The 57,671-nt window shown below is 49.1% G+C and carries 45 protein-coding genes (2 of these 45 running past the window's edge); 37 read left to right on the forward strand and 8 right to left on the reverse strand.

Going from position 1 to position 57,671, the window contains the following annotated elements; translation table 11 throughout:
- Window positions 1-951, reverse strand: the 5' portion of a protein-coding gene (locus tag EXU85_RS24575) for an SDR family oxidoreductase (protein ID WP_142774624.1). 60 nt of this gene lie to the left of the window's left edge; 951 of the gene's 1,011 nt are visible here — the first part of the coding sequence; its start codon is at window positions 949-951; its stop codon lies off the left edge, out of view.
- Between the two features lie 283 nt (window positions 952-1,234).
- On the opposite strand from EXU85_RS24575, the gene EXU85_RS24580 reads away from it, so the two are divergent.
- Together EXU85_RS24580 and EXU85_RS24585 are read left to right on the forward strand one after the other, a co-directional pair.
- Window positions 1,235-1,819: a hypothetical protein gene (locus tag EXU85_RS24580; RefSeq protein WP_246859230.1), complete on the forward strand. Its 585-nt coding sequence runs from the start codon at window positions 1,235-1,237 to the stop codon at window positions 1,817-1,819.
- Between the two features lies 1 nt (window position 1,820).
- Window positions 1,821-2,756, forward strand: a complete 936-nt coding sequence (locus tag EXU85_RS24585; protein WP_142774625.1) for a carboxylesterase — start codon at window positions 1,821-1,823, stop codon at window positions 2,754-2,756.
- A 66-nt stretch (window positions 2,757-2,822) separates the two neighbouring features.
- Here EXU85_RS24585 and EXU85_RS24590 read toward each other — a convergent pair whose 3' ends face one another.
- On the reverse strand, window positions 2,823-4,484 hold the full coding sequence (locus EXU85_RS24590; protein ID WP_142774626.1) for a 7TM diverse intracellular signaling domain-containing protein: 1,662 nt from the start codon (window positions 4,482-4,484) through the stop codon (window positions 2,823-2,825).
- A gap of 409 nt (window positions 4,485-4,893) precedes the next feature.
- Here EXU85_RS24590 and EXU85_RS24595 point away from each other — a divergent pair, with 409 nt between their 5' ends.
- Both EXU85_RS24595 and EXU85_RS24600 read left to right on the forward strand, forming a co-directional pair.
- Complete coding sequence (locus EXU85_RS24595) at window positions 4,894-5,430, forward strand: hypothetical protein (protein WP_142774627.1); 537 nt, start codon at window positions 4,894-4,896, stop codon at window positions 5,428-5,430.
- A 47-nt stretch (window positions 5,431-5,477) separates the two neighbouring features.
- Window positions 5,478-7,940 carry a TonB-dependent receptor gene (locus EXU85_RS24600; protein WP_142774628.1) on the forward strand — a complete coding sequence of 821 codons (2,463 nt, stop codon included), beginning with the start codon at window positions 5,478-5,480 and terminating at the stop codon, window positions 7,938-7,940.
- A gap of 166 nt (window positions 7,941-8,106) precedes the next feature.
- Here EXU85_RS24600 and EXU85_RS24605 read toward each other — a convergent pair whose 3' ends face one another.
- Entirely contained in the window at window positions 8,107-8,484 is a 378-nt protein-coding gene (locus tag EXU85_RS24605) for a hypothetical protein (RefSeq protein WP_142774629.1), read from the reverse strand.
- Between the two features lie 901 nt (window positions 8,485-9,385).
- On the opposite strand from EXU85_RS24605, the gene EXU85_RS24610 reads away from it, so the two are divergent.
- From EXU85_RS24610 to EXU85_RS35495, 4 genes are all read left to right on the forward strand, one after another.
- Entirely contained in the window at window positions 9,386-9,805 is a 420-nt protein-coding gene (locus EXU85_RS24610) for a two-component system response regulator (protein ID WP_142774630.1), read from the forward strand.
- 222 nt (window positions 9,806-10,027) lie between these two features.
- Entirely contained in the window at window positions 10,028-10,285 is a 258-nt protein-coding gene (locus tag EXU85_RS24615; RefSeq protein ID WP_142774631.1) for a hypothetical protein, read from the forward strand.
- A 44-nt stretch (window positions 10,286-10,329) separates the two neighbouring features.
- On the forward strand, window positions 10,330-10,698 hold the full coding sequence (locus EXU85_RS24620; protein ID WP_142774632.1) for a hypothetical protein: 369 nt from the start codon (window positions 10,330-10,332) through the stop codon (window positions 10,696-10,698).
- Window positions 10,699-11,012: 314 nt separating this feature from the next.
- The gene (locus EXU85_RS35495) at window positions 11,013-11,384 is read left to right on the forward strand and encodes a hypothetical protein (protein WP_168207866.1); all 372 of its coding nucleotides are present in this window, start codon (window positions 11,013-11,015) and stop codon (window positions 11,382-11,384) included.
- A 77-nt stretch (window positions 11,385-11,461) separates the two neighbouring features.
- On the opposite strand, the gene EXU85_RS24625 is transcribed toward EXU85_RS35495, so the two are convergent.
- Complete coding sequence (locus tag EXU85_RS24625) at window positions 11,462-12,799, reverse strand: hypothetical protein (protein ID WP_142774633.1); 1,338 nt, start codon at window positions 12,797-12,799, stop codon at window positions 11,462-11,464.
- A 173-nt stretch (window positions 12,800-12,972) separates the two neighbouring features.
- Here EXU85_RS24625 and EXU85_RS24630 point away from each other — a divergent pair, with 173 nt between their 5' ends.
- The 26 genes from EXU85_RS24630 (at window position 12,973) to EXU85_RS24755 (ending at window position 51,865) form a co-directional block, all read left to right on the forward strand.
- Window positions 12,973-16,035, forward strand: coding sequence for a TonB-dependent receptor (locus EXU85_RS24630; RefSeq protein WP_142774634.1), 3,063 nt, complete (start codon window positions 12,973-12,975; stop codon window positions 16,033-16,035).
- A gap of 136 nt (window positions 16,036-16,171) precedes the next feature.
- Window positions 16,172-17,656 (forward strand): RagB/SusD family nutrient uptake outer membrane protein, encoded by a 1,485-nt coding sequence (locus EXU85_RS24635; protein WP_142774635.1) that lies wholly within the window; start codon window positions 16,172-16,174, stop codon window positions 17,654-17,656.
- A 122-nt stretch (window positions 17,657-17,778) separates the two neighbouring features.
- Window positions 17,779-20,259 carry a hypothetical protein gene (locus EXU85_RS24640; protein WP_210422404.1) on the forward strand — a complete coding sequence of 827 codons (2,481 nt, stop codon included), beginning with the start codon at window positions 17,779-17,781 and terminating at the stop codon, window positions 20,257-20,259.
- A gap of 604 nt (window positions 20,260-20,863) precedes the next feature.
- Window positions 20,864-21,502 (forward strand): GntR family transcriptional regulator, encoded by a 639-nt coding sequence (locus EXU85_RS24645; RefSeq protein WP_142774636.1) that lies wholly within the window; start codon window positions 20,864-20,866, stop codon window positions 21,500-21,502.
- Window positions 21,503-22,175: 673 nt separating this feature from the next.
- The gene (locus EXU85_RS24650) at window positions 22,176-25,337 is read left to right on the forward strand and encodes a TonB-dependent receptor (RefSeq protein WP_246859232.1); all 3,162 of its coding nucleotides are present in this window, start codon (window positions 22,176-22,178) and stop codon (window positions 25,335-25,337) included.
- 23 nt (window positions 25,338-25,360) lie between these two features.
- A complete protein-coding gene (locus EXU85_RS24655; RefSeq protein ID WP_142774637.1) occupies window positions 25,361-27,151 on the forward strand; it encodes a RagB/SusD family nutrient uptake outer membrane protein in 1,791 nt (596 codons plus the stop codon).
- Between the two features lie 257 nt (window positions 27,152-27,408).
- Window positions 27,409-28,206, forward strand: coding sequence for a creatininase family protein (locus EXU85_RS24660; protein WP_142774638.1), 798 nt, complete (start codon window positions 27,409-27,411; stop codon window positions 28,204-28,206).
- Window positions 28,203-28,595, forward strand: a complete 393-nt coding sequence (locus EXU85_RS24665) for a RidA family protein (RefSeq protein ID WP_142774639.1) — start codon at window positions 28,203-28,205, stop codon at window positions 28,593-28,595. Before EXU85_RS24660 ends, EXU85_RS24665 begins: the two co-directional genes overlap by 4 nt.
- 11 nt (window positions 28,596-28,606) lie before the next feature.
- Window positions 28,607-29,569 carry a 3-hydroxyacyl-CoA dehydrogenase family protein gene (locus EXU85_RS24670; RefSeq protein WP_142774640.1) on the forward strand — a complete coding sequence of 321 codons (963 nt, stop codon included), beginning with the start codon at window positions 28,607-28,609 and terminating at the stop codon, window positions 29,567-29,569.
- Window positions 29,566-30,699: a mandelate racemase/muconate lactonizing enzyme family protein gene (locus EXU85_RS24675; protein WP_142774641.1), complete on the forward strand. Its 1,134-nt coding sequence runs from the start codon at window positions 29,566-29,568 to the stop codon at window positions 30,697-30,699. Before EXU85_RS24670 ends, EXU85_RS24675 begins: the two co-directional genes overlap by 4 nt.
- Window positions 30,696-31,637 carry a DMT family transporter gene (locus tag EXU85_RS24680; RefSeq protein ID WP_142774642.1) on the forward strand — a complete coding sequence of 314 codons (942 nt, stop codon included), beginning with the start codon at window positions 30,696-30,698 and terminating at the stop codon, window positions 31,635-31,637. Before EXU85_RS24675 ends, EXU85_RS24680 begins: the two co-directional genes overlap by 4 nt.
- Window positions 31,634-32,587 (forward strand): dihydrodipicolinate synthase family protein, encoded by a 954-nt coding sequence (locus EXU85_RS24685; protein ID WP_142774643.1) that lies wholly within the window; start codon window positions 31,634-31,636, stop codon window positions 32,585-32,587. Before EXU85_RS24680 ends, EXU85_RS24685 begins: the two co-directional genes overlap by 4 nt.
- 39 nt (window positions 32,588-32,626) lie before the next feature.
- Entirely contained in the window at window positions 32,627-33,370 is a 744-nt protein-coding gene (locus EXU85_RS24690) for an SDR family NAD(P)-dependent oxidoreductase (RefSeq protein ID WP_142774644.1), read from the forward strand.
- Between the two features lie 182 nt (window positions 33,371-33,552).
- The gene (locus tag EXU85_RS24695) at window positions 33,553-35,619 is read left to right on the forward strand and encodes a beta-N-acetylhexosaminidase (protein WP_142774645.1); all 2,067 of its coding nucleotides are present in this window, start codon (window positions 33,553-33,555) and stop codon (window positions 35,617-35,619) included.
- Window positions 35,620-35,792: 173 nt separating this feature from the next.
- On the forward strand, window positions 35,793-36,869 hold the full coding sequence (locus EXU85_RS24700; RefSeq protein WP_142774646.1) for a hypothetical protein: 1,077 nt from the start codon (window positions 35,793-35,795) through the stop codon (window positions 36,867-36,869).
- Between the two features lie 83 nt (window positions 36,870-36,952).
- A complete protein-coding gene (locus EXU85_RS24705; protein WP_142774647.1) occupies window positions 36,953-38,374 on the forward strand; it encodes a Gfo/Idh/MocA family protein in 1,422 nt (473 codons plus the stop codon).
- A 178-nt stretch (window positions 38,375-38,552) separates the two neighbouring features.
- The gene (locus tag EXU85_RS24710; RefSeq protein WP_142774648.1) at window positions 38,553-39,554 is read left to right on the forward strand and encodes a Gfo/Idh/MocA family protein; all 1,002 of its coding nucleotides are present in this window, start codon (window positions 38,553-38,555) and stop codon (window positions 39,552-39,554) included.
- Window positions 39,555-39,572: 18 nt separating this feature from the next.
- Window positions 39,573-40,988, forward strand: coding sequence for a DegT/DnrJ/EryC1/StrS aminotransferase family protein (locus tag EXU85_RS24715; RefSeq protein ID WP_142774649.1), 1,416 nt, complete (start codon window positions 39,573-39,575; stop codon window positions 40,986-40,988).
- The gene (locus EXU85_RS24720) at window positions 40,985-42,346 is read left to right on the forward strand and encodes a neutral/alkaline non-lysosomal ceramidase N-terminal domain-containing protein (RefSeq protein WP_142774650.1); all 1,362 of its coding nucleotides are present in this window, start codon (window positions 40,985-40,987) and stop codon (window positions 42,344-42,346) included. The genes EXU85_RS24715 and EXU85_RS24720 overlap by 4 nt, the downstream gene beginning before the upstream one ends.
- A 323-nt stretch (window positions 42,347-42,669) precedes the next feature.
- A complete protein-coding gene (locus EXU85_RS24725) occupies window positions 42,670-43,974 on the forward strand; it encodes a hypothetical protein (protein WP_142774651.1) in 1,305 nt (434 codons plus the stop codon).
- Window positions 43,975-44,145: 171 nt separating this feature from the next.
- Window positions 44,146-46,212 carry a PVC-type heme-binding CxxCH protein gene (locus EXU85_RS24730; RefSeq protein ID WP_142774652.1) on the forward strand — a complete coding sequence of 689 codons (2,067 nt, stop codon included), beginning with the start codon at window positions 44,146-44,148 and terminating at the stop codon, window positions 46,210-46,212.
- A 207-nt stretch (window positions 46,213-46,419) separates the two neighbouring features.
- On the forward strand, window positions 46,420-46,791 hold the full coding sequence (locus EXU85_RS24735) for a high-potential iron-sulfur protein (RefSeq protein WP_142774653.1): 372 nt from the start codon (window positions 46,420-46,422) through the stop codon (window positions 46,789-46,791).
- Between the two features lie 127 nt (window positions 46,792-46,918).
- Entirely contained in the window at window positions 46,919-48,283 is a 1,365-nt protein-coding gene (locus tag EXU85_RS24740) for a Gfo/Idh/MocA family protein (RefSeq protein WP_142774654.1), read from the forward strand.
- 174 nt (window positions 48,284-48,457) lie between these two features.
- Window positions 48,458-49,780 (forward strand): sugar MFS transporter, encoded by a 1,323-nt coding sequence (locus EXU85_RS24745; protein ID WP_142774655.1) that lies wholly within the window; start codon window positions 48,458-48,460, stop codon window positions 49,778-49,780.
- A 2-nt stretch (window positions 49,781-49,782) separates the two neighbouring features.
- Window positions 49,783-50,970 (forward strand): N-acetylglucosamine-6-phosphate deacetylase, encoded by a 1,188-nt coding sequence (gene nagA / locus EXU85_RS24750; protein WP_142776823.1) that lies wholly within the window; start codon window positions 49,783-49,785, stop codon window positions 50,968-50,970.
- Between the two features lie 106 nt (window positions 50,971-51,076).
- A complete protein-coding gene (locus EXU85_RS24755) occupies window positions 51,077-51,865 on the forward strand; it encodes a glucosamine-6-phosphate deaminase (protein WP_142774656.1) in 789 nt (262 codons plus the stop codon).
- 134 nt (window positions 51,866-51,999) lie between these two features.
- Here the strand turns inward: EXU85_RS24755 and EXU85_RS24760 are convergent, their stop codons facing one another.
- Together EXU85_RS24760 and EXU85_RS24765 are read right to left on the reverse strand one after the other, a co-directional pair.
- The gene (locus tag EXU85_RS24760; RefSeq protein ID WP_142774657.1) at window positions 52,000-52,359 is read right to left on the reverse strand and encodes a hypothetical protein; all 360 of its coding nucleotides are present in this window, start codon (window positions 52,357-52,359) and stop codon (window positions 52,000-52,002) included.
- Between the two features lie 534 nt (window positions 52,360-52,893).
- Complete coding sequence (locus EXU85_RS24765; RefSeq protein ID WP_142774658.1) at window positions 52,894-53,442, reverse strand: RNA polymerase sigma factor; 549 nt, start codon at window positions 53,440-53,442, stop codon at window positions 52,894-52,896.
- Window positions 53,443-53,710: 268 nt separating this feature from the next.
- Here EXU85_RS24765 and EXU85_RS24770 point away from each other — a divergent pair, with 268 nt between their 5' ends.
- Both EXU85_RS24770 and EXU85_RS24775 read left to right on the forward strand, forming a co-directional pair.
- Entirely contained in the window at window positions 53,711-53,944 is a 234-nt protein-coding gene (locus EXU85_RS24770) for a hypothetical protein (protein ID WP_142774659.1), read from the forward strand.
- 107 nt (window positions 53,945-54,051) lie between these two features.
- A complete protein-coding gene (locus tag EXU85_RS24775) occupies window positions 54,052-54,984 on the forward strand; it encodes a YihY/virulence factor BrkB family protein (RefSeq protein WP_246859233.1) in 933 nt (310 codons plus the stop codon).
- A 656-nt stretch (window positions 54,985-55,640) separates the two neighbouring features.
- On the opposite strand, the gene EXU85_RS24780 is transcribed toward EXU85_RS24775, so the two are convergent.
- Both EXU85_RS24780 and EXU85_RS24785 read right to left on the reverse strand, forming a co-directional pair.
- On the reverse strand, window positions 55,641-55,916 hold the full coding sequence (locus EXU85_RS24780; protein WP_142774660.1) for a hypothetical protein: 276 nt from the start codon (window positions 55,914-55,916) through the stop codon (window positions 55,641-55,643).
- A gap of 541 nt (window positions 55,917-56,457) precedes the next feature.
- Window positions 56,458-56,757 carry a hypothetical protein gene (locus EXU85_RS24785; protein ID WP_142774661.1) on the reverse strand — a complete coding sequence of 100 codons (300 nt, stop codon included), beginning with the start codon at window positions 56,755-56,757 and terminating at the stop codon, window positions 56,458-56,460.
- A 780-nt stretch (window positions 56,758-57,537) separates the two neighbouring features.
- Here EXU85_RS24785 and EXU85_RS24795 point away from each other — a divergent pair.
- Window positions 57,538-57,671 carry the beginning of a response regulator gene (locus tag EXU85_RS24795; protein ID WP_142774663.1) on the forward strand. 352 nt of this gene lie beyond the right edge of the window, so 134 of the gene's 486 nt are visible here — the first part of the coding sequence; its start codon is at window positions 57,538-57,540; its stop codon lies beyond the right edge, outside the window.

Below are 57,671 nucleotides of genomic sequence, written 5' to 3' on the forward strand. Positions count from 1 at the left end.
ATTAGCCGCCAGTTGAACGTAAATAGATGCCAGCTCGGCGGGTTGGCCAGGGCGGCCCAGCGGGGTATTTCCGCCGAAGGTTTTTAGCTTTTCCTGCGTGGCCCCACCGCTGGGTTGTAATGGTGTCCATATAGGGCCCGGCGCTACACCATTTACCCGAATACCCTTGGGGCCAAGCTGTTTAGCCAGCGACTTGACAAAATTCATCGTAGCCGCTTTGGTCTGCGCATAGTCGTATAAATTGGGCGAAGGGTCATAAGCCTGCTCGGATGTTGTTCCGATAATGGACGATCCGGGCGGCATGTGCGGTAAAGCGGCTTTAATAATCCAGAAGGGTGCATAAATGTTGGTTTTCATCGTCGCGTCAAAATCTTCCGAAGAGACATCCAGTATAGACTCCCGACTTTGCTGCCGGGCCGCATTACTCACCAGAATATCTAATCCACCCAATCCTTTTACGGCTTCCTCCACCAGTTGCTTACAGAACGCTTCGGTGCGGATATCGCCAGGAATAGCAATCGCTTTCCGGCCTTCTTTCTTGATTAAATCCACTACCTCCCTGGCGTCGGATTCCTCGGCCGGCAGATAGTTAATGGCCACATCGGCTCCTTCGCGGGCATAGGCAATTGCAGCGGCTCGACCCATGCCTGAATCTCCTCCGGTAATCAACGCTTTTCGGCCAAGTAAGCGCCCAGATCCTTTATAACTGGTCTCGCCATGGTCGGGACGCGGGTCCATTTTGCTGGCTAACCCTGGCCAGGGCTGCGGCTGGGGCTTAAATGGAGGTTTGGGATATTTCGTGGTCGGATCGACAAGCGGTGCCGGAGCCAATGACCCTACTACCTGAGACTCCGAATTGGCCAACACTGCCGGTGCCAGTACGGTAGCCGCCAGACCACTGCCAATGCCACCAATGAGCTGGCGTCGGCTGAGTTGATTTTCATTGATCATGGTTGTTTTCGTAAGTTGAGTAAGTGATTACTACTTGATATTATAGTTAGCCCGTAGGTTATATGCCTCAACGAGTCGTAGTAGCGTAAGGTTAGATTTTTCTTGCTATTTAATGAGGTAGGGCTTTTTGAAAGCACCGGCAGTAAACTCAAGTGCCCCGGCAGGCAACTGTTACTACGCTTCTCTACTAATTCATGCCATCTTTAAACGTCTATTCGATTGCAGTGTTGCCCTCACCCGTATTCAAACTGAATCAGTATACCACCAATCACCCACCCTCTTTATGAAACCAGGTTACCTGTTGATTCCTATGCTTTTCGGAATCGCTCTTTCGCCCACATTTGGACAGGAGCACTCGACTCAATACACCCAGGCGCGGCCTGGCAGAGCTGTGCTGGACATCGGAATCCGACTTCAGAAATCAATTAATCTGTATGCCGAAAATGGCCTTACGGTGCAGTATACTCACCCCAAACTGGCGTCCAGCCGATTGTATATCGGGCTCAGCTACGTTAGTTCGCGACTGGGAACAGCCTTTCACTCGAATGCCATTAAGCAGGACAACTACCTGGTCTCGGCTTCCTATTATTTCAGGCCTACATGGTTGATTCAACCCGTTGTCAAGGCGAATGTGGGCTACTTTGCCGCCCATTATGGAAGCCCCCTATTCGACGAATTAGCCAGAACCTCGCTGCTGGCGTCTCCTGAAGTTGGCCTGTGTTACTGCCCCAACTTTCCACTCAAAATCAACGCGTCTGTCGGCTATAACCTGCTTACCGGCAACGGTCTTTCAGGGCCAGGTACGTTGTATCCTGTTTTTGTCCAGACCAGTATCAGCTGGAACATTCTTAAAACGCCCAAAAACTAATATGAAAACAATCCTTAGTCTCTTGGTCCTACTTGTGATTACCCTGGCCTGTTCACCCGAACCCACCATCACAAAAGACATGCTGGATGGGGGAACCTTGTTCGATCCATCGCTCTACAAGCCAGCGAACTACCTGGTATCGAAAGCAATGCCAAACCCGACGCCTGAGCAGGCCAGGAAACCCGTTATTATTGCCTGTCATGGCTATTCGGCCACTACATTTGAGTGGGATGAATTTCGAAGCTGGTCCAGTGGCCGGACTGATTTTTACCTGTCGCAGGTGCTGCTGGGCGGACATGGGCGAAGTTACGACGACTTCAAAACGTCAACCTGGCACGACTGGCAGGCGGCCATTATGGATGAATATAGTCAGTTGGAAAAGGCTGGCTATCAAAATATCAACTTACTCACCTCCTCTACGAGTGGCGCTTTACTACTGGAATTGGTTGCTTCTGGCTACTTTGCCAACCACATTAAACCCCAGAATCTGCTGCTGGTTGATCCCATCGTAATTCCCTCCGACAAATCCTTATCGCTAATTGGGGCGCTTGGGCCTATGCTGGGTTATATTGAAACGAAACAGTCGGCTGATGAGGATAAAGTCTATTACCACTTTCGGCCCCAGGAAACCCTGCAACAACTCCAAAGTCTGCTGACCGTGGTTCGTCAGGATTTAGAGAAAGGAATAACGTTGCCTTCGGGCTGCAGTCTGAAGGTCTACAAGTCGAAAAAAGACCCATCAGCCGATCCGGTCAGCGCAGTACTGATCTATCAGGGCAGCCAAACCGCCGACGGAAAGCCGATAACCGTTGAGTTGATCGACTCTGAACTACATGTATACACACGCCTGAAACTTCGGGATTCGGTTACGGCCAAAGACCAGCAAAACCAGACGGCTACCTTTACAGACATTAGCAATCTGGTTATTGGTCGTTAGGTATTGGTTATTAGCTATCGACTATTATCTGACTATCAAACAAATAGCCAATAACAAATAAAATATTCAGTTATCCAGCCCCATCTTTTTTAGAAACTCGGGCTTTACCCGTCGGGCTACATCCACCTCGCTCCCATCTGTCATCATTAGGGTGCCTCCATCGCCCCGTCGATACTTAGTGATGTAGTTCAGGTTAACCAAGTGGGATTTATGCACCTTAAAGAAATGGTCATGGTCAATCAGCACCTGCTCAAATTCGGCCATTGAGCGCGAAGCCACCAACTCCTTTCGGTTAATAAAGTGAACCGTCGTGTAGCTGCCCATGGCCTCAATTCTGATGATGTCGTCGGAAGTAAACAGCAGAACACTTTCCAGGGTTGGAATAGGTATTTTCCTGACCCGCTCGCGCTCTTCCCGGATCATTTTGAGCACTTGCTGAAGTTCGTCGCTGGCGGTGGGTTGTGTCTGCTGCAATTGATTTTCCAGTACCAGATTATGTCGTTCAACCAACTGCTGGTTTTCGTCAAGTCGTTTAAGTGCCAGTTCCTGCGCCTGGCTGATACTGTTACGCAGTAAGTTGATTCGGTCAATCAACGCAAACGTAAGCAGAGTCACCTGGCAAACGGCCCCAATCTGATACCCATAGTAGGTTACTGTGTGATCGAAGGAGATAATATTGAATAGGGTAAGCACCAATAATAAAACTTCAACGATATAAATACCCCACCCCAGCAGGTAGAACCGGGCAGGCCGAAAGCCCCGGCGATACAGCCAAAATCCCGTGGCCAGAAACGACAGGAAGGTAACCAGAACAATTACGTTGAAGGCCATCTCGGCCGACTGAATACCCATTATTTTAGCCAAAACGACCCCAATGGCCAGGATACTAACCCCCTGATAAGCTCGATTAATATGGGGGTGAACGGCGCTGATGTTCAGGAAAGAAACCGAGAACGCAATACTGGTTAGCAACGTAAAGAGCCGAATGAGACTGGAGTTGATCCCATTGTTCATGTAGGGCATATCCCGCCAGAGAAGATCGAACAGGTACCCCTCAAATGTCAACAGTGTGAGTGCTGAGAAGATCACATGCAGGGTATACAGGAGGTAGGTTCGGTCATGCAGTGACACAAACATGAAAAAGCTAAACAGGGCAATCAACGCCATGACACCCACCACGAAGGCGTTGATCATTGTTTCGCGGTATACTTTTTGAACCACCGGCCGAATAGTACCCAGTTTAATGGGTAACACCAGCCCGTTCATATCCTTGAGCGCGATATACAACTGCCTGGGGTGCCGACCCAGATAAAGTGTGATACTATTAATGCCAAAATACCGGTTTGAAAATGGACGCAAGACCCCCGTCTCCAAAAAGTAAGTGGTATCCTCGCTGACAACGTAGGCATCGACAAAGTCAACATCCTGAGCTTCCAGGATGGCATAGACGGGTTCGTTGGTTTGATTGCCAATATCCCACTTAAGCCAGATTCGGGAGGAAGTAAATCCCAGGTTGATGACCTTATCCAGGCTGTTGGTAAACTGGGCATCCGGCATCTTACTAATCTGAACGTGGGAGAGTTGATTCGTTGTATCCTCAAAATAGCGAGCAAAAGAGCCCATCTCAAGCAACTCAGTGGCGCGGTCGTAACGGATAATTTGTTGAGCCTGTAAACAGACTGAGGTAAGCAGGTAAACGCAAAACAGGGCAAGTATACGGTTCTGCATTATTTTGGACAAAATAGCACCTTAAATATATTCAGTTTCTTTATTTGGGTAATATAAGTCTAAATTTCAGGAATCGGGTGCCTTTCGCCGATTTCGCCACTCGATTCCCAGTTTTTTCCGGATAATCCTCTATTAGCTACGCTTCCGGCCAGGCAGAATCATAAACTTGATGTCAAGCTGTTTTTAGACAGGCTTGGTTTGTAAGGACTTCCGGCGTGGATGTAGCCTGGTGCACCTCAGGTTATTTTTCTAAAGAAAATGGCCCAGAGTCCTAAAAATGCCATTCGTAGTTTCCCGCCGAAGATAAACTCAGACCTGCCGAAGGTAAACCGGCAACTTGATAGCCCGCTAGTATACGCTACGTTTGACCTGTTCCTTCCTGAAATAAGTCAATTTTTTTCAAGTTACTATGGCACGCCCAGTTATCCTCTCCCTTACTTTCCTGGTCAGTTTAATATGTATACCAGCCTGCCAGCGGCAACAAGCGTTGGTTCCACGCTCAAAGCCATACGACTATGCATCTGCTACTGAAGTTCAGGCTGAGATAAAAAACGCATCTCTATATACGTTAGCTATAATTTCGAAAATTGGCGAACAGCCCTACGACTCAGTTGCCACCAACAGTAGCCTGCAGGTGCAGCCTCAACCATCCACTAAGCCCGATGTTCAACTACGAAAGGGATTCCGGCAAGATACGCTTATTGCTCCAGCACACCAGCTAGCCCCTATTGAAACGGATCTGGATACGAAGGTTGCCCAAAAGCCGATGTACAATTCAACAAAACAGCAGGGCATTTCTACGCTGTTAGCTGTCGGACTAGCAGTGGTTGCCGTTACGAGTGGAACCTTTAAAATACCTAACCTACAGGATCACATTATACCTGGTCTGCTGTCTCTTATTGCTGGAACAATCGTATTCTTTATTCGTAAAGCGTCGGGTAAGTAGCTTTTTCCCCTTTGACTATATTTCACACTTTTGATCTCCACATTCACATGAAAACCCGCTACCTGGCAAAATTTACTTTCCGCTTCCTCATCCCATTTAGTAGTTGTTTTTCGGCCAATGCTCAACTAACCCAGACGTTACGGGGGCATGTTGTCGATAAGGAGTCCAAATTTCCATTGGCTGGTGCTACGGTTCAGATAATAGCTACTGGAAAGGGCATTTTGAGCGATACAACAGGGACATTTCGCCTGACAGGCGTGCCCCTGGGACGCCATACGGTGAAGGTTTCCCTGCTTGGCTACAAGGATATGTTGCTGAATGATATCCTCATTGATGCTGGACGGGAGAAGATCCTGGATATTGAGCTGGACGAGGACATCCGACAGTTAGCTACTGTTACCGTAGCCGCCCAACGGACTGGCGAAGCCCGTAATGAAATGGCCGTTGTATCGGCCCGTCAGTTTTCGGTGGATGAAACAAACCGCTATGCCGGTAGCCGGGGTGAACCCGCTCGTATGGCGTCCAACTTTGCCGGGGTTCAGGGCGCTGATGACGCTCGGAACGACATTGTAATCCGGGGGAATTCGCCACAGGGCGTACTTTGGCGCGTTGACGGTATCAACATCCCCAACCCAAACCACTTTGCCATTGCCGGTACATCGGGCGGGCCCGTCAGTATTATCAACAATCGGTATCTGGCTAATTCCGACTTTTTTACGGGTGCGTTTCCCGCTGAATTTGGGAATACAGTAGCAGGCGTGTTTGACCTGAAACTACGAAACGGCAACAACGAGCGACACGAAAAAATGATTCAGTTTGGCTTTCTGGGTACTGAAGCCATGGCGGAAGGCCCCCTATCAAAAAAATCGAAGTCGTCTTATCTGGCAACCTATCGGTATGCCAATCTGTGGTTATTTAATAAACTGGGTATCGACATTGGCACGCAGGCTGTACCGGCCTATCAGGATGGCTTTTTTCGAGTTAACTTTCCGCAGAAAGATGGCGGAAACCTGTCACTTTGGGCATTGGGTGGAACCAGCACGGTCAATATCCTCATTAGTCAGCAGGAAGTAAACGATCGTAATATCTTCGGCAATAACGACCGCGATCAGTATTATACCTCACGGATGGGCGTGGCCGGGCTAACCTATACGAAGCCACTCAATCGAAACACGTTCTGGAAAGCTACGCTGGCCGTATCCGGCAACGCCCAGATTGCTAACCATAACTATTTGTTTCTGGAAAAAGATAAGCGTGGCAATCCACTCGTTCAGAATAGCCGGTATGTAATCGACTCACTCAGACCCATTCTGGATTACCGATTCTCGGAAGTCAAGTATTCGTTATCGACTTTCCTAACGCATAAACTCAGTAACCGGTCGACGGTTAAAGCGGGGATGAACACCGATTTGTACCACTTTCGGGCCTTCGACAGTGTACGAACGTTTACGGATATCAACGCCACTACGTTCGGTCCCTGGCGCACGCGCTGGAATACGAATACTGGCTTCGCGCTTGTGCAACCCTACGTCAGTTATCGCAACCAGCTGACAGAGAATCTATCGCTGACAGTTGGCCTGAATGCACTCTGGTTCACCCTTAATCGCTACAGTTTATCGCCCGTTGAACCGCGCATTGGCGTAAGCTGGGCGTTGCCCAATCGTCAGAAACTGAGTCTGGCCGCTGGGTTGCACAGTCAGATTCAGCCTGTTTATTCCTATTTCTATGGCGCAGATCTCAATAGTCAATCGGCATCCGGGCAATTGGCTAATCGGACTATGGGCCTGACCAAAAGCTGGCATTATGTGGCCAGTTATCAGCGGCTTATAGGTCGTAACATTCGGTTACTGATTGAGGGATATTTCCAGCGACTGTTTGCCATCCCGGTTGAGCAGGGGCGGTCATCGTTTTCAATGGTAAATACCGGAGCGGCCTTCTCCCGAATCTTGCCTGGCCCCCTCGTCAACACGGGTACAGGTCGAAATTACGGCGTTGAGCTAACGGTGGAGAGGTTTTTTAGTAACCACTATTACTTTCTGCTGACGGGTTCACTTTTCGATGCCCAATACAAAGGTTCAGACGGGATATTGCGAAATACCGACTTTAATGGCCGTTACGCATTCAATGCGCTAGTTGCCCGAGAAATTACTTTTCGTCGGTCATCGCTTACCCTTGGGTTTAAGTTTACAACCACCGGAGGGCGCTGGTATGGCCCCGTTGATGAGCAGGCATCCCGGCTAAATCAGGAGATTGTTTACCAGAGTGAAGGCCGGAATACGGCTCAGTTCGCACCGTACCGGCGTTTTGATCTCAAAGTCGATTATAAATTAAATCGAAAAACACAGAACAACAAGGGGCTGACGCACACGATTTCGGTAGATTTCGTCAATGTGCTGGGGGTTCAAAATATTCTATCGCTGAGCTATGCGCCACAACCCGATGGAACAGTTGTCAAGAAAGAATACCAGTTGGGCTTCCTGCCTGTTTTTCTATATCGAATTGACTTTTAGAATAATAGAAGAATCCAGGTATACCTACTCAGTCGGGAAGACCAATGCAACGTTGGCGAATGGGCTAAATTTAGGAGCTCCATATTGATTCAGAATCGTTCACGAAACACGGTACCTATATAAAGGCAACACGAATAAGCATATGCTGAAATGATCACAATCGAATTCAGGGGTTTCTATGCGTCCGCATGTACTCATTTCTTTCCTTCATAATGAATAGGTAGTTGGTCCCCAAATTGGGATAGAATCCTAAAATGGCTACCACTTCATGCCAATAGTCGTAGAGAAACCAGTGTAAATCCAGCGCTTTCGCTTCTTGGATTTGCTCGAAGGCTGCAATCATGGCCTTATCCTGAAGTGGATGAGCCTTTCGAATGACAAACTTTAATCCAGCATACATCGCATTCAGTTCAGAAGGACTAAACGCTACGCCCCACTGTCGGGGCAGAACCCCTGGAAAGACTACCTCCGTTGCAATGAACGTCTTGATATATTCTTTCAATAAATGTATGTTTTTAGGGGAGGATATAGTGAATGTTTTCATACATGAAACAGTGCTAAAACCTTGCCAACGTACATTTTTTTAGCATGAACAAGCGAATTATTATTATATTTTTTTTGTGCACTAAAAAACTATAAATCTGTTATTTACTCCTCTTAATCAATAATAAACTATTATTAACCTTTTAAACATTATCAACTACATTTAACTCCTCACTAATATGACACATATCTGTATACTTACTCCTATTATTAAACAACAAAAAGTTATCCATTTAAGGCAACATCTGATCAAAACCACTTAAAGCCGAAGGCATTAGCTAAGCAGTTGTATAATCAGTGTAACACAATCTCTGCCCTAAAAACACAGTAATCACAATTCGCTGCCCTAGATTTGCTGCAAATTGACTAGATGATTTAGTCTGGCGATTCATAAAGACACAGTGCCGCCCAATAAATAAGTTACCATATATTAATTTATACCTCCATATTGTTATCATATTCGTGATAAGTTATGGGTTTAGGTTAAAGTAATTACGTACTGAAATACTGACTTTTTTTAAGTCAGTATTTTTTTTAACAAAAAAGCCCCGCCAATTATGACGGGGCTAATAACGTTAAAGTTGAGCTACACCTATGGGTTAGATTGATAGTTCTTCCCTTAAGACGTAAAAAATTCAATTGGGACACAAAAACGTTGATACTATTTGTGCCAACGTTCCATCTAGCCCATAAGAGCTCGCAAAGTGCCAGATCGGCAAATCACAAGTAGTCCTACCTTAATGGCAAAGTCAGAGATATATAGTCTATTGATAATCTCTACAAATCTGGTGATCTGCCCCATACTATCATCATTTCGTACCACTTAATAGATACAGCCAACAATTTGGTTAAACAGTAAAAGCAAGCGAGTTATACCGAATCAACGTTATGCAACTTGTTTAATGGAAACGTCTCGACTTATCTTCATTGTTGATGATGAAACTGATTATCTGTTCTTACTCCAAGCGCTGTTTGCCCGATTTTACCCAACCTATACGGTTCGCTTCTTTACTAGTGGCAAGGCTTTATTAAACGAGCTTCATCGTTTGTCCGAGCAGCCAGACTTAATTCTATTGGATCGGCATATGCCTGAACCAGATGGCCACCAGACCTTACTTGCCTTAAAACAACATCCAGCCTTCCAACTAATTCCAGTAGTGATGATGAGCGCCCAGGCTACAACCGAAGAGATTAATGGTTGTTACCAGGCAGGGGTTAATTCGTTTCTACTGAAAAGTCTGGATATACACTCACTCAAACAAAACCTAACCGTACTATGCCAGTATTGGCTGGAACTCAATCTGGTAGCCAGGTATATGTAAGTCTCTAACCACCTGCTTCAGCTCGTCAATCTCAGCTTGCTGTTTCTGCTGTACCCAACAACCGTTTTTCCTGCTGAAGAGCATCCCGACTGAGATCAGAACAACAGATTACCAAGACAAGAAAGTCTACAATAAGTCACTAAAACACTAAATCAATCCCTCATTCTAACCTAATTGCCCTTTTGTGGTTAATAAGCTAGAGAAACATAACTCGCTACGGCAATGGCAAAACGTAAAATGATACTTCCGCCGACCCGAAATGAGCTAGCCGCTCAGGAGATTCAGTCCAATCAGGTATTTGCGCTTGATAACGTTACCCAGTTACGACAGGCCGTCGATCAGGCCGTCTATGGCGAACTTCAGGCGAACATGCCCACTGATACAGAGCGAGCCCAAACCGTTGAAGGGTTAACAACGCTTGGTCAAATGGGGCTTTTGACCGAAACGGATCTAGATGAAGCCAGAAAAGGTTATTTATAAATCAGCTTACCTGATTACTATTCAGATTGTTCGCTTAATATTCCATGGAAACTATCTACGACTGGCTCCTCCACAATATAGGCAATGAGGGCAATTACCTAACCATTCTGAATGTTCAGCGCCAATTAGCGAATAACGAACTGGACGGACTCGATGTAATGGCTCGTACCAAAGACTTCAAGGTGATTAACCTGTTTATTCAACCCACAATAAAGCAGGATTCAGTATCGGATGAGGGGAAGGGAAGAACACCGAAAGAAGATTATTTCTTTGGAGAGCCAGGCCAGGTAATTACCTATTTATCAGAAGGTAAAACTATCGACTTAACAGCTGATTCAGCGTCAGCGCACATTCACATTGGTATTCTGGAACCGGTTGGCAATGCGGGTTCCGTTAGTTTTCCTCCCAGGTAATTTACGGTTGATTTGCTATTGGGCTACAAACGGTAGCCCACAGGTTAAGCGCCTTATGGCCCGTCTAAGCCTACACAACAGAATCAACTGAATGGGCTAACCCTACTATAGCGTAAATTATCTAAACACCATAGCTACTAAAGCGCTTACTTCATCAGAGTAAGCGCTTTTTTATTTATACCTACTTGAGCCTAAACGCAACCTTACTCAGTATCTCTCCGTATTAGCAATATCATTGGCGGATGCTTTTCATCGCGAAAATGCAGAACCCGTAGTTACCTTTTCAGGTTCGACCGCTTACTGGCTATTCACATATGGATACTTACACCTTAATGAACAATCGCTCCTACTCCAATCAATGGGAATGTACCAATGTGGTAACTGAATGGTGCAAATCGATGGCGACTTTTCATGACTGTTATTACAAAGTAGTAGCTCATCTTAACGAAAATAAACATAGGCATGTAAGCCTGCCTTCTGGCCTATGCACCCAGGAACCGCTACGAGTACTTTTGATGACAATGCAGGTGGAACTGGAAACACTCGTTCAACATGCGGATCGCCTTGATGCCTGCACACCTACGGCTCGGAAACAATTCACGAAAGAGCTGTCTATTCACACAAAGCACCTGAACCAGTTAAACCAGCGAGCGGTCTTACTGCTTGTTAGCCAACTGGCTAACTAAGTTTATAACCGTATTTTCGGCTCTCCCCGTAGCTGAAAAATCAAAGAAGTCAATTGGATCAAGACACCTGCCACCCTTTAGAAACTACCATCGAATACCTTATTCGTTTTCAGGTCCTTCAATAAAAATGAGTTGACCGTACCGATGCCTGAAAAGCGAATCCTGACGCCGTACACGCGCTGAAGTGGCGTTGTGTAGTGCGTTTCGTAAACCATCCGCTTGTTAATAAAAATTCGAACCCGCTTATTCACGACTTCCAGTTTTAGCGCCCCACCCGAACGAAGATCGGCCCCCAGGAAACTCAGATCGTCACGCTGGCCATTTTTTAACAGATCAGACGTCTGTAAATTGGTCCAGTGAACACAGCCGGGCTTTATGATATCGAATAAATGCTGCGACGACTCGCCCCACACCGTAAGCCCCACCTGCGAACAGCGAACGCCCGCCCGGTCAGGGGATGTTTGTACCTGGGTTATCAGTTCAAAATTATCTCCGTCGATGGCAGACGGATGGCTATTGATAAACTCCATAAAAAAGGTCCGGTTGGTATCAATACCGGCATGCGCTGCCTCCCGGGCGCTAACACTCCGCTGCCCATTGCCAAACAGATGTCGAACCTCAATGGGATATACCCGCGTGGTATCATGCATCATATTGGCGGTCACTGTCCACCCTTTTGTCTGTAGGTAAATCATAGCGGTATCCATGTTCTTGCCATTTCGTTGCAGGACAGCGAAATAGCGACCCGGCCGCTCATAGTAATGGGTATACAGGCTATCCGACGAGTTTATACGTTCTTTTTTACCATCCCCGTATTGAATCATATAGGTATCTGACTCATCCGTACCGGGAGTCGGTCGTCGAACGGCAAACACGGCCGAATGGGGATTTTCGCCAAATGGATTCCGACAAATGAAGTGCACAGGTTCGCTGGCTTTCGTAGCTCGGTTCAGAAAAAACAAAAGCCCTACGGCCAGCGCAGCAACGCTAATCAATGTGGGCAACAACCACGTTCGTTTACCAGTCGATTCTGGGATTGGACTATCCAGAACAAGGGCAACTGGCTTCTCGATCGGTGGTTCGATTTTGCTAACCGCAGTTCGCTCGATCAATTCCTGTAGTTGAACGAACGACTCCCAATCCGTATACCCTATGTAAATCGCCAGCGCATCCCGGGTCGCTTTTTGCGGATAGTAGCGGGAGTCCGTTTTGATCTTGCCAAAAATTCGCTTCAGCGTATTCGGACTAATGCGTACACGGGTTTTCCTGAAAAGGATCTGGCTTAAACTAACGTAGTCGCTGTTTATCCACTTTTCCCAGTCAGGCTTTCCGTACGTTTCGCTGACACGCTGACAACAAACGTCTACATGATAGAGAAGTTCAGCCTTGCCATGTTGTCCATTTTCCGTGATCATACACCGTAAAACACTGCCTATTAGACCGTTAGCTTGTCCATAATTTCGGATAACAAAATGGCTAAGGCCATCCCACCATCTCCCTATAGTCCAAAACTACCTTTGTATTCTCGCATTTACCTAAATCCAGTCGCGGGAACAATTGGTATAAAAACTATAAATATCTGAATATTATGCGACAAAAACTTTTACTGGGTTTCGTTGTTTTTTTGGGGTGGTTATCTCCCCTGTTGGCGCAGGCGGGGCCACTGAACGACAGGATCGACGATCGGGTTATTACGGGTACCATCACCGACGAAAAAGGGACTACGTTACCAGGCGTCAGCATCCTGCTGAAAGGCACCGGCCCAACGGGTCGGCAACGTGGAACCGTTACGGATGGGAAGGGACAATTTAGTCTGTCTGTCCCTGATAAAGGGGCTGTCGTCGTGATTAGTTTCGTCGGGTATCTCAGTCAGGAAGTAGCCGTTGGCAATCGGACGAGTATCGACATTCAGCTTTCTCCCGACTTAAAAGCCCTGGAAGAGGTCATTGTTGTGGGCTATGGTACGCAACGAAAAATTGAAACCACCGGTGCCATTGCCTCCGTAAAAGCGGCCGACCTTCTGCAAACCCCCGTAGCGAACGTAGCGCAAGGGTTACAGGCGCGGGTGGCGGGTGTACAAATCACGCAAAACTCCGGTGCGCCTGGTGGTAACGTCAGCGTCCGAATCCGGGGAACGAACTCCATTAACGGCAGCTCAGAACCGCTCTATGTAATCGACGGCATTCAGATTTCCAACAGTGGTGGCATCAACGACGTGAGTCCACTTTCGCAAATTAACCCCAATGATATCGAGTCGATCGAAGTCCTGAAAGATGCTTCATCCACCGCCATTTATGGAGCGCGGGCTGCCAATGGGGTTGTACTCATCACCACAAAACGCGGCAAAGATGGGAACACGCGGGTTAGTTACGATGGCTACGGCGGAGTGCAGCAGGTGAATAAAACGCTGGATGTGCTGAATGCCTCGCAATTTGCGCAACTCGAAAATGAGGTCTACAAACGGGCAATTTACGCTGACCCAACCACCCTGGGCCAGGGCACGAACTGGCAGAATCTGATTTTCCGAAAAGTCCCCATTCAAAGCCACCAGCTTTCCGTCTCGGGCGGAAACCAGAAAACCCAACTGGCGCTCTCACTGAACTATTTCAATCAGGACGGCATCATTAAAAACTCCAACTTTACCCGCTACTCCTTCCGCTCCAACATCGACCATCGCCTTACTGACAAAGTTCGAATTGGGACTAGCTTATATTATGGCTATTCGGTGAATAACGGTGTAAGTGCCGGTGGTACCGGATCGGACGTGACCAGCAGCCGGGGTGGTGTTTTAGGTGCCACTGTGGCTGCTCCGCCAACGCTGGTCCCTTACCGGGCAGATGGCAGCGTGTTTCCGTTTCAGGACCAGATGAACGGTCAGTACCAGGAAGTATCCAATCCACTGAATTTTATCACGCCCATCAACCGGCAGACAACCCAGCGGATTCTGGCCAACGTATACGTTGAGTTTGCGCTGTTCAAAGGCTTTACCTACCGTCCTAGTTTCAACGCCGATCTGGGTACTACACTGAATGAGTACTATTCACCTTTGTCCTTGTTGAGTGTATCTCAATTAGCCTCGGGCGGGGGTAACGCCACCAATACCAGTTCCTACGGCCGGACGTTGCTACACGAAAGCATATTCACCTACCGAACCCGACTTGCTACCAACCATACCCTTACGGCAACGGCAGTACTAGCCACGCAAGCCAATGTTAATCAGGGCTATACGCAAACGGCTTCTAATTTCCCGAACGATGTAACCGAGAACAATTCCGTTGGATTAGCCGTGAACCAGCGCATCAGCAGTGATAAAAGTAAATCCCGACTGGACTCGTACCTGGGCAGGATTAACTATGGGTACAAGGACAAGTATTTCCTGGATTTAACAGCTCGTGCCGATGGCTCCAGTAAGTTTGGAGAGAACAATAAATACGGATTTTTTCCAGCCGTAGCGGGTGCCTGGCGAATTGTGGAGGAATCGTTTATGAAGTCGGTGCCGGTTATTTCTGATTTAAAACTGCGCGGAAGCTGGGGTATCACCGGGAACGCCGGAGCCATTGATCCCTATCAATCGCTGGCCACGGTGAGTGCTTCGGGCCTGAATTACAATTACAACCATAACCCCGTAACGGGCATCAATCCCGCTGCGATTCCAAACCCGGATTTGAAATGGGAACGATCAACACAGGTAGATATTGGTCTGGATGTGAGTCTGTTCAACAGCCGCCTGTCATTGGTAGCTGATTACTATAACAAACGGACGGATAATCTCCTGTTTCAGAAAGTGTTACCGATGTCGTCGGGCTATACAGCGCTGACCGGCAATTTCGGTTCGATCCAGAATCGAGGGCTTGAACTAGCGCTAAATGGGCGGATTATACCGGGTGGTGGCCGGTCTCTTCAGTGGGATGCCTCGGCCAATATCACCTTCAATCAGAACAAGGTACTGGCCCTCGATGGCATTCTGGATGAACTCCCCCGCTCGGCGTATGCCTTGCTTAAAGTCGGCTACCCGATGGGCCTGTATCGAACCTACGTCTTTGACGGCATCAGCCAGACGGGCGAGACTATTCTATCCGGCTATGACGGACGACTGGGTGGCCAGAAAGTAAAGGATATAAACGGCGATGGGACTATTACAGCCGCCGATCAGGTGTTAGCAGGTAACGCACAACCCAATTTTATCTTCGGTTTTTCAACCTCCCTCCGCTACCGGGGTTTCGATCTGAGTCTGTTTGTTCAGGGTGTACAGGGCAATAAACTCATGAACCTGTTCCGCTATACGTTCGAAACGGCGCTGGGGCAGCAGAATGTACTGGCCACGCTGGCCAATCGCTGGTCGCCTACGAATCCGAGTAACGAGTATGCCAGCGGATTTCAGGGCGGTCGGTTACCGCTTTCGGATCGGTACATTGAGGATGCTTCGTTTATTCGTTTGAAGAACATTTCGCTGGGCTACACCCTGCCTAAAATCAAAGGAATTAGCCAGATTCGTCTGTATGTCAGCGCCAACAATGCCCTCACGCTCACGAAGTATTCCGGCTTCGATCCAGAAGTGAACAACTTCGGCAATGCAACCACGCAGTTCATTGATAACGGTACGTATCCCATTGCCCGCTCGTATTTAGGTGGTCTACAGGTAACATTCTAAACCGGGATTTATATGATTTAACTGACCGACTATGATTTTAGCAATCTGATATTGCTTTCAAAGAAAGCTAGTTTATGAAATCATAGTCAGTCAGCTAAATCATATAAATCCTGGTTCAGACAATCTCTCTAAACTCATGAAAAAACAACTTCTGCTGCTACTGGCTTTGTCGGGCCTCACGTGTTCGTGCAGCAAACTGGGCGAATCGGTATATTCCTCCATTTTTACGACTAACTTTTACAAAACCGCTTCCGATGCCGAAGCGGGAATTACCGCATCGGCCGGTTCACTCATCAATGTCTACGGATTTCCGCTAGTGGCCGCTTCCGATTTCGCTGCCGATCAGGCCTATCCTCGTGCCGTAGTGGGTCGGAATACCCTGACGCTATTTACCTACGACCCTTACTTCACGGCTCAGCGTAACTCAGGACGTCATGAAACCGAAGGGCCACAGGGCGTCTGGCGATTTAGCTACAAGGGTATTGAAAACGCGAACTGGGTGATCGAGAAAGTCCCTACGATTCAGATGGACGCCCAGCGCCGGACCGAGATTGTGGCCGAAGCCTATGCACTCCGGGGCTTATACCACTGGCTTCTCACCAAAACGTTCAACGAGATTCCGGTGAAAACGAAAGCCAGCACCAGCGAAACCGAAGCGCTCATTCCCAAAAGTTCGCGTGCCGACATTTACAAACAGATTTACAGCGATTTAGATCAGGCCATTACTGGGTTGCCGTCCTATTCTGGCAGTCTGGTCAAAGGACGCCCCTCAAAAGAAGCCATCCAGGGCCTCTATGCCAAAGTCGCCTTGTATAATGAGGACTGGGCCAAATCGTTGCAGTTGGCGCAGGCCGTTATCAGTTCGGGCAAATACTCGCTGATGCCGAATGTACTGGACGTATTTGATGTCGATAAGGAAGATGCGGCTCGGGTCGAAAATATGTGGGCGGTTGAAGCCGATCGGGTTACGCCCAGCCGCTGGTTGACGGTTATGGGCATTGCAGGGCCCAAAAACAGTAGCGGACCCGATTACGCCAAAGTATCGTTCGGGTCGTGGTTTGCCTATCAGGCTTTCTTTGATTCGTTCGATCCAAAAGACAAGCGACGCCAGTTACTGGACACGACCTATCGCGATGTGTCGGGGAAGATCGTTCTCCAGAAAGACGTCACACCCGTAACACCGAAAGGGGTACTCATTCGCAAATACCGCGACCCCAATTCCATCGGCGAAGCCAACAACTGCAATTTCCCAATCATCCGGTTGGCTGATGTTTACCTGGTTGCGGCCGAAGCCGAAGCGCGTCAGAATGGCGTTACCGCTTTAGCCTATGGCTACATCAACACCATTCGCAAGCGGGCGGGTCTGAGCGATCTGACGCCAGGCCTGAGCAAAGACGCCTTTATTGCGGCCGTTCTGCAGGAACGCTCCTGGGAACTGTTTGCCGAAGCCGATCGCTGGTTCGATCTTACCCGAACCAATACGTTCATGACCGTTATTTCCAAAGCCGTCAACGATGTATATCCCGTTCGAACACCACAGGCCAAGCATCGCTATTATCCAATCCCACTGGAAGAACTACAGGCTAACCCTAAATTAACACCCAGCCCAGGTTGGGAGTAAATAAAATAGAACACAGATTATTATGATCTATATGGTTAATTATGATCAATCATATAGATCATAATAATCTGCGTTCTATCTCATTTTTTCCAGCATAGATTTATCATATTATCCGTCAATCAATGAAAAAATTTATTCTTTTGGCCGCTGGTTTAGGGTGGCTCATAGGGCTCAGTCAGTTGTCAATTGCCCAGTCTACATCGTTCCCCTCCTACAGTGGCATTTACCCGCATCTGGCCATGTATAACAATGAAGGTGAATGCGGTACCGGCGCGGTTGTTCCCTGGGCCAACAAGCTGTGGGTGGTTACTTATGGCCCGCATTTACCCCTGGGCTCGTCGGACAAGCTGTACGAAATAAGCCCGGATCTGAAGCAGATCGTACGGACGGAAAGCATTGGGGGAACACCCGCCAACCGGATGATTCACCCGGAAAGTAATCAACTGTTTATTGGGCCGTATGCCATTGATAACAAGGCTAATGTCCGCGTGATACCTTACACAATCATGCCGGGACGCCACACCGGAAACGCCCGCCATCTGACCGACCCCAAAAACAAGATTTATTACGGAACGATGGAAGAAGGCTTTTACGAAGTGGATGTAAACACCCTGACGCCCACCATGCTCTACGAGGATGGTAACGTACACCATCAGAAAGTGGCCGATGAATCCAATAACCTGCAAAATACGCTACTGCCGGGTGCGCACGGCAAAGGCGTGTATTCGGGTCAGGGGGTTATGGCGTATTCCAACAATGGCGAGCCCGGCCCCAAAGCACTTGCTCAGTTCGATATTCCAGCGGGTTCCTTATCGGAGTGGAATGGTAAAAACTGGACGGTTGTGCGTCGGAATCAATTCGTTGAGGTAACCGGGCCAGGTGGCATTTACGGCAACAAAAATCCAGATACCGATCCAATCTGGGCGACGGGCTGGGATCATAAATCTGTGCTGCTGGGTGTTCGGAATAAGGAAACAGGCTGGCGTTTCTTCCGGCTGCCCAAAGCCAGTCATACCTACGATGGTGCCCACGGCTGGAATACCGAATGGCCGCGCATCCGGGATGTAGGAACAACTCAAAAAGCCGATTACCTCATGACGATGCACGGATTATTCTGGCGATTCCCCGAAACGTTCACCGCAGCCAACACCGCAGGCATCCGCCCCCGAACCGCGTATCTGAAAGTAATTGGCGACTACACGCGCTGGAATGACCAATTGGTATTTGGTTGCGATGATTCGGCACAAAAGGAGTTTCTGAATAAACGAAAAGCCAAAGGCAACCTCGAAGGGCCGGGGCAATCCAACTCAAACCTGTGGTTTACTTCGCTAAACACACCCGATCAACTTGGTCCAAACACAGCCGAAGGGGCCGTCTGGCAGAATGAAGCCGTGAAAGCCAATGAAGCCTCGGAGCCTTTTTTATTCGCGGGCTGGTCGAACCGCTCGTCCTGGGTACAGAACACCGGTGATGCCGATGTTGTGCTTACGTTTGAAGTGGATAAAACCGGAACTGGAAGTTGGACTACTTTGCAAACGACTACCGTTGGTGCCCACAATGCCGCTCATGTAGCCTTTTCAGCAGACACGCCCGGCGAATGGATTCGGGTAAAATCGAGCAAAGCGGCTACTATATCGGCACACTTCTTTTATAGTGCAACGGATGCCCGCACTACCAAAGCCAATCCGCTATTTACGGGGTTGAGTACCGTAGCAGCGGCCAATACGACTGGCGGTCTGATTTATGGATTAGGCAAAAATCGGCGGGCGCTGGCCATGGCTGCACAGACGTATTCAGGTAAGCAGGTATCCGATGTAGGCTACTATGAACTCAATGGCAGCATGCAGTTGGTTCGAAAAAACGATGCCGGAACCGAGTCGTTCATTAAAGACAAATTCGCCATTCCGCAAAAAGCCGTAACGATTGAGGAATCGAGCGTTTTAGTGGTCGATGACAAAGGTCGGCGGTGGCGGTTACCGCTGGGGAACGCGGCCTATACCGACCTCACCAATCAGGCCGCGTTGCGCATCTGCCGGGAAGTGGCCACGGAACGGGACCTGTTCAATTGCCACGGTACCTTTTACGAACTACCCGCCGAAAATGCCGACGGGTACGCTAAAATCAGACCGATTGCCTCCCACAATCTTCGTATCAACGATTATGGCTCCTATCGCGGTTTGCTGATCATGACAGGCATCGACCTGCCATCCGCGTCTAAAAATGAGCACATTATCGTATCGGATGATAAAAAAGCAGCCGTTTGGGCAGGAGCCATTGATGATCTCTGGAAACTGGGCAAGCCAATCGGGCACGGCGGACCCTGGAAAAACACAACCGTCAACGCAAATGAAGCCTCTGATCCCTACCTGATCGGGTTTTACGACCGTCGGAGCTTGCAGCTCTCCCACAAAGCCAGCTCGCCCGTAACATTTACCATCGAGGCCGATCCCGTAGGTAATGGAAGCTGGATGGTTTACAAGACTGTTACGGTGGCAGCGGGGCAATCCCTCAACTATGAGTTCCCGAAGGATTTCCAGGCGCGCTGGGTTCGCTTTAAAACGGATAAAGCTTGCGAAGCCTCAACCCTGCTTCAGTATAATTAAGCGTTCGTTAGAGTTATACAAAAATAGGTCTACTGTCTTGCGAGTAGACCTATTTTTGTATAACTGTTTTTGTGTAGCGTCCTTTCTCTGCGCTTCGCAAAAAGCATTTTCCTGTACTTCTAACGCCATACAAACAGGGCTTGTCCCATCAAATCGATTCGTATCGAGTGCTACTTGTGATAATTATGGAATAAATCCGGCGGTATGACGTAATCGACCGATCAGTCTACTTTCATCTTCCTGCCCGAAGGCGTGTTGAATTACCTGACAGGTTTACACTTGATCGGCTTTCAGCTCAGGGCATACCGTAATTTTCATGCTTGATTCTATAAAAAGCGCTATATCTTCACATTAATCATTAATGCCTTTAGTCTTTACGTCTTATTCATATAGCGCTACTTTGGCTTGTAGTCTGATGCACGAGTATACGGTCCAATTTTTCCAAACCAATAAAATTGCTCTATTTTCAGGCACCGGAAGCCAAAGGTGATGGACGATTCGTCGACGCCCTAGCAGAAGCTTCCTGTTTACAGATAATCTACTTCATTGATTACAAAAAAACTTATATTTGTTTCCTTAATAGCTCTATTTTTGTTTACAAAATATGAAAGTCGATTCGCTTGCCAACAAAGCCTATATCGAAATCAGGCGAAAAATATTATCCAACCAGTTAGTGGCGGGCACGCGCTTAAAAGAAGATCTCTGGGCTAAAAAGATGGACGTGAATCGGATGGCGGTTCGCGAAGCACTTACCCGGTTGCAGGGTGAGCAATTAATTGTCTTTGGCGAAAAAGGGGGCTATTTCGTGAAATCCATGACCGCCAGCGACATCCGGGAAATCCGCGAAATCCGTGAACTACTGGAATTAGGGGCGCTCCGATTAGCGATCCAAAAAATTGATGATCAGCAGATTGCTAAGCTGGAAGAAATCTGCAACGACTTTTCATCCATGGTGGAGCGCGGTTATCTGAGCGGTGCCCTGGAAGCCGATGTTAAATTCCACGAAACCTTAATCGACTGTGCGGGTAATTCCAAGCTGATGGATATCTACCAGATCAGCAATATTCCCCTGTTTCACCAAAAAATCGGGAAGACGCAGATCCACATGGACGACTATGAACTTACCGACCAGGAGCACCGCCAGATCCTAAAAGGACTGAAAGAGAAAGACTTACCACTCGCACAAGAAGCCCTCACCAAGCACTTACTCCGGGGCGAAACCGCTTCTTTAGAGATCGAATAGGAGCCATTTCCCGTTTGTCTTTGCCTCTCAGTAAGCTCTAATCAGCCCATTTCCTGCCTTTCAGTGCGGCCAGTGATGTCAGGTTCAGAACCTGACAGGGGAGGTTTCTCAAAACCTCGTTAAGTAGACAGCCTATCCAGTAGGTTTCAAGTAACCTATAGTGTCAGCTTTAAGAACCGCGCGGGCGGCCCCGCTAACATCACGACAACAGCCAGGCCTCACCTTAACCTGACGGTTATTCGCCAGTTCCGGCCTGAAACGATCATTTCTACACTAATTAGCCTCATCTACCCTATTTCCTGACTGGCCATCGTCAGTTGACTTAAAAATTATTCTGAATTTTTTTTGTTTACAAAATTGTGCTTTATTTGTAATCAAATACAGAGAGTAGTTCTGTAGCACACCCCACGCAATAGAATACGTAACTACAGCCGCGCCCTGATCAGGCCGACTGGACATTTTGTATTATCTAAACAGGCAGGGCCCTACCAGTTTAGATAGATGAAGGTTCGTTAATGGTGTTTGTACAACACACCATTTTATAAAATTTTACTGGAATTGATTCGCTCGACGTAACTGATAAACGGCTCTTTTCGAAGGGATCGTACGTGACTACGATGGAGTACCCAATGGAAACACTCTTCAAACGCGTAACTCATTTTTTAAACAGATTATGAACGACTCACTACGTCTTAGAAAAGAAACGGTGTGCATGCTGCTCTTCTGCATGCTGGCAACGGTTTGGGCAAATGCGCAAACACTGATTTCAGGGAAAGTCACCAGTGCTGAGGATCAGCAACCCATTGCGGGCGCCAATGTATTAGTAAAAGGCTCAACAACCAGTGGTACATTTACGGGTGCCGATGGGGGCTTTACCCTCTCCGTCCCAACCAACACCAGCCTGATTATTTCCTACATTGGCTATCAGGCGCAGGAAGTTGCGGTTGGTTCACAGACCAATTTTTCTGTTGTATTAATCCCCTCCATTACCTCACTCAGCGAAGTGGTGGTGACGGGTTACTCATCCGAAAAGAAAAAAGACATAACCGGTTCCGTGTCTATTGTCGACGTAAAAGCCTTAAAGTCAATTCCTTCAGGATCGGCCGTACAGGCACTTCAGGGCCAGGTGCCGGGGGTAACCATTCTAAACTCAGGGGCTCCGGGAAGTCCGAGCAATATCTTTATTCGGGGGATCAGCTCTTTTGGTAATACCCAGCCGCTGGTCCTGATCGATGGTATTCAGGCGGAGCTGAATGATGTAAGCGCCACGGATATTGAGTCGGTTCAGGTGCTGAAAGATGCGGGCGCTGCTGCCATTTATGGGGTTCGGGGCTCGAATGGGGTCATCATCGTGACCACAAAAAAAGGCCGATCAGGGCAGCCAACCATCGCGTATGATGCCTATTATGGCTCTCAACGACCGTTGCAGGGTAATGTGTTCAACTTAATGAACTCGTCGGATTTTGCCCGCCTGACCAAAGTGGCCTACCCCACTACGGGCCTGTTTCAGAATGGTTTACCCGATTATACCTTCCGGGGACCGGGCGCAACGGGCATTGGCAATACAGGTGATGCCGCTGTTGATCCCGCGAAATACAACTTCGACGCCACCAATCCGGCCCGGAATTACCTGATTCAGGCGGTCAACAAAACCGGTACCGACTGGTTTCACGAACTGTTTAAAAACGCGCCGATGACCAGCCACAACCTGACGGCCAGTGGGGGCACCGATAAGTCGAACTACATGGTTTCGCTCAATTATTTCAATCAACAGGGCACCATGCTGAAGACCTACCTCAAGCGGTATTCGGGGCGCGTAAACACGCAGTTTAAAGTCAAAAACAACATCCGCATTGGCGAGAATGCGTATTTCTTCTACAAGCAAAACCCTGGTTTCGATAACCTGAGCAGCGGTAATCCTATTGCCTGGACCTACCGGGCCATGCCGATCATTCCGGTCTACGATATCAAAGGCAACTACGGTGGAACCTTTGCCGGACCCGAATTAGGTAGCTCCTCGAACCCGGTGGCTGTTCAGATGAACACGTCCAATAACAAGACCAATGCCTGGGATGTGGTTGGTAACGTATTTGCCGAAGTCGACTTCCTGAAGCACTTTACGGCCCGCACCAGTTTCGGCGGAAGTATTGATAACCAGTACGCTACGAACTTTACGTTTACACCGTACAACAATTCGGAAGGAAATACGAACCCCAATTCGTTTGCTGAGGTGGCCTTGTACAACACGAATACCATGTGGACGAACACCCTGACGTATGCCAATGCGTTCGGGAAGCATAACGTGAAAGTGATTGCCGGTTCGGAAGCCATTCGGAATTATGGTCGGGCGGTAACGGCCTCCAGCAGTGGGTTCTTTTCCACCAACTACGATTACCTGACACTCAATAACGGTACCTCGAACGTAACCAATATCAGCAGCGCCTACGAAAACACCTTGTTCTCGCTCTTTGGCCGACTGGATTACTCGTTCAATGAAAAATACCTGTTAGGCGTAACAGTTCGGCGCGATGGTTCGTCGCGGTTTGGGTCCGAGCGTCGGTACGGTACCTTCCCATCGGTATCGGCGGGTTGGCGCGTAACGGGCGAGGAATTCATGAAAAACGTGACCTGGCTCAATGACCTGAAACTGCGTGGCAGCTATGGCGTTCTGGGTTCTCAGAACAACGTTAGTCCCCAAAATGCCTTCACCCTATTTGGTGGCTCGTTCTACGATGCGTATTACGACATTAGCGGTAGTGGTAAACTGGCCCAGGGTTTCGCGCAGACGAACATCGGCAACCCAAACACCGGCTGGGAACAAAACGTAGTCACTAACGTGGGTCTCGACGCTACGGTGTTCAACAAGCTGGACCTGTCGGTTGAGTATTACAAGAAGTCGATCAATGGGCTACTGTTTGCCCAGACCCTGCCCGCAACGGCTGGTGGTGCCACCGCACCTACCGTGAACGTTGGCGATATTCAGAATAAGGGGGTTGACATTGGACTAACGTATAGAGGAACCGTTAGTAACGATCTTCAATTCAGCGTCGGTGCCAACATTACCACCTACAACAACAAGGTGATCAATATCCCCTCGCCCACCTATTTCGAAACCGCCAATACCCAGAATCTGGGCAATGTAGTCCGAAACCAGGTTGGCCAGGCAGTGAGTTCGTTCTTTGGGTATAATGTGATTGGCCTGTTCAAAAGTGATGCTGAGGTAAGCGCGTCGCCTACGCAAAGCGGTGCCGCTCCGGGTCGCTTTAAATACCAGGATGTGAACGGCGACGGCAAAATTGACGCCAGCGACCGTACGTTCCTGGGCAGCCCCAACCCCGACTTTACCTATGGTCTGAATCTGGGCCTGACCTACAAGCGCTTCGATTTTTCGACAACGCTCTATGGCTCGCAGGGGAACGAGATTTTCAATACGGTGAAATCGTTCACCCACTTCTTCAGTACGTACGTGGGTGCCAAAAGCAACGATCTGTTAAACGCCTGGACACCTGAAAATCCGAATTCGAACATCCCAAAGATCGAATCAACCGGGTCGTTCAGTTCATCGGGCGTACCTAACTCGTTCTACGTTGAGAACGGCTCGTTCCTGAAAATGCGCTCGCTGGTGATTGGCTACACGGTAAGCCCACTGCTGTTACGGAAGTACGGCCTGAATAAATTACGGGTTTATGCCCAGGGTGCCAACCTCTTCACGATAACGAAATACAGCGGCCTTGACCCTGAAGTAAGCGGGCTTAGCTCGTCGTTTGGTGTCGATTACGGCAACTACCCCAGCAATCAGAAAAATTTCATCTTCGGCCTTAACGTCTCTTTCTAAAATACCATAAACCGTTATCAATCATGAACTATACCAAGTTTGTTGTCGGCTTATCGTGTTGCCTGGTATTTTTAACCGCAACCAATTCCTGCACCAAAGAATACCTGGAAGTTGGGGCCATCGGTGCCACCAGCGAAACAACTTTAGCCAACAAAGCCGGTGTAAATGGCTTGCTGGTGGGCGCGTACTCCCTGCTCGACGGCTGGGGTGTACCCAACACGACCTACTACTTCATTGGGGTCAGCAACTGGATTTACGGGGGCGTAACCTCCGATGATGCCCATACCGGTACGCAGGCATCCGCGCTGCCGCCGATGGAATCGGTCGAGAGTTATAAATACGATGCGACGATGGCTCCGTTCAACAACAAGTGGATTGTGTTGTATGCTGGTGTGCAACGGGCAAATGATGTACTCCGGTTATTGGCGAAAGTAACCGACAATTCGATGACGGCGGAGGAAATCAAGCAGGTGAAGGCCGAAGCCACGTTTTTACGGGCGGTCTATCATTTCGAAGCCGCTAAACTGTGGGAGAACGTACCGTATCTGGACGAAACAGTGAGCTATGCCAACGGCAATTACAACGTAGCCAACACAGCTTCGATCTGGTCGAAACTGGAAGCCGATTTCAAATTTGCGGCCGATAACCTAAGCGCCACCAAACCCGATCCAGGCCGGGCTAATAGCTGGGCAGCGAAAGCGTTTCTGGCCAAGGTATACATGTTCCAGGATAAATACACCGAAGCAAAGCCCGTTCTGGCCGATGTGATTGCGAATGGCGTAACGGCCTCAGGCTTGAAATATGCGCTGGTCAATTTCTCCGACAATTTTAACCCATCGAAAAAGAACAGTGCGGAGTCGGTCTTTGCCGTGCAGATGTCCATCGACCAAACCTACCAGAACGGCAACTATGGCGATGCGCTGAACTTCCCGATGGGTGGCCCGGCTACCTGCTGTGGGGCCTATCAGCCCTCGTTTAGCCTGGTCAATTCGTACAAAACCGACCCCAACACCGGCCTGCCGTTGCTGACAACCTTCAATGACTCCGACATAACTAATGATCAGGGTATCGAAAGCAGCGCGCCCTTTACGCCCTATACCGGAACGCTCGATGCGCGTCTGGATTACACGGTTGGTCGCCGGGGCATTCCGTATCTGGACTGGGGAGTTCACCCAGGTAAAGCCTGGATTCGGGTGCAGTCCGTAGCGGGTCCCTACAGCCCGATCAAGACGATTTATTATCAGGCAGCTCAGGCCACAACGTCCTTATTTTCGCGCTGGACATCCAACAATTACACCATGATTCGCTTTGCCGATGTGCTGCTGTGGGCGGCTGAGGTCGAAGTTGAAATTGGCTCACTGGCCCAGGCGCAGACGTATGTCAATATGGTTCGGGCACGGGCTGCTAATCCAAACGGCTGGGTGAAGAAGTACGTCGACAACAGCGCTCCGTTGAAAGGCTTTACCAATGAACCCGCGGCCAACTACAAAGTGGGTTTATATACGACTGAATTCACGGCCAATGGGAAGGATTTTGCCCGTGAAGCGGTCCGGTTCGAGCGAAAGCTGGAGTTTGCCATGGAAGGCCACCGGTTCTTCGATCTGCGTCGCTGGGATAACGGAACGGGCTATATGGCCACAACCCTGAACAACTATGTCCAGCACGAAACGTCGATTCCGGGCTACGACTTTACCTATATGAAAGGGGCAACGTTCACAAAAGGCAAGAACGAACTCTACCCAATTCCGCAGGCCCAGATCGATTTAAGCGTAACGAGTGGGGCACCGGTATTGAAACAAAATCCTGGATATTAAGGCAGATAAGGTTAGATTCTATTGATCTTGAATCTATTCATTAAACTATTCCATCTGTAGAAGAAGCCAGCCTTTCTGTCATTCCGACGTCAGGAGGAATCTCAAACTCCCATATCAGTCAAGCTTGAGATTCCTCCTGACGTCGGAATGACAGAAAAAAAAAACGATTACGACTTTAGTTGAGAAAGCTCAAAAAAAAACCTACTTAACTTATTGGCTTTCAAAATAATATAATCTAAATCGTCCAACTTCTGACTATGCTGTTTTACGCATCGACTTATAGCGACATCAAGCAGGCAGGCAAAGACCAGGTTATCCTGCTACCACTGGGTGCCATTGAACAACACGGCCCGCACCTGTCGGTCTCGACGGATACGGATATTGTTACCCAGCTGGCGCTACAGGCCGAAAAAGCGCTACCCGACACAGTGCTGCTCTGCCCGACCTTGCCCTATGGCTCCAGTCACCATCACCTGGCATTTGGCGGTACTATGAGTCTGGCCCCGGAATTATACACGCAGGTGATTATCGATCTGGTGCAGTCGCTGGTGCTCAGTGGGCACCAGCGGATCGTGCTGCTCAACGGGCATGGCGGCAACATTACCCCGGTTAAACAGGCGCTGGCCGTGTTGAGTAAACGCTTCGATGCGAGTCATCAGCCCACTATTGCCCTGGCCACTTATTGGGAATTAGCCGGTGGCGTGTTTGGCGGAGAGGCACCTATGGAAAGCCCGGCGCTGAGTCATGCCTGCGAATATGAAACGAGTCTGATGCTCCATCTTTTTCCCGAAAAAGTCTGGATGGATCGCGTAGAACGGGCGCAACGACCCGAACGAAATGGGTATATCGGCTGGGAAGACGACGAGCCGTATCGGGGCGTAACCGTATTCAAGCAAACCGAATTTATTTCAAGCAACGGCAGCAGCGGTGAACCTCAACTGGGCACTGCCCAAAAGGGAAAGCATTTGTTCAAGCATGCGCTACAGGCGCTGGTTATCTTTCTGGAGTCATTCAAGAGCTGGCCGTTATCCGAAAATCTAACAACAAAACCATGAGTAAACTGGAAATCAAACACCCCGACAAAGCCGTCAACACAGGAGCCTATTCATCGGGCATACTAGCGGGCGATTTGTTGTTCGTGAGCGGACAGGGGCCATTGGATTTAGTAACGGGAGAGGTGCAGCATGGGACGATTGAAGAAGAAACCCTGCTGACGCTGTCGCACATTCAAAAGATTGTGGAAGCCGCGGGTGGCACCATCGACGACATTGTGAAGTGTACCGTCCATCTGGAAGATATTCGCGAATTCGACCGTTACGATGCCGCCTATGGCTCATTCTTCACCGGCATACGCCCAGCCCGAACCACCGTTCAATCGGTATTGTCGGATGGGATCAAGATCGAAATTGACGCCATTGCCCGAATTACGCCCAAACAAGCCTAACCCAGTACGTTATGACATCGAAAATACGCATCGGCACCGTAGGACTCGGCTTAATGGGTAGCAGTATCGCTACCTGTATTCTGGCGGCTGGTCACGCGGTTACATCGCTGATTAAAGAGATCGAGACCGCCGATGAAGCGCGGGTTCGTATCCTGGGTTATCTGCGCCAACTGGAACAGGAAGGGTTGCTAATCGACACACCCGAAACGATTATTGAGCGCCTGACCATCACCGACGATGTCTCGTTGTTAAGCAACCATACCGTTGTGATTGAGTCGATTACCGAAAACATCGATGAGAAGAAAAGCCTGTATCAGCGCCTGGAAACCGTCCTCTCGCCTACCGCTATCATCGGTAGTAACACATCGGCCATTCCGGTATCGGTGTTACAAAGCGGACTCAAACATCCCGAGCGGCTGTTGGGCATCCACTGGGCAGAACCGGCGCACATTACGCGATTCATGGAGGTCATCTGCGGAAAAGATTCCGATCTAACCTATGCCTACGAGATCGTTGCGCTGGCCGAAAGCTGGGGCAAGGAACCCTCGTTGCTGAAGAAAGATATACGGGGATTTATTACCAACCGGATTATGTACGCCATGCTCCGGGAGTCCTTCAATCTGGTCGAGAATGGTTACGCCACTATTGAGGATGTGGACCGCTCGCTTCGGAACGACCTGGGTTACTGGATCACCTTCGCCGGGCCGTTTCGGTTCATGGATCTCACCGGCATTCCGGCTTACCTGACCGTCATGAAAGACCTCTTTCCCGAACTCAGCAACAGCACCGAAACGCCGAAACTGATGGAAGACCTGGTGGCGTCGGGGGCGAAAGGTGTACAGAATGCACAAGGGTTTTACCCTTATACACCCGAGTCAGCCAAAGATTGGGAAGAGAAATTCATTGATTTCAGCTACGACATCCGGAAACTCGCCCAAAAACATACACCCACTTCCTCCGAGGACGCCCAATGACACGCATTCAATCCATAAAGGCCACCGAAGTGATTGTACCGGCCAAACCGGGCAGCCTGAACTCCGATGAGGTGGTCGACAAAGATTCGGCCTTTGCCAAAAAATTCCTGACGGGTGAGCGGTGGACCGAGTTCGCCAATCAACCCAAATGGATCATTGAACTCACACTCGCCAATGGCCTGATTGGTATTGGCGAGACTTACCGCAGTGCCTCAGGCGCAATACTCCACCGGGCCATGCAGGAATTGGTCGGACAGGATGTACTGAAACTGAACTGGCGCCGACTGCCCGTTACCGACCAGCGGATTTATGAAGCCTTCGAGTCGGCGGTGCTGGACGTAGTGGGCAAGTTGTTGAACGTACCCGTGTCCCAACTCCTCGGCGGGGCATACCGCAACCGGATCGACTGCTTCGGCTGGACCGGGCGACGCACCCCCGAAGATGCCGCCCAGAAAGCCTATGATGCCATGCAAAAGGGCCATAAGGCGTTCAAATTCAAGTGTTCCGACGAAGATCCCGTTCGGCTTTGGACGGAAGCCATTCGGGACAAATGCGGGGACGGTATCAAAATCCTGCTCGACCCAAACCAGCGCTGGACCGATGTCGAGACAACCCTCCGGTTAATGGAGGGCGTCGACAAAACCGTCATGCTGGGACTGGAAGATCCCATTTTGCACGCCGATGTAGCCGGGTTCAAGTACCTGCGCGAGACGCTCGGCATGCCCATGTATCGGCATATTTCACTGCCCTACACGCAGGACATCCGCGACATGATCGCCTTTGTCCGGGCCGATGCGGTCGATGGATACAACTTTAATGGATCGGCTTACAACTCGGTGCTACTGGCCGAAATCGCCCATCTGGAGGGCAAAGCCTGCTGGCGGGGTTCGGAAGTGGATTTAGGGATTTCAGAAACGATGGGCCTGCACATTGCCGCAGCCAGCATCAACTGCACAATCCCTTCTGATTTGTTCGGCGAACTGGTCCGCACCGACGACCTGATTACGGAACCTATCCGATTCGAGAATGGCGCAGCTTTGGTTCCAACCGGCGCGGGACTGGGTATCGAACTGGATTACACCGCCCTGGATACCTACAAAACGAATCAATTTTTACTCAGCAGCTTATGAATAAGTCGATTCAGTCGTGGGCCATCCTGTTTTTCTGCAACCTGATCTGGGCCTTTCATTTCACCAGTATCAAGCTGACCCAGGATCAGGTTGGCCCGTATTTTACCGTCTGGGCACCCATGCTGCTAGCCACGATTTTCCTGGCTCCGTTCGTGATCCGGGATTTCCGAAAGGGCGGCAAGAAGCTGAAGGATATCCTGATTTTCGTGCAGTTGGCAGCTCTGGGCGCGTTCCCGTCGCAGGTACTGATGACCTGGGGAACACAGTATTCACTGGCCAGCAACGCAGCTATTCTGGTCATGACCCTGCCCGTCATTACGGCCGTTTTCGCCTTCCTGATTCTGAAAGAGAAGATGAACACTGCCCGCTGGATCAGCTTCGCCATTGCGATTATTGGGGTGGCCCTCTGCTCAACCGACGACATTAAACGGGTAGACTTAAGCTCGCGCTATGCCCTGGGCAATGGGCTCATTTTCCTGGCCATTCTGGGCAATGCGTACTACAACGTGGGATGTAAAAAAGTATCGAGCCAGTACACCGAAATGGAGATGGTTTTTTACACCTATCTGGTCATGTCCATCCTGCTGACGCCACTTGTGCTGTATTACGAGCCCGAGATGTTTTCTAAAATCCCCGCCTTTACCACCAACACCTGGATCGGGATGATCTCGCTCACACTCTTTCATAATTTTCTGTCGATGCTCCTGTTTTTTAAGGCGTTGAAGAATCTGGATGCCACGCAGGTTGCTTTATCCAACTACCTCATTACGTTCATGGGCTTACCCATTGCCGCCATCTGGCTCGGCGAAACCCTGAACCAACAGGCCATCATTGGCGGTGTGCTTGTGCTCGTCTCAACCCTTATTTTATCGATCGTCGATAGTAAAGTACAACAAAAAAAAGTAGCTAATATCAATCAAGAACCGGCAAAGTTATGACTAACACAGACAACGAACTGTTTGGCGTAGTACCCATCATTCCAACACCATTCACCGAAAATGAGGAGATCGACGAAGACGCGCTCCGTAGTTTAATTGACTTTGCCATCGACGGTGGTATCAAGGCCGTTTGCCTGCCCGCCTACGCCAGCGAATTTTACAAACTCACCGACGACGAAAAATTACAGGTTGTTCGGGTGGCGGTAGAACGGGCTGCGGGTCGGTTGAAAATCGTCGCTCAGTCGAACCACCCCTCGCTGAAAGTTGCCATCAAACTGGCGCAGGCTAACGTGCAGGCCGGTGCCGACGTTATTTCGCTGGCGGTTCCCCGAATTTTCAGCTTACCCGAAAACTCCCTGAAAGCCTATCTGTCGGAGTTTTTACAGTCGATTCCGAACACGCCCGTTCTGATTCAGGACTTCAACCCCGGCGGTTCGTCGATCAGCGTAGGGTTCATCAAAGAGCTGATGGACGAGAATCCGAACTTCAAATACCTGAAGCTGGAAGAACCCCTGTGTGCGCCCAAGTTCGAGCAGATCATTCAGGCCACGAACGACAAAATCGGCCTGTTCGAAGGCTGGGGCGGCTTGTACATGCTCGAACTGGTGCCCATTGGTATCCGCGGAGTTATGCCGGGACTGGCCGTCGCCGATATTCTGCAAAAGATTTTCAGCCTGCGTTCCAGCGGAGAAGATACCAAAGCGTTCGAACTGTTTGAGCGGGTGATGCCGCAGATATTCTTCTCGTTGCAAAACATGGAATTGTTCCATTATGCCGAAAAAGAACTGTTGGTTGCCCGTGGCGTTTTGAGCAACAGTATCGCCCGAAAAGCTGCCTATATTCCCGATCCGTCATCGATCAGCTACATCAAGGAGCTAAACCAGCGCATCCTCGACATCGTCAACGACGAAAAGTACGCCATCCGGCCGGTAGAGAACAGCCTTTATTAAGCTTATCCCCATCGATTTAGACAAAAACGAAAACGTATCATGGGAGAATTTAGTGGACAGGTTGTACTAATTACCGGAGCCGCATCCGGCATTGGGTTGTCCATCGCACACAAACTACTGACCGAAGGGGCACAGGTTGGCCTGCTCGATTTTAACGAAACAGCTTTACAGCAGGCGTTTGAAAAATATGGCCCGGATGCCTTGCTCATCGGCATCGACATTACCGATGAAGCTCGGGTAGCACAGGCGGTTTCGCAGGTGCAGGAACAGTTTGGCAAGATTGACGCCCTCATCAATTGCGTCGGCATTACGGGCGTCACAAACGTACAAAGCCATGAGGTGAGCAGCGAAAACCTGCACAAGGTGTTTGAAGTCAACTTCATGAGCAGTTTCTACACCTCCAAAGCGGTATTGCCGTTCATGCTGGCCCGCAGTTACGGGCGCATCCTGCACATTGCCTCTATTGCGGGCAAAGAAGGGAACGCCGGTATGCTGGCCTATTCAGCCTCGAAAGCCGCCGTGATCTGCATGGCGAAGGTGCAGGGGAAAGAGTACGCCGAGAAAGGCATCACGGTCAACGCGCTGGCCCCGGCGGTGATTCAAACGCCCCTGGTCGATGCCATGCCCGAGGTACAGGTTAAGTACATGACCGATAAAATTCCAATGAAACGTTGTGGTACACTCGATGAAGCCGCTAACCTGGCCGCTTACATCGTATCGCCCAAGAACAGTTTCACTACCGGTTTCACCTTCGATTTATCGGGGGGACGGGCCACATATTAGGTTGGTTCAATATGGCACGGGCAATTGCTCGTGCCCATATTATCCTGGCCTGGCGCGAGCATTGGCTCGTGTCCACAATTTCGTCAGTATTTACTGACGCCTTGACAATTCTATACATGCGTCAGTAAATACTGACGAAATTATGGACACGAGCCAATGCTCGCGCCAGCTAACCAGACATCATGAAAAACTTCTGGATCAGTTGTATTATCGTTTTTTCCTGGCTAGGCGCAGTTTCGGCGCAGCAACGTCCTGTATTGCTGCCAGCACCGCAGTCCATTTACTACGGGCAGGGGGAATTGCCTGTCCAGAACCTGACGGTGTACGTACCGTCCAACGCAACAGCCGATGTCGTCTTTGCGCTGAGTCAGCTTAGGAAATTACTTGCTGAACGCAGTGGAAAACCCGTACTGGTGAGCCCATCGGCAACGGCATCAACTATTCGGTATTCGGTTAAATCAGCCGGTCAGGAATTACCGGGCACCAACGAGGCTACCAACGGAAATACCCGCGAGCACTACACGCTGACCATCACCCAAAAAGGCATCGACATTACCGCCCAAACCTCAACGGGACTGTACTACGCCGTACAAACGATTCGGCAATTGATTCAGGGCGAGGGTACGAAGGCCTCGCTTCCTCTCGTCACGATCAGCGACCAGCCCAAACTGGCTTACCGGGGCGTAATGATGGATTTTGCGCATGGCGGATTGCTGACGGTCGATGAAATCAAAAAGCAGATCGACTTTTTGGCCCGCTGGAAAACCAACCAATATTACTTCTACAACGAGGTTAGCATTCAACTGGACGGCTATTCGACGCTGAATTACAAGGCGAATTATTCGCAGGCGCAAATCAAAACGATCATTGCCTACGCCCGCGAGCGGCACATGGATGTGATTCCGTTCGTCAATTTCTACGGACACCTGCATGAGCTGATTCGCAACGAGAAATACGCGTCGCTGGCCATCGGTCACTACGGCCATGAAATGGACCCACGTAATCCGGCCGTGCAAACCCTGCTGAAAAACTGGATCAAGCAATACACAACGTTGTTCCAGAGTCCGTTCATTCATGTCGGCTTCGACGAAACCTGGGAAACCAAGCGGCTGGCCGGTTCGTCTCCCACAAAACTGGACCCCGAATCCCTGTATATCCAGCAGCTCAGTTTCGTGAGCAACGAGTTCAAACAGTACGGTAAAACGCTGTTGGCCTGGACGGATATGAACGCGTTTTACCCGAATATTCTAGCCAAATTTCCCAAAGATGTCATCCCGGTTATCTGGGAATATTCGCCCGATACAACCGCTATCAACAACTACTTAAATCCAGTTCTGAAGGAAAAGAAACCGTTTTTTATTCAACCCGCCGTTTCGGGCTGGGGGCATATTTACCCCTCTGCCAACTATACCTACGAAAACATAAACCTCTGCCTGAAAGCGGGCCTTCAGCACAACACGCTCGGCTTTATCACTTCCGTCTGGACCGATTCTGTCGAACCCTTTGTTCGGGCTTCCTGGCTGTTTATGGCCTATGGCTGCATTGCGGCCTGGCAGGGCACTGTGCCCGATAAGACCACCTTTGCCGGACACTATAGCGCGGTCGTTTACCCGGCCCTAGCGCAGGATATGCAGGCCGCTTTCGACCATATCGCAACGGCCGGTCAGTACCTCGAAAAGTGCCTGGGCAAGAACACCCAAAGCCTACCTCGGGGCACCCTCGTGGAAAGCTGGTCGAATCCATTTTCGGCCTATTATCTGGCCAACACCAACGAACACAAGGCCGATTTTGAGCAGGTTCGTACGCACACGGAGGAAGCACAGGCACGGCTTATCAGTGCGCTTCAGGCGGCAAGTCCAGCCGACACCAGTTTCATTCAGTCGATGCTGGTATCGGCCCGGCTGATCAACTATTCGGCCAGTCGGTTTTTGTGGGCCAAAGCCATTACAGATCGCTGGAACGATGGAATGATGGCCCAAAAGAAGGATGATTACGTATTCTATGATCTGACGTATCCCTGCCACAGCCTGCTGGTCGATGCCATGGACGAAACGGGTGAACTCAAGCAAGCCTATGCACAGGCCTGGCTCTCGGAGAATATGCCGTACCGACTAAATACCATGCTGGGACGCTTCGATGTCGATTTTGGGCTCTGGCGAAAGCTGCATCTGAAACTACTGGACTATAAGATTCAGAAGAAGACTGAACCCCTGAAATCCTTTGAACTGCTCTTTACCCCCGACTTTTAACAAAAAATGGAACGCTGATTTTTATGAATTGCCTTTAGATCAGTATCTAGTTGCTCCAGCCCATTTTACCCCTGAATCCCCTGAAGGGGACTTAGCTCACACTTAGACAAAGTCCCCTTCAGGGGATTTAGGGGTAAAATAGCCTAAATAGCTCTATTATCTAGTCAACCACCATGAACAATATCCAGTTCTTAAACCCTATTGATGGCGATATGCTGCATGCCCGTGATGGTGTGACAACAGCTGATGGCTTGGAAATTGATATACAGGTGTCCGCGCCCTCGTCTCATTATCTAACCATCAATGGAATCGGGACGAGTTATAAGCAGGGCGTCTTTTCGGGGAAAGTGCGGTTGAATCAGTATGCCAATACGATTACCGTTCACGACTGCACCACCGCCGAGACTAAGTCGATTCAGGTGTACTGGCTACCGAATTTTGCGAGCCACTATCGCCTGTCGATCGACGATAACATCTGGTTTCTGCGGGATATTTATCAACAGAAAGACAACTATCAGTCGCTGTTCGATAATCCCTATCTGGGATTTTTGAAGCAGGTTCATACCACCTACGGCACTAAAATTCACCTCAACCTTTTTTACCAGACGGAGGGCTTCAACCTATCGCAGTTTCCCGACCGTTTCAAGGCAGAATGGCAGGCGAATGCCGATTGGCTTCGACTGAGTTTCCATGCCTGGGGTGAATTCCCTGACCGACCCTACCAGCAGGCTGGCTATGAGCAGGTGAAGCACGATTGCGCCATCGTAAAAGAGCAGATTCTACGATTTGCGGGCGAGGCTGTGATGGGTCCCGTAACAACGCTGCATTGGGGAGAAGCTACGGTTGAAGGCTCGCGGGCCCTGCGCGACGCGGGCTACATCGGGCAATTGGGCTATTTCAACGTCGATGATGAGTTGCCCCCCGTTTCGTACTACCTCAACGTGGAGCAACGACGGCACATGAAAAAACGGTTTGTCTGGCACGATAATCAGGAAGACATCACTTTCATTCGGAGCAGTATCGTCATCGACAAAACAGAGTTACCCGACATTGTTCCATTCCTGGATAACTACGCGAACCAGCCATCGGGCCTGCCGCCTTTTGTCGATTTACTCGTTCACGAACAATATTTCTACCCCTTTTACGAAGCCTATCAACCCGACTTCCGGGATCGCATTCTAACAGCGGTGAAATGGGCTACCGATAAGGGGTATACGCCCGCCTTTTTGGGTGAGGCATTATTTAATTAATAATGGATAATGAGTAATGGAGTACAAGCAGTCTGTTTATCCCCAATTATCCATTTTACATTATCCATTATAAATTATGTTTTATGGAAAACACGCGAAGAAATTTCTTAAAAACGGCAGGACTCAGCGGTTTGAGCCTGGTAGCCGCCAGCCCCTTTGCCGCCTACGCAACAACGCCTGAAGAACTGGAAGTCATTGGCGAACAGGCCACTAGAACCCCTCCGCAGGTTTTTAACATGAGTGGGTATGCGGCCCCGAAGCTCGATGTTGTTCGCATTGGATTTGTGGGGATCGGGAACCGGGGCATGGGGGCCGTGGAGCGGATGAATAAAATCGAAGGTGTTGAGATTAAAGCCCTGTGCGACCTTCGGCCGGAGCGGGTGAACCTGGCACTCAAGAAAATAGAAGCCAATGGCCACCGCCCACAGCTCTATTCGGGTAGTGCCGATGCCTGGAAAAAACTCTGCGAACGAACCGACCTCGACCTCATTTACATCGTGACGCCCTGGGCCTTGCACACGCCCATTGCGGTGTTTTCCATGAATCATGGCAAGCACGTTTGTGTGGAAGTCCCAGCGGCTAAAACCCTCGAAGAGTGCTGGCAACTGGTCGAAACATCGGAGCGCACCAAAAAGCACTGCATGATGACCGAAAACTGCTGCTACGACTTCACGGAGTTGCTAACGCTGAACATGGCGCGGCACGGTTTCTTCGGGGAAATAGCCCATTGCGAAGGGGCGTATATTCACAATCTACAGGAACTGGTCTTCTCAAAAGAGCACTTCTACCAGATGTGGGAGTTGGATGAAATGTACAAACGTACCGGTAACCTCTACCCTACCCACGGACTGGGGCCCATCTGTCAGGTGCTGAACATCAACCGGGGCGATCAGATGGATTATCTGGTCTCGATGTCTAGTAATGATTTTGTGCTGGGTAACATGGCCAAAGAACTAGCTGCCAAGGACGACTTCTACAAACCCTACGCCGGAAAGCCCTACAACGGCAACATGAGTACGACCACCATCCGAACCAAAAAGGGGAAGACGATCATGGTGCAGTACGACGTATCGTCCCCCCGGCCGTATTCACGTATTCAACTGGTTAGCGGCACCAAAGGGGTAGCGCTAAAATACCCCGAACCCGCCCGCTATTCCACAGGTCACGAGTGGATGAGCGAGAAGGAGATCAAAGCCCTTGAAGAAAAATACATGCCCCCCATCGTGAAGAAAATGGGCGAAGTGGCCAAGAACGTGGGCGGTCATGGCGGCATGGATTTCCTGATGGACTGGCGTACGATCGACTGCCTTCGAAACGGTCTTCCGCTCGATCAGGATGTATATGACGCGGCCTTGTGGAGTTCGGCTGGGCCCTTAAGTGCCTGGTCGGTAGCCCATCGGTCCAATTCGATTGATGTGCCCGATTTTACCGGCGGTTCCTGGCAAAAGAACACACCCGTCGACATTTCGATGACCAAGGGTGGAAATACACAGGCAAAAGTGTAGGTTTCCTTGGTGATAACAGTGATGTCGGGCAGGTTCCAGTGGTGTCAGGTTCTTAAACCTGACTCGCGAGGTTTCTCAAAACCTCGTGAATACTATTTATAATAGAGGAGGTTTTGAGAAACCTCACGTGTCGGGTTCTTAAACCCGACACCACCACAAGTTTTAATATCCTAAATCCATGACTACCAGTCGACGAACATTTTTGAAACAGACATCCCAAAGTTGCGCGGCTTTGCTGCTGGCCCCTACGCTGCTCCGGGCCAGACCAACGGTGGCAACCGGCAAACGGGTGGGTATTATTGGGCTGGATACCTCGCACAGTACAGCCTTTGTCAAGGCCCTCAACGGCCCGGATGCCAATGCCAGTTTCCTGGGCTATAAAGTCGTGGTGGCTTATCCGCAGGGCAGTAAAGATATCGAGAGTAGCACCTCGCGCGTTCCGGCCTACACGGAAGAAGTAAAAAAGCAGAACGTCGAAATCGTCAGCTCCATCAGCGACTTACTTAAAAAAGTTGACGTGGTGTTGCTGGAAACCAACGATGGTCGGCTGCATCTGGAACAGGCCTTGCAGGTATTGAAGGCAGGCAAACGCGTGTTTATCGACAAACCCGTTGCGGCTTCGTTAGCCGATGCCATCGCCATTTTCGAAGCTTCTAAAAAATACAACATTCCCCTGTTTTCGGCCTCGTCGCTTCGGCACATCAAAGGCATTGAAAAAGTAGACAAAAGCAAGGTCGTGGGGGCCGATACGTTTAGTCCCGCCGTTCTCGAAAAGACCCATCCCGATTTTTACTGGTACGGCATTCATGGAGTTGAAACGCTTTACACCGTTATGGGCACGGGCTGCAAACAGGTGGTTCGCGTGCATACCGACGGCACCGACATTATTGTAGGCACCTGGGCCGATGGGCGCGTTGGCACCGTTCGCGGTACCCGCACGGGCAAGCACGATTACGGCGGTACGGTGTTTACCCAAACGGGCAATCTTGTACTAGGCCCCTACGGTGGTTATGAACCGCTTTTGCAGGACATTATTACCTATTACGAGACAGGAGAGGTGCCCGTTACACCCGAAGAAACCATCGAGATTTTTGCCTTTATGGAAGCAGCGGATGAAAGCAAGCGTCGCGGGGGTGTTGCCGTTACCCTCGAAAGTGTACTGGCGAAAGCGAAGAAATAACCTCAAAAACTCAAGATCATGTCGCATTCCAATGTTTCAAGAAGGGAGTTTTTAAAGCGAAACTCGTTAACGGGTCTGGGTGCCCTCCTGACGCCTTCAGCACTCACAAATATTCCAGCCCTCCCCCCCGAAACGGCACCGAAAACGGATATAAAACCGGGTCCGTTTTCGGTAGCAGCGCCCCCGGCCTTATTGGGCGGCAAACCCGTTCGAACCGCCCAATGGCCAACCTGGCCCCTCTGGAAACCCGAACAGGACGAAAAGCAGTTGCTGGAGGTGATCCGTAGTGGCATCTGGTCAAGGGGCAACGTGGTGAGTGAGTTTGAAGCCAAATGGGCCGCGGCTCTGGGCGTCAAACGCTCACTGGCGGTTGTGAATGGAACCAACGCTATCATGGCGGCATTGGCGCAACTGGATATTCGCGGGGGCGATGAAGTGCTGGTACCGCCCTATACGTTTATTGGAACGGTAGCTCCCGTTTTGGCGACAGGTGCCATGCCCATATTCGTGGATGTTGACCCAGAAACGTTCCAGATCGACCCGGCTAAGATTGAAGCAAAGATCACCCCTCGGACGAAGGCGATTATTCCAGTGCATATTCTGGGCTTACCCGCCAACATGCCCAAGATTCTGGCCATTGCGAAAAAACACAATCTAGTCGTGATCGAGGATGCCTGCCAGGCGCATCTGGCGGAGATCAATCACCAGAAAGTGGGCACCTTCGGGCATGCCGGCTGCTTTAGCTTCCAGAATTCCAAGAACTTAGCCATTGGTGAAGGCGGAGCTATTGTGAGCAATGATGATGCCTTTATGGATCGCTGTTTCTCGTATCATAACTACGGAAATCCCTACGGCATGGTGTCGGGCGTGATTGGGGCTGGCACGCTCATTCAGGGCACAAAACTTCGGTTAACCGAGTATCAGGCGGCTATTGGACTGGCGCAGTTAAAGCGGCTTGATGCCGAAACAACCACCCGAAACACGAATGCGGCTTATTTGAAAGCCAGGATTAAGAATATTCCGGGCATTGTCCCCTATAAACTCTACGACGATGTAACCCGGGCGGCTTTCCACCTTTTCCCCTTCCGGTACAAGAAAGAAGCCTTCAAAGGTTTATCGCGCGAGGTGTTTATGAAGGCACTTACGGCGGAGGGAGTTCCCTGCTCGAAAGGATACGCTACGCTGAATAACATGCCCTACCTCAACGACGCGTTCCAATCGAAAAATTTTCAGAAGATGTATCCCAAGGCGATGCTGAATTTCAACAGCTACGTTGAGCGGAACCACTGCCCGCAAAACGACCGGCTTTGTAATGAAGAGGCCGTCTGGTTTACCCAGAATATGCTGCTGGGCAGTCAGGCCGACATGGATGAAATTGCCAACGCCATCGAGAAAATTTACACCCACGCCGATAAACTCCTGAGTCAGAAATGAGAAACGTATTGAGGTTTGTCTGGCTGGCATGGCTTGGGGCTTTGATCAATGTCCCGGCCTCGGCTACGGGCTGGAAAGCGGGTACTGCCAGCGTGGTCATCACGCCCAAAGAACCGCAATGGCAGGCGGGTTATGCCTCCCGTACCCACGCTGCCGACGGCAAAATCCACGATTTATGGGCTAAAGCGCTGGCATTGGAAGATGAAACGGGCAAGCGGGCCGTTCTGGTCACCACCGATATGCTCGGCTTTCCCAAAGCCATGTCGGATCGTATTCGCGAACGCCTGAACAGCCAGTTTGGTCTCTCCAAAGCCCAGATCATTCTCAACAGCTCACATACCCATTCGGGGCCCGTGCTGGATAACGCGCTACAGGACATTTACCCCCTCGATGCGACCGAGCAGGCTAAAATTAACCGGTACTCCCGATGGCTGGAAGCGCAGATCGTGACCCTGGTTGGTCAGGCGTTCCAGAAGCTGGAACCCGTTGCGCTATTCTCCCAAAACGGGGTTACGCGCTTTCAGATAAATCGGCGAAACAACAAAGAAGGTGCCCTGCTGGAACAAACCGAACTGAAAGGCCCGAACGACTATGCCGTTCCGGTCATCAAGGTTGTTGATGCCAGGGGTAAACTCAAAACCATTGTGTTTGGGTACGCCTGCCACCCTACGGTGCTGGATTTGTACCAATGGTCGGGCGATTACGCGGGCTTTGCGCAACTGGAGTTGGAGAAAGCCCATCCCGGTGTAACGGCATTGTTTTTTCAGGGTGCCGCTGGCGATCAGAATCCGCTACCCCGCCGTACCATACCCCTCGCCCGGCAGTATGGGCGGGAGCTGGCCGCAGCCGTCGACCGGGTCCTTGATGAACCCATGCGGAACCTGAGCGCGCAGCTTCGTACGGCCTATTCAGAAATTGACCTACCCCTTTCCGCTCCACCCTCCGAAGCGGAATTGACGAAGACCATCCAGGAAAACGACGGATACCTGAAACGCTGGGCGACGCGGATGCTGGCCGAAACGAAGCAGGGCAAACCGTTTGTCAGGAGTTACCCTTACCCCATGCAGATCTGGCAATTGGGCAACCAGTCCATCCTGAGTTTTGGTGGCGAACTTGTTATCCAGTACGCCCTCGACTGTAAGAAACGCTTCGGGCAGGATAGTTTCGTGATGGGCTATTCCAACGATGTAATGGGTTACATTCCCTCAACCACCATTTTGCAGGAAGGTGGTTACGAAGGCGCTTCCTCGCAAATGGTCTACGGCCTACCAAGTATCTGGGCACCAAACGTACCGAACCTGATTGACCAGGAAATAAACCGGCTGGCCAATCAGATTGGCATGCAGAAGCTGAAGTAATATTTATGGAAGCCTTGTCGAAAAATCAGCTACTGCCGTGAGGTCAGGTTCTCAAAACTGACCCTCCGTTCTCGCTTGGCTTCGCCGAGTGAGGGCTATTTTTTTAACGGCCTCTGGCCGGTGTGATTATAATAACATCAAAAACGGGCCAGAGGCCCTTGAAGGAATAGACCTCACTCGGCGTAGCCAAGCGAGAACTGGAAGGTTTCTCAAAACCTACTGACATGCTAACACGAGGTTTTGAGAAACCTCTGTGTGTCGGATTTAAGAATCCGACACCACGGGAACCACGGGAATCCGACACCACTAACAAAAAACGGCCAATGAACCCAGTCAACGAAACCGACATACTCGAATCCTCCTCGCTAATTGCAACGCCTTACTATTCAGGTTTTGCGTTGGCGCATGATACCTACAATGCCATTACGGCCGCCAGTAACGGCAAAATCTATTACGTGCTCTGCTCAGAATCTTACGAGCAGGGGGGCCAGTTTTACGTGTATGATCCCGCAACCGACAGTACCAAATGGCTGGCGGACTTAACGGAAATTTGTGGCGAAACCGACGCCAATGCCATTCCGCAGGGTAAAAGTCACGTCCGGTTTTATGAAAGCAATGGCAAGCTGTATTTCGCCACACACATTGGCGTGTATGAGATGATCGACGGCATGGAGCGATTGCCCCAAAACGCACCCGATGGAAAGAACCTCTACCCCGGCGGCCATTTCGTTTCCTACGACCTGACCACCGGCACATTTAAAAATCTGGCCCTGGCACCCGAAGGCGAAGGCATTTTAACGATGACCATCGACAAAGAGCGCGGGTATCTGTACGGCATTACCTGGCCGCTGGGCTACTTCATTCAGTACGACATCAAGGCCAATACCCTCAACACAATCGGGCTTGTTTCGGAGAAGGGCGAAGCGGGTATTCCGGGCGATGACTACCGGGTGTTATGCCGATCCATGTTCGTTGACCCACGCGATGGAGCCGTTTATTTCTCCACCTCCGAAGGGGATATTTTCAGCTATCAACCCGGTCGGGAAAGCCTTCAAAAAATTCCCGACGTTGACTTGCGACTCGATTATTTTGGCCGCTACGACCCAACGCATCCCGGTAGTATGGGTTATAACTGGCGCAAAATTTTCTGGTACGCCCCCGACGAAGTAGCGTATGGCATTCATGGCAATTCGGGGTATCTGTTCAAATTCGATCCCCGTCGGCAACGGATTGAGTTGGTGGTGCGGTTAACCTCGGAGCCGTCGCGGAAGAGTGGGATGTTCGATCAGTTCAGTTATGGGTACCTGGGTTTTCAGCCGGGCCCGGATCAGGAGACGATTTATTACCTCACGGGTGGCCCAATTTATCAGGATGGCAAACGTCTGAAAGGTGCCGATCAGATTGCGAAGGGAGCGGCTAAAGGACTCGAAAACCTTCACCTCATCACCTTCCATATGCCGAGCCAGACCTATACCGATCACGGGCCTATTTTTTACGCCGATGGCTCTCGTCCGACATACGTCAATTCGATTGCGATCGGCGCAGATGGCTCGGTGTATACGCTCGCCCGTTTTGACCATAACGGGCATGAAATCCAGGATTTGGTCAAAATTCCGGCTGTGTTTTAGTAATCAACAGACCCAGGACAAGTTTGTTTTTCGACAGGATTACAGGATTAACACGATGATTATCAATTGTAAAATCCTGTTAATCCTGTAATCCTGTCGAAAAAAAATAGGCACAATCTGTGTCGATAATCATTTAGATTAAGCTTGTCCAATACCTAGTCAACTGTCAACATGACTTCGATCAACAACCGATTTAGGATGGCCGCATTTATTCTGGCTACAGGGTTATGCGCTTCCTGCTCGCATTATAAAGATGCCCTCACGCCCGAAGAAGCACTTCAGAGTTTTAAACTAAGTGACGACAGGCTGGCCGTTTCGGTCTTTGCCGCCGAACCGCAGGTACTGGACCCGGTCGAAATGGTGTTTGACGAAGACGGTAACGTATTCGTGGTCGAAATGCCCGATTATCCAGCCAAGCCTGAAGACGGCTCGCTGGGTGGGGCCATTCGTATGCTGACGGATACCAATGGCGATGGCCGCATGGATTCGGCAACGGTCTTTGCCGATCACCTTTCCGAAGCCACCAGTATTTTACCCTGGCAGGGCGGCTTGCTGGTGACGGCGGCCCCCAACATACTATTCCTCAAAGACACCACGGGCGACCATCGGGCGGATATAAAGGAAATCCTGTTCACCGGTTTTTTTGCGGACAACTCCGAAGCGCAGATCACTAATCTCCGGTTCAGCGTCGATAACTGGATTTACGCGTCCAATACGGGCCGGGAGGGCGAAATCCGATTCACCCGAAACCCTAACGCAAAGCCCGTTTCGGTAAAAGGGGGCGACTTCCGGTTTCGGCTGGATCGGGGTCAGTTTGAAATTGAGTCAAGTTCGGGGCAGTTTGGGCTGGCTATCGACGACTGGGGCAATCGGTTCTTCACCGAAAACAGTATGCATGTTCAGCAGGCCCCCATTCCGGCGCGCTACCTGTATCGGCACAAACACCTGCCCTCCGTCGAGCCAACCCTCAACATTTCTGACCACGACCCGATTATGTTTCAGGAAACGCCTGCACCCTACTGGCGACAGGAGCGCACAAAACGCCGGAATCAGCAGTTTGAGGAAGCTAAACTCAGTGACCGACACGAATACGCCGACGACCATTTCACCGGCGCATCGGGCGGTACGTTTTACGGTGGAGACGCTTTACCTAAGGACTATTATGGGTCGATCTTCACGGGCGAAGTCGCGGGTAATCTCATCCACCGCGATGTACTGAAACGCTTGCCCAATAGCCCCAAATTCGCAGCGCAACGCAGCAACGGAGAGAAAGAGCACGAGTTTCTAGCCTCAACCGACCCCTGGTTCCGGCCCGCCAATTTTACCGTCGGTCCCGATGGGTCCTTGTACGTGATCGACATGTATAGGCAACACATCGAAACGCCTACCGCCATCCCGGAAGATCTAAAGGAGGATATGGATTTTATGAACGGCAGCAAGCTGGGACGTATCTATCGGATTGCCGCGAAAACCAGCAAACCAGCCGTAATACAGCCTAAACTGAGAAGCAAAACCAGTGCAGAACTCGTGGCCTTACTGGCCCATCCGAACCAATGGTGGCGATTACAGGCCCAACGGCTTCTCCTCGAAAAACAGGATAAATCCGTCATTCCAGCGTTAAAAGACCTATTCACCAAAAACACCGACGCACGAGCCCGCCTGCACGCGTTTTTTGTACTGGAAGGCCTGAATGCCCTGGATGTCAGCCTGGTAAACCAGGCGATGCAGGATGCTCAGCCTGCTATTCGCGCTTATGGACTGATGATGGCCGAGCGTTTCCCGACCTCCCTACCCCAGATTATCGAAAAAGCCAGCGATCCATCGGCCCCGGTAGCATTTCAGGCAGGATTAAGTCTGGGTCAATTTCCAGCCCAGCAAGTCGCTCCTGCGTTGGCGGGTATTTTGGGAAAGTATGGAAAAGACAGCTGGTTTCGAACAGCCGTCTTAAGTTCAGAAGCGGGTTCCTCGCTGGAATTGGTGCACCAACTGGTGGGCAATAGCGGCTATTTCAAATCAATAACGCCCGAAAAAGACACACTCCTGACAGATTTAGCCTTCGTGATTGGCTCCCGGAATCGCAAGGACGAAGCGGTTCAATGCGCAACCTTATTCGACAATCAACCACATTGGCAGCAGATCGCATTAACGGGTTTGACTAATGGGTTAAAAGCCGCCGGTGTACCTGTTGACGCCCGGTTGAAACGTATGGCAGACGCTAAATCGGTTGCCGTGAAGTAGGGGGATTAAGAAAGAGATACAGGCTCCGCACGTTCTCGTCTGGCCCTCGTTCTCGCTTGGCTACGCCGAGTGAGGGCTATTCTTTCAAGGGCCTCTGGCCCGTTTTGGACATTATGCCTAATCACACCGGCCAGAGGCCGTTAAAAAATAGCCCTCACTCGGCGAAGCCAAGCGAGAACAAGCGAGACTAAAAAATAGAACAGACGAATGAACCCAGACAACAAACAGCAACACTATTCCCGACGGCAATTCATTGGTAAGTCCATTTTTTCGGGATCGGCGGCTTTAGGGCTATCGCTGGTGCTGAGTAGGTGCCAATCAAAAACGACTTCAGAGCATGAGGAGAAAAAGACGGCCGTTGACCCCTGTACTGACTTTTCGGTTGTCAGCGAAGCCGACCTGAAAACACGAAAAAAGCTGGGTTACGTGAATCAATCCCCCCGGCCGGAATCGAAGTGCGGCAACTGTAATCTGTGGCTTCCGCCCAAAGAGGGTCAAACCTGTGGTTCGTGTATGCTGTTTAAAGGACCGGTTTACACAACGGGTTATTGTACGTATTGGGCTCCTCAAGGCAAATAAATACTAGCACCGAACCGGCTGACCAGCCTACTTATAAAGATCGGTTATGATTTATCAAAGGCCTGATGTCTTTACTTTCTAAACTCATTCTTCAATCATATCGATCCTAAAAATCAGCGTTCTATCAATGATAAAAAACACAGAAAGCAACACCAACTCCCGGCGGGATTTTGTCAAAAAGACGATTATCGGTACCGCAGCTTTGTCGGTTGGGGGTATTTTGCCGGGCTTTAGCCCAAAAAGTTACGGGCGAATTTTGGGGGCCAATGAAAAAGTGAAGGTTGGTGTCATGGGCGTCAACAGCCGTGGACTGGCCTTGTCGAGCAACTTTGCGTTACAACCCAACTGTGACGTGGTGACGATTTGCGATGTTGACACGCGGTCGGCTGACAAATGTATCACAACCGTAGACGGCATTCAGAAGTCGAAGCCCAAAAATCAGCCCGATTTCAGAAAGGCGCTCGAAGATAAGGACATGGATGCCCTCGTCATTGCCGCCCCCGACCATTGGCACGCCCCAGCGGCTATTCTGGCCTCGAAAGCAGGCAAGCATGTGTATCTCGAAAAACCATGCAGCCACAATCCACACGAAGGTGAACTGCTGGTGGCTGTAGCGGCAAAGCACAAGAATGTGATCCAGATGGGCAACCAACGGCGTTCGTGGCCCAATGTGAAGCTGGCCATTCAGGATATCAAAAACGGAGCCATCGGCCGACCCTATTTCGCCAAAGGCTGGTACACGAACAACCGGGCAACCATTGGAATCGGCAAAACCGTGCCCGTACCCACCTGGCTGAACTATGACTTGTGGCAGGGGCCCGCTCCCCGTCGCGCCTACAAAGACAACGTCATCCATTACAACTGGCACTGGTTCTGGCACTGGGGAACGGGCGAAGCCCTGAACAACGGCACCCACATGCTCGACCTGATGCGTTGGGGACTCGATGTCGAATACCCCAACAAAGTAACGTCGCTGGGTGGTCGCTACCGATACAAAGACGACTGGGAAGCCCCTGACACCCAAGTCATCAACCTGACATTTACCAACAATACAGCCATGACCTGGGAAGGCCGAAGCTGCAATGGCCGAACGGTTGAAGGCAGTGATGTGGGCGTTACGTTCTATGGCGAAACGGGTTCCCTCCAATACGGGGGCGGCAACGCCTACAAAATCTTCGACCTCGACAATAAACTGATTAAAGAGGTCAAGAATGACATGCCCATCGACCCGCGCAATAAAATGAACCCGTCGCAGGCACTGGATGCCACGCACTTACAAAACTTCGTAGAAGCAATCAAGACCGGTGCGCCCCTGGCGTCGGGCATTGTGGGTGGGCACCAGAGCACGCTGCTTTGCCAGTTGGGGAACATCGCCCTCCGTTCCGGCGATGCCCTGGATATTGACCCAGCCAACGGGCATATCCTGAATAATAAAGCAGCCGCTAAATTCTGGCAACGCGAGTACGAAAAAGGCTGGGAACCAACGCTGTAGCGCAAATGGCCCACCGTGTGATGGAAACCCGCGATTGGGCAGTGGTGTCAGGTACTAATACCTGCCACATAAAGGTTTTAAGAAACCTTTATGTACGTTTTTTTAAGGAGGTTTCTCAAAACCTCCCCGAGTCGGGTATAAGTACCCGACTCCACTCAAAAAAATCAAAACAGGATGGAAACAAACACACTAGCTATTGACGTCAACAGCTTAAACAAGCGGGAAACCACGATTTCGATTTTCCTGATCGGGCTCATGTTCTTTATCTTCGGTTTCATTTCGTGGGTAAACTCCATCCTGATTCCCTACTTCAAGATCGCCTGCGAGTTGACCAGTTTTCAGGCCTATCTGGTGGCGTTTGCGTTCTACATTGCGTACTTCATCATGTCGGTTCCGGCTTCTTATCTGTTGAAAGCAGTCGGCTTCAAAAAAGGGATGATGTTTGGATTCTGGGCGATGGCGATGGGCGCGTTTATTTTCATCCCGGCCGCCATGACCCGAACCTACGCGGTGTTTCTGATGGGTTTGTTTACGATTGGGATTGGCCTGGCCATTTTGCAGACGGCTACTAACCCCTACATCACCATTCTGGGACCCAAAGAGCGGGCTGCTCAACGCATCAGCATGATGGGTATCTGCAACAAAGCCGCGGGAATTCTGTCTCCGTTGATTTTTGCCGCCGTCATTCTGCGTCCAACCGATACCGATCTGTTCGCCCAGTTAAGCACCATGAGCGCCGACCAGCGGGGAGCGGCCCTTGACGAACTGGTTCGGCGCGTTATTCCGCCCTATGCAGTGTTAGGCACGTTTCTGTTTGTGCTGGGTTATCTGGTGTACCGGTCTCCCCTACCCGAAATCGACACAGAGCACGAAACGCCGGATGTGGCAACCGCCAATGCCGGGAAGACCAGCATCCTCCAGTTTCCGCATCTGATTCTGGGCGCTTTCGCTATTTTCCTGCATGTAGGCACGCAGGTTATCGCCATCGACACGATTATTGGCTACGCCAATTCAATGGGGATCGACCTGCTGAAGGCCAAGACCTTTCCGTCGTATACCCTGTTCTGCACTATTTGTGGCTATACTATCGGCATTATTACTATTCCCCGATTTATCAGCCAGGTGAACGCCTTACGCATCTGTACTTTACTGGGAACAGCCTTCACCTTACTTATCATTTTTACAAATGGAACGGTAACGTTTCTGGGACATACCGCCGATATATCCATCTGGTTCGTGGTATTGCTGGGCCTGGCTAATTCGCTGGTATGGGCCGGTTTATGGCCGCTGGCCTTGGATGGACTGGGCCGCTTTACCAAACTCGGGGCTTCTATTCTAATTATGGGCTTGTGTGGGAATGCCATCATGCCGCTTTTTTACGGCTATTTTGCTGACCTGTACACGGTTCATACGGCCTACTGGGTACTTTTTCCCTGCTACCTGTATCTGGTCTACTACGCCGTATACGGGCATAAAGTAAAACGATGGAGTCTCTGATTATGCGGCAAAAAATAGTAAACGGCACCGTGTTGACGCCCTTCCGAACGATCAGGAATGGAACAGTAGTCATTGACAACGGTCAGATTATGGGTATCCATGAGGGCGCAGTCGATGTTCCCGACGCTATCGAAATAGATGCACAAGGCCAGTTTGTTGCCCCCGGTTTCATCGATATTCATGTACACGGTGGCGGAGGTTTCGACTTTATGGATAGTACCAAAGAAGCGTTTCTAAAAATTGCCGAACTGCACGCTCGCTACGGCACTACGGCGCTGGTTCCCACTACCCTAACAGCGGAGAAAGAAGACCTTCTGCAAACCCTGGACGTGTACGAACAGGCAAACCGGAGCAACACGCAAGGAGCTTCGTTTCTGGGGATGCATCTGGAAGGGCCTTATTTTGCGCTTAGTCAGCGGGGAGCTCAGGACCCTCGCTACATCCGAAACCCCGATCCAGATGAGTACGAAGAAATTCTGAGTCACTCCTCCTCAATTGTGCGCTGGAGTGCGGCCCCGGAACTGGAAGGAGCGATTCCGTTCGGGCAACGACTTCGGCAGAAAGGAATTCTGGTGGCTATTGCCCATACCGATGCGCTTTATGATGATGTGCTTATGGCTTACGAAAACGGCTACTCGCTGGTAACCCACTTGTATTCGGCCATGTCGGGAGTAACACGCCGGAATGCGTTTCGGTATGCGGGTGTGATTGAAAGCGCTTTCTTACTGGATCTGGATGTTGAAATCATTGGCGATGGCATCCATTTGCCGCCCCCACTGCTCAAACTGGTCTATAAAATCAAGGGAGCCGACCGAACTGCATTGATCACCGATGCCATGCGAGCGGCTGGCATGCCCGAAGGCGAAAGCACCTTAGGCTCACTAAAAAACGGACTGAAGGTCATTGTGGAAGATGGGGTGGCCAAACTACCCGACCGAACCGCCTTTGCCGGTAGCGTGGCCACCATGAATCGCCTTGTCCGAAATATGGTGCAGCTAGCCGATGTCCCCTTACTGGAAGCGGTTCGAATGGCCAGCACAACGCCCGCCCGCATCATGGGTGTCGATCACCGAAAAGGATCGCTCGCCAAGGGTAAAGATGCCGATATCGTGCTCTTCGATCAGGATTTTACGGTTGGCATGACCATGGTGCAGGGCAAAATTATTTACATGACCGAAGACTTGACATAGATCTAGCGCTTAATGTGGTGTCGGTTTTGAGAACCGACACTCAGTGCCACTACTTGCGTCGGTTTTGAGAAACCGACACCACTCATAAAACTTATAAGATTGCTCGATGAACCCCAATTTTTCTCCAATCAGCGAATTCAGCGTTGATAAACTCAAGGTTAAACTCTTTGCCAATCGCCAGAGTCTGGGCGAAAGCGCTGCCGAACAGGCCGCTGCTGCCATTCTGAGTTTACAGGCAAACCAGGCTATTGTCAACATTATATTCGCAGCTGCGCCCTCGCAAAATGAATTTCTGGATGCCCTGGCCAACCAACCTGGCATTGCCTGGGAGCGCGTTAATGCCTTCCATATGGATGAATACATTGGCCTGCCCGACGACGCTCCACAACGGTTTGGCAACTTCCTGAAAAATGGCCTGTTCGATAAAGTACCGCTGAACGCGATCTATTACATCGACGGCAATAATGACCCTGACGTTGAATGTAAACGCTACGAAGCGCTACTTCATGCGTACCCCACCGATATCGTTTGCATGGGCATTGGTGAAAATTGCCATATCGCGTTCAACGATCCCCACGTGGCTCGCTTTGGCGACCCGGTGCTCGTAAAAAAAGTGGGTTTGGACCTGACCAGCCGCTGGCAGCAGGTTCATGACGGCTGTTTTGCCAGCCTGGAGCAGGTACCCGAATACGCTCTCACGCTCACTATTCCGGCTCTGGTAAAAGCACCCGCCATTTTTTGTATGGTGCCAGCCGCTCACAAAGCAGAAGCGATTCACCATACCCTGACGGATGCTATTTCAGAAGACTATCCCTCAACTATACTACGACAACATGACAACGCAACGTTGTTCATTGATCAGGATAGTGGGGCGCTGCTACAGATAACTGATTAATTCGCTTTCATCAAGTTATGGCCACTGTACACTAAAACCGAATCTACCCGACTAGTAGAGAAGCTGGACTTTTTAGGCTAAGCACATCTGCGATGCTGAAAAAGTAAGACACCTTAAGCATCTGATTGTCTGTATCAGACCAAGGGCCTCTTCCTAACCAGCTTCCTATTATAGGTCGGCCAATAACTCTCCCTTACCTGTTTTACCTCATCAGCTTCGTCAAATTGCCCCCACTCCTCAAGCCGGGCTAAAAAGACTTCAAACAACAAAGCATTTATACCTGGATTGGTTGGATCAGGAATATGTTTGATTCGTGTAATATTGGCAACTACATAAACCGGCAGTTGATTATCAATTAGATTATCATCGTCGACCCGGTAAACTAATCCATAACGAAACAAGGGGTATTTTGTCACTAACTTGTCGGTGCCCAATTGGCTGAAGCTCTGGCGGGATGGATTGTCATAAAGTTGAAAGCGTAGAACGTATTGCATGATGTAGATTTAGTATGATCATTCATTCTTACAAAGATAGATGGTAGGTTGAATCTGGCAAAACAGCAGCAACCCTATCAGAGTCACCTTGTTTACCTACACGTTGTAAAAAAACCTTATCCTATAGGGTAAGACCCCAAATTATACGGGGTAGTTGCTTCACTGGTTATATATTGAGTGAACGGCAGTCTTTGGCAAGATACTAATTGGCCTGATTATTGCCCACTATATTTTCGTAAATTGCATAAACCATAAGATTTACTGGCAATCATAACATAAACTCTTGAAAAATCTACTGATACAAATCAAGTTATCACTTTTATATCAGTTATTCATTCATAAGTTACCAGACCAGCCTGGCCTTTCTTCACATAAACCCATAGATAGCAAAAGCCCCGTCCTAACTGGCGGGGCTTTTGCTATCTATCAAAAACAAGACTATTGGCCTATTTACCTACATACAGGCATAGATTGCATGTATAGATCATCCACTGGATAGTATAAAAAATAAACTGAATTAAATAGCTAATTTATTCAACTCAGCGCTTGTCGGGCATATAGATGTTGAACCTTCTCTCGACTTCGCTTCAGTCGCATCTTAACTGCGCTGGGTTTAATACCATATAGTTGGGCTATTTCGTCAATAGTCATGCCATCTTCATATTTTAAGCGTAACAACGATCGCTCTTTGAGTGAAAGTGTTTCCATAGCCTGCTTAACCATCAAAATCGATTCTTCATGCAGTTGTGCTTCGTACGACTCATCCACATGCTGTTCCAGGCCTTCCGTACCCGTTGTATTAAAACGTTTGGCTACTCGAAGTTGATCAGCACAGTAGTTATAAGCAATTGAATAGAGCCAGGTCGAAAAACTTGATCGCTGTTGAAACGCATCTAGTTTATCGAATACTTTTAGGAAAATATCGTGTGTAAAGTCTTCCGCCTTCTCAGCGTCTTTAGTCATTGATAAGCATCGCTGGTAAACCTTGCTAACATAGCGATTGTAAAGAGTCTCAAAGCATTGATTAGGTTGGGTAGGCAGACATTGACGAATCATTTCTTCGTCAGTTAATGAAGCGAGCATAAATAGCTATAACGTACAAGTTAAAAATATTTCATTTATATAAACAAATATTAACTTCAATACACTTTAGATCATATTCAATAAATTAAGACACATTAAATATACTATACGGTATATATATTTTTTAAAATAAATCATGAATTGGTGTGACCATAGTAAATTATCATATATATATCGCATTAACTTACCGAATTAGTTGCCTGTTTTGAGTGAACAAATTCACCCGTTTGCGTTATAGACAAATAACAAACAAACTCGCTCAACGGACATGAAAACGAAACGGACGGACATTCTCCTGCCCCAACACATACCTGACCCCGACTTCATCACTATCACTGAGCACCACCTCAATGAGTGGCTCCATCTGCTGGACCATTTGCAGGATGCCCATGCCCCAACCGACCAATTAGCTTACTGTCGGAATCAAGTCACCCGACTCCAGCTTGAGCTCTATCAGCTACGCAACACCAACTGGCGGACAACCGTTGGCCAGCCTGAATAATCTGTCTCTTCAACTCTTCCCATTAAGCCTTGCGAACAACATATAGCCGGTCAAAGTAGATAGTATAAAACCCTATGGCTAAACCGGTAGTTACCTGATTACCTTAAATGGCTTATCCGGTGAAGAAAGTAGCGCCCTTTTTTCTGCTCTTAAAACAAGCGTTTACGAATTTGCAGGCTAATGATCCCATTAGGATGGCTGGTGCAACTGCTTTTTTTTCCTTTTTTGCTTTACCACCTATTGTAATTATACTCAGTAGGGTCCTTAGTCAGCTCTTTAATGATCACTACCAGCGTATTAGTGGCCAGCTATTTGATGAATTAGCCGACTTGTTTGGGCCTAAAAGTGCGAATCAACTGGAAGCGATTTCGCACCGTCTTCAACTGGCTAAACCTAGTTTCCCATTAACGGTGCTCAGCTCTGTATTAGTGCTGGTAGCCTCCACCACCTTATTTGCCATTATTAAAAGCTCCCTCAATCAACTTTGGAATATCAAAAAGAAATCTGGGCGTAATCTCCTTCTTATTCTGATCGACAAGTCAGTTGCTTTAGCTATTATACTAGGCTCAGGTTTCTTATTCAGCCTCTCGTTAGCCTTGGAGCAATTGTTAGTTCAGCTTAGTACGAAGTGGTCTCTTTCTTCACTTACCCATTATCAGGATATAGCCAATCTTGGGCATATATTGGTCTCTATCCTCATCCGCATGATTTGGTTTGGTATTCTGTTTAAGTTTTTACCCGATGTTAAAATCTCCTGGCGAGCTGTCTGGACAGGTGCCTTGTTCACTAGTATTCTTTTTAAAGTAGGGGAAGCCATACTAAACAACCTACTGATTAATAGCCAGGTAGGTCCTTTATATGGCAGATCGGGAGCGATCATTTTACTGTTGCTGTTTGTTTTCTATGCCTCACTAATTTTCTACTATGGGGCAGCTTTCACCCGTCAGTATAGTGAATGGATTCATCTGGCAGCCAAGCCTAACAGCCGGGCCATAGCCTACACGATTACGGAAGTGGACCCATCAAACCCGGGTGTATAAGTTGGTTCTCTACGATTTACTTATCGATGACCAGATGGGCATTGGGTGCTCATTTATGATATTATCTACCTAACAGCTGGTACAGAACAGAGGTATTTTTAACCAGTTTGCCCTAAGCGTTCATACATATACGTACAACAATTACTTTCTATTTTTACAGTGCAATGAAATTAATTCTGTACGTTGTGACTATATTTAAATTATAGAGACTATATTTATAAGGAATTTCAACAAGTAAGCGTCAACTTCAGATTGTAAGTTCTGTAAATTACGCTAGTTTGGCAGAGAACCTGAACTTGATAAGTTCTATTTACTCAACGGTAAGTGCAATTTTTACAATTTTTATTTATTTTGCTACCGTTTATTCTTCTCTGGGAACTCTATGTCCACCAAGAAAAACTTCCCACTACCAGGCCCCTGGACACTAGTGTTTGCTATATCAGCCTACTTATTTTGGCTGACTGTTAAATGGCTTTGTCAGCTACTGTTCTAAGTAGCCAGTATCCATTTTCTTTTTGTAGTAGCAAAGTATGCTTTTCTTACTTCTAGGAGTTAGTTTCTATCGTATACAGATCAACCGTTAAGTTCTGTTGCAATGAAATGTTGGCACTTCACTTTGTTTACTCTAGCAAGTACCTCCCTGGGCAACCGTATTGCTACGTATGCTCCTCTACCCGTATAGTGTGGTTATATGTTTGCGCTAAGCCATCCGACTGAGCATGCTTAAGCAACCAGGATCTCACTTCGCTAAGCATAAGGGCCGCCGACTTTCTGGTAGCATCAACCTCGCTATAAAGCTGTTGAAGCCGTGTATCTACAGCTCCTGCCAAGTTGAGCATAACACTGTATTCGTTAATATGCTGGGGGCCGGTGGGCAACTCACGGTCCGAAAAAAAATCAACTAATTCCTGGTGTTCATGACTAAGATTCATAATGCGAAAGTAGGTAGCCAGCATCTTAGTTGCACACAGCTCAAGTGAAAATAAATTTCCACAGGTCGAAAGAAAATGGTTACAGGACTTGGTTGTATGCAGTAACTCAATGCGTTGCAGATAACTTATGAATCATGAATAGTTCAGCCATTTTTCATTTAGGCTTTTGCCATTCTAACAGCTTTCCCCAACCAAATAAAATTTTCCTGAAAGGATGCTGATTCTGAGAATAGTAGCCTTTTTATATAATAGATGTATACCTAAAGGCTAACTGATATGGCCTAACTAATGCGCCTTGGCTCAATTATTGAGGTTTTTTTCCTGAGAATTTACAAGCCAAGCTATACTTTGGTTTGTAGTTGGATAGTTCATTAATCGCTGACTCCCCTGGAGTCGGCGATTTTGAACTATAATTTTCGAGGCTGTCTTCCTAATGACGCTCTATTTGGGAGTGCCACTATTAGTAAAATCCCCTTCATACCTGATGGGGATTTTTTATATAAACCAATTGCCAGAAGGCAGGTAACACTTTTGGGCTGGATTAGTAACTGAGTTTCTGATCCAGGGCTACTTTCTCCTGAGCCTGTCGCTTCTGGGTGACTATCCGCCCTTCCCGATCCTGATGCTTTAGTTCATCAAGTTCCCGTGCTTGTCGTATAGCTAACGTTGCTCGCTCATGAAAGTTAATTTCCTCCAGATATAAGCGAATATTTTCCTGTTCATGTTTTTTTATCAATGCAAATCGAACCTCTATTTCAAGAGCTAAATTGGTATTCCATTCCTTAAGATGCTGACGATTCAACTCAATACGCTGTTCGCTTTTTTCTCGTTCACTATCCATACATATACATAACTATCCAGATTGGTCTGTGGTGGTAATTATCTTTTAATTTTCCAGTAAAACTCTGTGAGTAAGCCAGGAAGCAGCCTCCCTTTATCAAACAGTTGCCCTGCATTTAGTAAATCTATAGTCAGCTATGGCCTGAATTTAGTAGCTTGCAGTTATTGTTTTATCTGTTAAGTGCAAAAATCTGAGGCTGCTGCGGTAGGTATCTCTAAGTTAATTATCGGCAACAACAGTCTTTCGTTAGGCAGTGGCCATCTTGTTCCACAACTTGTCATAACGAAACATCAATCTCAAAAAGAACCAATCTGCATAGTCTATAAATCATCACTTAAAGCCAATGAATCCATTTATCAATTTAAAGAGATCGTCGCAATACGGAGGAGTAGAGGAATACGTAGTCAATGTCAATCACATTGTACGAATTGCCAAGTCAGTTACTGGAAGTCAGGTCTTTACACTGGCAGGGGAATTTTTTTGCGATGAAAACCCGAGCCAAATCACGATCATGATAAAACGTGCATTTGATTTAATTCTGGGAGTTTCACCAGAAGTACAATCCAAGTAATAAGCTTAATGCCATCGGATCAACTACAAACACTGAGTTTACCACAAACTGGGTGTTTGTAGCTGCATTTTAAGTTTACAATAAAAGTAAGTTAGCAACTTTTTGCTCTTAATCAGTTACGGTTTTTTAGTTTATCATAAAGTAATCCCTCATCCTCAGCACGGGAAAATTTCATCACCATTCATTACTCAACTGACCAGAAGAAAACTATGCATACTGATTCAACATCAAAACTGGTTAGAAATAACTTTCAAGGGGGTAGTCTATTGGTTATTGAAGATAATGCCGACCACTGGTTATTAATTCAGCATGGCTTACAAACCATTTTACCGGAAGTGAGACT

Source organism: Spirosoma sp. KCTC 42546 (assembly GCF_006965485.1).
GTDB lineage: Bacteria > Bacteroidota > Bacteroidia > Cytophagales > Spirosomataceae > Spirosoma.

Excerpts from the sequence above, each read along its gene's own strand:
- EXU85_RS24580 (WP_246859230.1), top strand. The coding sequence starts at position 1,235 with ATGAAACCAGGTTACCTGTTGATTCCTATGCTTTTCGGAATCGCTCTT.
- EXU85_RS24585 (WP_142774625.1), top strand. The coding sequence starts at position 1,821 with ATGAAAACAATCCTTAGTCTCTTGGTCCTACTTGTGATTACCCTGGCC.
- EXU85_RS24590 (WP_142774626.1), bottom strand. The coding sequence starts at position 4,484 with ATGCAGAACCGTATACTTGCCCTGTTTTGCGTTTACCTGCTTACCTCA.
- EXU85_RS24595 (WP_142774627.1), top strand. The coding sequence starts at position 4,894 with ATGGCACGCCCAGTTATCCTCTCCCTTACTTTCCTGGTCAGTTTAATA.
- EXU85_RS24600 (WP_142774628.1), top strand. The coding sequence starts at position 5,478 with ATGAAAACCCGCTACCTGGCAAAATTTACTTTCCGCTTCCTCATCCCA.
- EXU85_RS24605 (WP_142774629.1), bottom strand. The coding sequence starts at position 8,484 with ATGAAAACATTCACTATATCCTCCCCTAAAAACATACATTTATTGAAA.
- EXU85_RS24610 (WP_142774630.1), top strand. The coding sequence starts at position 9,386 with ATGGAAACGTCTCGACTTATCTTCATTGTTGATGATGAAACTGATTAT.
- EXU85_RS24615 (WP_142774631.1), top strand. The coding sequence starts at position 10,028 with ATGGCAAAACGTAAAATGATACTTCCGCCGACCCGAAATGAGCTAGCC.
- EXU85_RS24620 (WP_142774632.1), top strand. The coding sequence starts at position 10,330 with ATGGAAACTATCTACGACTGGCTCCTCCACAATATAGGCAATGAGGGC.
- EXU85_RS35495 (WP_168207866.1), top strand. The coding sequence starts at position 11,013 with ATGGATACTTACACCTTAATGAACAATCGCTCCTACTCCAATCAATGG.
- EXU85_RS24625 (WP_142774633.1), bottom strand. The coding sequence starts at position 12,799 with ATGATCACGGAAAATGGACAACATGGCAAGGCTGAACTTCTCTATCAT.
- EXU85_RS24630 (WP_142774634.1), top strand. The coding sequence starts at position 12,973 with ATGCGACAAAAACTTTTACTGGGTTTCGTTGTTTTTTTGGGGTGGTTA.
- EXU85_RS24635 (WP_142774635.1), top strand. The coding sequence starts at position 16,172 with ATGAAAAAACAACTTCTGCTGCTACTGGCTTTGTCGGGCCTCACGTGT.
- EXU85_RS24640 (WP_210422404.1), top strand. The coding sequence starts at position 17,779 with ATGAAAAAATTTATTCTTTTGGCCGCTGGTTTAGGGTGGCTCATAGGG.
- EXU85_RS24645 (WP_142774636.1), top strand. The coding sequence starts at position 20,864 with ATGAAAGTCGATTCGCTTGCCAACAAAGCCTATATCGAAATCAGGCGA.
- EXU85_RS24650 (WP_246859232.1), top strand. The coding sequence starts at position 22,176 with ATGAACGACTCACTACGTCTTAGAAAAGAAACGGTGTGCATGCTGCTC.
- EXU85_RS24655 (WP_142774637.1), top strand. The coding sequence starts at position 25,361 with ATGAACTATACCAAGTTTGTTGTCGGCTTATCGTGTTGCCTGGTATTT.
- EXU85_RS24660 (WP_142774638.1), top strand. The coding sequence starts at position 27,409 with ATGCTGTTTTACGCATCGACTTATAGCGACATCAAGCAGGCAGGCAAA.
- EXU85_RS24665 (WP_142774639.1), top strand. The coding sequence starts at position 28,203 with ATGAGTAAACTGGAAATCAAACACCCCGACAAAGCCGTCAACACAGGA.
- EXU85_RS24670 (WP_142774640.1), top strand. The coding sequence starts at position 28,607 with ATGACATCGAAAATACGCATCGGCACCGTAGGACTCGGCTTAATGGGT.
- EXU85_RS24675 (WP_142774641.1), top strand. The coding sequence starts at position 29,566 with ATGACACGCATTCAATCCATAAAGGCCACCGAAGTGATTGTACCGGCC.
- EXU85_RS24680 (WP_142774642.1), top strand. The coding sequence starts at position 30,696 with ATGAATAAGTCGATTCAGTCGTGGGCCATCCTGTTTTTCTGCAACCTG.
- EXU85_RS24685 (WP_142774643.1), top strand. The coding sequence starts at position 31,634 with ATGACTAACACAGACAACGAACTGTTTGGCGTAGTACCCATCATTCCA.
- EXU85_RS24690 (WP_142774644.1), top strand. The coding sequence starts at position 32,627 with ATGGGAGAATTTAGTGGACAGGTTGTACTAATTACCGGAGCCGCATCC.
- EXU85_RS24695 (WP_142774645.1), top strand. The coding sequence starts at position 33,553 with ATGAAAAACTTCTGGATCAGTTGTATTATCGTTTTTTCCTGGCTAGGC.
- EXU85_RS24700 (WP_142774646.1), top strand. The coding sequence starts at position 35,793 with ATGAACAATATCCAGTTCTTAAACCCTATTGATGGCGATATGCTGCAT.
- EXU85_RS24705 (WP_142774647.1), top strand. The coding sequence starts at position 36,953 with ATGGAAAACACGCGAAGAAATTTCTTAAAAACGGCAGGACTCAGCGGT.
- EXU85_RS24710 (WP_142774648.1), top strand. The coding sequence starts at position 38,553 with ATGACTACCAGTCGACGAACATTTTTGAAACAGACATCCCAAAGTTGC.
- EXU85_RS24715 (WP_142774649.1), top strand. The coding sequence starts at position 39,573 with ATGTCGCATTCCAATGTTTCAAGAAGGGAGTTTTTAAAGCGAAACTCG.
- EXU85_RS24720 (WP_142774650.1), top strand. The coding sequence starts at position 40,985 with ATGAGAAACGTATTGAGGTTTGTCTGGCTGGCATGGCTTGGGGCTTTG.
- EXU85_RS24725 (WP_142774651.1), top strand. The coding sequence starts at position 42,670 with ATGAACCCAGTCAACGAAACCGACATACTCGAATCCTCCTCGCTAATT.
- EXU85_RS24730 (WP_142774652.1), top strand. The coding sequence starts at position 44,146 with ATGACTTCGATCAACAACCGATTTAGGATGGCCGCATTTATTCTGGCT.
- EXU85_RS24735 (WP_142774653.1), top strand. The coding sequence starts at position 46,420 with ATGAACCCAGACAACAAACAGCAACACTATTCCCGACGGCAATTCATT.
- EXU85_RS24740 (WP_142774654.1), top strand. The coding sequence starts at position 46,919 with ATGATAAAAAACACAGAAAGCAACACCAACTCCCGGCGGGATTTTGTC.
- EXU85_RS24745 (WP_142774655.1), top strand. The coding sequence starts at position 48,458 with ATGGAAACAAACACACTAGCTATTGACGTCAACAGCTTAAACAAGCGG.
- nagA (WP_142776823.1), top strand. The coding sequence starts at position 49,783 with ATGCGGCAAAAAATAGTAAACGGCACCGTGTTGACGCCCTTCCGAACG.
- EXU85_RS24755 (WP_142774656.1), top strand. The coding sequence starts at position 51,077 with ATGAACCCCAATTTTTCTCCAATCAGCGAATTCAGCGTTGATAAACTC.
- EXU85_RS24760 (WP_142774657.1), bottom strand. The coding sequence starts at position 52,359 with ATGCAATACGTTCTACGCTTTCAACTTTATGACAATCCATCCCGCCAG.
- EXU85_RS24765 (WP_142774658.1), bottom strand. The coding sequence starts at position 53,442 with ATGCTCGCTTCATTAACTGACGAAGAAATGATTCGTCAATGTCTGCCT.
- EXU85_RS24770 (WP_142774659.1), top strand. The coding sequence starts at position 53,711 with ATGAAAACGAAACGGACGGACATTCTCCTGCCCCAACACATACCTGAC.
- EXU85_RS24775 (WP_246859233.1), top strand. The coding sequence starts at position 54,052 with ATGGCTTATCCGGTGAAGAAAGTAGCGCCCTTTTTTCTGCTCTTAAAA.
- EXU85_RS24780 (WP_142774660.1), bottom strand. The coding sequence starts at position 55,916 with ATGAATCTTAGTCATGAACACCAGGAATTAGTTGATTTTTTTTCGGAC.
- EXU85_RS24785 (WP_142774661.1), bottom strand. The coding sequence starts at position 56,757 with ATGGATAGTGAACGAGAAAAAAGCGAACAGCGTATTGAGTTGAATCGT.